This is a genomic window from Sporosarcina sp. P12(2017) (assembly GCF_002743035.1).
GTDB classification, from domain to species: Bacteria; Bacillota; Bacilli; order Bacillales_A; family Planococcaceae; genus Sporosarcina; species Sporosarcina ureae.
The window spans coordinates 1-57671 of sequence record NZ_PDYL01000005.1 but is presented as its reverse complement, the minus strand read 5'-3'; the positions used below and the strand labels follow the sequence as shown (position 1 = coordinate 57671).

The following is a 57671-nucleotide window of genomic DNA, read 5'->3' as shown; positions in this document are numbered from 1 at the left end:
TTGACTTTATTTAGTCCACCCCCTAAACTATTAATTATTAGTTTAGGGGGTGGACTACTTTGAAAAAACAACTTCAAGAAGCGGTAGAACTATTTGAAGAAGTCATGATCTACGGCACGGAACATGTCGTGAAAAACTTGGACGTTGCTATCTGGAATGACTACTCACCAGAACAAATACAAGTACTAAAAATCCTGGCAGCCTACGGGAAACTATCTAGCGGACAACTGGCAGAAATTCAAGGCGTACATAAAAGCGCTATTTCGACACGTCTCAAGAAACTAGTCGAAAAAGATCTTGTACAGTCTGAAAAAGACTTGAACGATCAGCGAATTAACCGGATTTCACTGACCTCAAAAGGTCACGAAGTACTATCCGTTTCAAATGCGGCAATAAATGAAAGCATCGAAAGTCTGTTTACAGATCAAATCAATGAACAGGAGCTCGAACAATTCATCAAGACATTTCGTAAACTTAAATCGATTTTAGTAACGAAGGAGAGATAACGCGTGAAAACGATAGTGAAATTCAAATGGCCTATTACGATTGGTATCGTGATACTGACTGCTGTTTTATTTATACTAGCACCTGATTTGGCAAAGCAGGCGGAAAAAGCAGGTTCCTTCCAACTGCTCGACTCAGCAGATTCCCAAAAGGCTGCACAAATGCTAGAAGATGCGGGTGAAGCAGATGAAACCATTTCGCTAGTTTATGATCTCGATCAACCGGCAGATCAAGCAAAGAAACAAGAAATCTCCGCGACTGCCAAAGAGATTACGAGTGCCAGCAAGATTGTGACGGATGTTCTGGATCCGTTTGAAAGTGAAGAAATGGAAGATCAGCTCGTTTCAGAAGATCAGAAAACTGTATTGCTTCCGATCACGGTAGACGGTACAGAGGATGAAATCATTCAGTTGGCTGAAAAAATAAAAAAAGATATCGTATCTAAAGAAGACAAAGTATATATGACGGGCGAGGCAATCATTAATAATGACGTAAATGAAAGTGCGCAAGAAGGGTTGAAAAAGACAGAAATTATTACTGTTGTATTGATTTTCGCCTTATTGCTCATTGTTTTCCGCTCGATTGTGACACCATTCGTTCCGTTAGTGGCGGTAGGGATCACCTATTTATTAAGTCAGTCATTCGTAGCATTCTTCATTGACTGGTTTGGGTTCCCGGTTTCGAATTATACTCAAATATTTTTAGTAGCGATCTTATTCGGTCTTGGAACAGATTACTGTATTCTGTTATTAAGTCGGTATAAAGAAGAGTTACTAGCTGGACATGAAGTGGAAGAGGCCATTATCAATACGTATAAAACAGCAGGACGCACACTTTTCATCAGTGCACTTGCAGTATTTATCGGTTTCGCAGCAATCGGATTTGCGGACTTCCCTATATTTAAATCGGCAGTCGCTGTCGCAGTTGGGATTGCGGTATTGATGCTCGTTCTATTCACTGTCGTACCGCTGTTGATGTCTATTTTGAAAGACAAATTATTCTGGCCTGCAAAAGGCGCGGCTTCCCATAAGGACAGTAAATTATGGATTGCATTCAGTAAAGTATCCGTAATGCGTCCACTACTTTCCATGTTAATCGTAGCCATCATCACGATTCCGCTATTATTGACGTACGACAATGATTTATCATTCAATACGGTAGATGAAATTGATGGAAGTAAAGAGTCTGTAAAGGGATTACATCTTATTTCTGATGCTTTCGGTGAAGGGGATTCACTACCGGTACAAGTATTATTAAAGAAGGATTCTTCAATCGTAAAAGAAGGGGATATCACCTATTTAGAAGCGATTTCCCGAGACTTGGAGAAAGTAGAGGGAGTCAAAAGTGTTCGTACCGTTACACGACCGACTGGTGAGTTGTTAGAAGACTTGTATGTGGATCATCAAATCGGTTTGATGGCAGACGGCTTGAAGCAAGCGAATGATGGGATACAGGAAATACGTCTAGGGTTAGCGACAGTGCAGTATAATTTACGTGACGCAGCTAATCAATTGCCCTCTGGTGGAGCTGGTGGCAGTGGCGGCCTGATCCAAGCTGCAAACGGTATTGAGCAGATCAATGGTCAGCTAGCGCAGATTTCCGGTGGCCTAAAACAAGGTCTTCCTGCCGCACAAGCAGCTGGTGGTTTGGATGCGTTAGGAAATGAATTGGATACAATCAGTAAGGGAATTGCAGGAGCTGGGTCGCAGATCAACCAAAGTGGTTCGCAAATAGGCCAATTAAAAGGTGGTTTGAAACAGCTAGGTAGTGGTGTTAAAGCCTCCAAGGACGGTTTAGCTGAAGTAACGACAGGACTTCAGGAAATTGCGGATATGCTCGATGATATGGCGGATACGAAAAGTGTGCGCGACACGGGTTTATTCATTCCAAAAGGGACGCTCGATAACGAAGAGTTTACACCAGTCATTGATCGCTATACATTCGATGATGAAAAGGGAATTTTGATGGAAGTGATCTTGAAAGAAAACCCTTATTCACGTGAAGCCATTTCGACGGTACATGATATTAAAGATACGGTGAAGCGCTCGGTCATCGGTACGCCGTTTGAAGATGCGGACTTAGCGTTTAGTGGGATTTCGAGCATGAACTCGGATTTAAGTGATATTTCATCCGCTGACTTTACACGTACAGTCACGATTATGATAATAGGGTTATTCATCGTTCTCTTCGTCTTATTCCGTTCGGCAATCATGCCATTGTATATGATCGGTTCATTATTGCTGACATATTATACGGCGATCTCTATTACGGAATTGATCTTCGTCAATGGTCTTGGCTATGACGGAATCAGTTGGGCCGTTCCGTTCTTCGGATTTATTATGCTGATTGCGCTTGGCGTAGATTACTCCATCTTCTTACTCGATCGTTTCCGCGAAGAGAGTATCGGGGGTATGAAAGTCAAGGAAGCCTTAATGTATTCTATGGCGAAGATGGGTACGGTTATTATTACGGCAGCTGTCATATTGGCAGGGACATTCGGTGCGATGATGCCTTCAGGCGTCTTGAGTCTCATGCAAATCGCAACGATTGTTATTTCGGGATTACTGCTCTATGGTTTAATTATTTTGCCACTGTTAATTCCGGCCATTACGGTATCATTCGGACGCGGTGTTTGGTGGCCGTTTAGAGGATAAGAAAAAGGTGCTCAGCTACAAACTGGGCACCTTTTTTATCTATGTTTATAAGACCAAGCTTATAGGGTAAAGAAAGGAAAAACGAATAGATAGGAGATTGCTAAAGATGAAGTTACATACGGGGTCATTATATTGGGAGTCGACTTTTACAAAAGAAAGTTTTGCGAAAGTAAATCGTCGAGATGTATATGATGTCGCCATAGTAGGTGGCGGGATGTCGGGTGCATTGACTTCCTACGTATTAGCGAATGAAGGCTATTCAATCGCGTTGATTGAACAAGAAGAAGTAGGAGGGGGTAGTACCTCAGCGAATACTGGTCTATTGCAGTTCTCCAATGATATTATGCTGCATGAATTGATGGAACAAATTGGCGAAGAGAAAGCCGTGGAATTTTATCAGTCATGTAAAAGAGCGATGGAGAATTTGAAAGATGTTGCGGAACATGCACCGTTCGATGTCCAATTCCATACACGCGAAAGTTTATACTATGCTAGTACAGAAGAAGATGTCGCCAGATTACGCAAAGAGTTTGAAGTGCTACGAGAATATGGTTTTCCAGTAGAGTTTTGGGAAACTGATGATATTGAAGCACACTTCCCATTTTCACAACCTGCTGCAATCGTGACAGCAGGAGATGCAGAAGTGAACCCTTTACGTTTGTGTATGGGGGCGATTCATTATGCATATGAAAAGGGCATGGATATATTTGAACATACGGAAGTGCTTGGGATTCGAGATACAGAAGAACGCGTTCTCATAAAAACGACGAATGGAGACTTTCAGGCAAAGTCAGTCGTTGTCACTACGGGTTATGAACCAACTCTTGATACGAAAATTCCCCAAAAAGACTTGAAAGTTACATATGCAATCGCTACACAGCCAATAGACGATTTGTCATTCTGGCATGAACGTATGATGATTTGGGAAACGAAACGACCTTATTTGTATATGCGATTGACGGATGAAAATCGCATCGTGGCGGGTGGTTTGGATCAGGATATGGATACATTACCGAGCTCACAAGAAGAAATCGATAAGAAATTTAAACAATTAAAGCAAGAGTTGCAAGAGCTGTTTCCTAATCAGAAGCTCGACTTTGAATATGAGTGGACGGCATTATTCGGTGAGTCAACAGATGAATTACCAGTCATCGGACGTCATCCATTCGAGCCGAATATTTACTATCTAATTGGACTTGGCGGTAACGGAACAGTCTACAGTATGTTGGGTGCGTATTTATTGCGTGATGAATTGGCAGGGAAGTCGAATCCTAATGAACCGATAGTGGAAATAGAACGTTAAAAAAGCAACTAGAGAATGTCTCTCTAGTTGCTTTTAGCGTGTATTTACATGAATAATATGATCTTTATAGATTAGATATCTTAGAATGTAATAACACCCATAGCTATTGTAATTAGAAATAACACGATACTGAAGCCCCACATGATGAGGAATGAGTAGCGGATATGCTTGCCCATCTCCAAACCTGCAAGTCCTAAGGCCAGCCATAGCGCAGGGGAGAAGGGGCTGACGAATGTACCGATAATGTTCCCAACAATTAATGCATACGCGATGGAAATCGATGGAACACCGAAACTAGAGACGACTTGTTCTACAATCGGCAGTAATGCGAAGTAATAGGCATCCGTACTTAGCAATAGATCGAATGGAACACCAAAGAGGCCGATGATGATATGCAAATACGGTACGATGATTGCCGGTAGCACTTTCACTAAATCTGTTGCTATAGAATCTAGCATATTAGCACCGTTAAGAATACCCAGGAATGAACCTGCGGCTAGAATGATTGCCGCCATAAGTAGAGCATTCGGTGCATGCGCTTTAATACGGTCCATCTGTTCATTCACAGTGCGATAATTTAATGGAAGAGCGATACTGAATCCAACCATGAAGATAAAGCCTGCCGGTACTTTTCCCCAAACGAGCAATCCGATGACGCTTAAGGCAATAATCACGTTGATCCAGAGCATTTTTGGACGAAGAAGGAAAACGTCTTCAGATCCTACTTTATGCTCTCCCTCTTCACTTATTTCATCTAGCTCGTCCTCAAAAGATCCGCTAGCAAACTTCCTGGCGATGATTCGCTTTTCGCGTAATCCGAGAATGAAAGCAAACGCGATTAATAGTAGTAGACCGACAATTTGGATTTTGATGAGTGGACGCCACAGTTCCGTAACATCGACACCAAGCACAGCTGCAGCCCGCCCAAGAGGTCCGCCCCATGGAACCATGTTGACGATACTTGCTGAGATTCCAACAAGCAGTAGTAATAAATAAGGACTCATTTTTAATCTTTTATAGAGCGGTAATAACGCAGGGATTGTAATTAGAAACGTGGAAGCACCTGAACCGTCCAACTGTGCAATAGCTGCGATGACCACTGTCGCCATGGCAACAGCAATTACATTTCCCCGTGAGATTTTAATCATCGTATTAATTAGCGGGTTGAATACCCCTGCATCCTGCATAATACCAAAGAACAGAATAGCGAAGATGAACATAATGACAACGCTGATAACAGATTCAATTCCACTGTTGAAGAATTCCCCGATCTCCTTGAAGTTGAAGCCGGCAAAGAATGCACCGAAAATAGGAACAATGACCAGACCGACAATAGGTGTAATCCGGCCACTGATCAGTAATGCCACGATAATAAAGATAGTCAGTAATCCAATAATACTTAACATAGTGATTTCCCTCCAATGGATAAAATGGTGACAGAGTGATGTAAGCGGATACAAACGTATGTATCTGAATAGATTCTCTTAAGCTGTCCATAATGTACCATGTCGAAAAGTCGCTAAAAAGCTTGTGATCATAAGGCGAATATAGTTTTTATTATGCATTTTGTTCATTCTGTTCACGTGATAGCACTTAGAGTTTGATATACGTGCGTTCCGGTCTGCCGACATCCCCATAGTGCAATTTGGCTTTTACTTTTTCAACCAATACAAGGTATTCCAAATATCGACGCGCGGTAGACCGACTGACACCAGCTGCCTCACCAGCATCAGCAGCAGTTATTCCTTCTTTCGAACATTGTAGTAATACGTTTTCAATGCGTTCAAGTGTCAGGCGGTCTATACCTTTTGGCAATCCATCAGATGTAAGGGCAGGGGCTTGTTGTATCTCGATACCAAATAATATGCGGTCAAGATCATCTTGAGATAGTTCGCTTTTTGATGATAGTAATACTTTTCTAGAACGGTACCGTCTGAAAGTTTCCGTAAACCTCTTAGGTTCAACGGGTTTGATTAAATAATCCAACACACCTCCATGGAGTGCTTCTTCTACTGTATTTGACTCTTTAGCAGCGGTTAGCATTATAAGATCAACGCTGGGGAATTCCCTCCGCAGACACCAAAATAAATCGAGTCCCGGGCTGTCGGGTATGTAGACATCCAATAAAATCAGGTCAGGCAGCACTTCTGACTGCCGTAGAAAGGCAATGGTCTCTGAAGCCGTTCTTTGTTCCGATACAACTTCATAGCCAGCAATCTGTTCAATTAGTTGGCGGTTAATCTTTGCCACTCGAAAATCATCTTCAACTATTATTACGCGTATAGTACTAATCACCGGGAGAATCCCTCCTTCAATTATCTTTTGGCAACGAAACGACAAAGTATGTACCGCCTAATTCACTTGGTTCAATGGACAGCTGGCCATTCGCTGCTTCAATAGCGTTCTTTGTTAGAGCTAGGCCGAAACCTCTCTCGGTTCCAACTTTTGTCGAGAAACCACGGGTTAAAACTTTATCAAGTGAAGCATCATTGATACCCGGACCTGCGTCATCGATTTCAAACAGCAGATCTTGTCCGATATCAGTAAATGAAATCGATATTTCTCGGGAAATGGCGCGTTCGTCATGTACAGCATCAAATGCGTTATCAAGTAGATTTCCGATAGCCGTCAACAAAGCTTGGCGGTTCACGGCGGACACTGGAGAATGGAATTGGCTGTCTGGTTGGATTGATACATTGATTTGCAATTCGCTCGCTTGACTAAGTTTACCTACAAGCAGACCACTAATATATGGATCATTTATATTATCAAGTAGTGTGTTTGTCCAGTGTTGCTGAATGCTAGTTTCTTGTCGGATAAAATCAAGCACTTCATCTTTTTTGTTTAGCTGCGTCAGTCCCATGATCGTATACAATTTATTAGCGAATTCATGTGTCTGTGATCGCAAGGCATTAGCATATTGTTGGATGTGCGTCAGTTTTTTCGTTAAATTCTCGATCTCTGTTTTATTCCTGAAAGTGGCGACTGCACCGAGCAATTCCTGTTCGTAGAAGATCGGCACACTGTTTACATACACGATGTGGTTGCTAAAAACTCTTTCCTGATCAAAGACGGATTCACCATGCTCCAGCACATAAGGCAGATCGGAATTTGGAAAGCTTTCTTGTATAGGTTTACCTATCCAGTCGTCAGCGCGCTGTTCGTCGCCTGTCAAAAGCTTTAACGCAGCGGAGTTGACCATCGTAATTCGGCCATCCTTATTTATAGCAATAATGCCTTCATGAATTGAATACAAAATAGTTTCTTTTTGAAAGAGTAAATGCGAAATCTCTTCCGGCTCTAATCCAAATAACACGTTCTTTATATAGTTCGCAATCAGCACGGCTCCAATGATCGCGGCTGTGCAAACGCCTAGAAGAACAAGCCAGATTTCCTGGCTATACCCCCAAATGATTGATTCAATGGAATCTACTAAGAATCCTACCGAGACAACGCCCACAATTTCGCCATTTAAATAGACTGGAGTTTTTGCACGGAGTGAGTTACCTAAAGATCCGGTTGATCTGGAAGTATAGGATTCTCCGTATTGTAAGGCACGTTCATTATCTTCACCGATCATTTTTTCGCCAATCCGTTCGGGAGTCGGGTGGGCATAACGGATTTCCTGTTGGTTACCAACAACGATAAACTCTGCGTCTGTCTGAGCTTGAATTTTCTGCACGATCGGCTGGATGATAGCGGAAGGATTATTCGACTCAAAAGCCTGAGAAATCTCGGGTATCACTGCCACACTCTTTGCAACACTGAGCGCCCTTTCACCAATTTGAGTTTCTAACGTATCCGTGACAAAGAAACTCATGAATCCACCGATTATCAGAATGATCGTGATAGATAGCGCACCTATCAAGCTAATCATTTTCAGGTGAAGATTGAAAAAGGGTTTGTTTTTTGTTCGATAAATGGATAAATCTTCTTTTCGGATGCGGATCATGTCGAACCCCCGGTAAACATGTTAGTAGATATAGAATACCATGCTATGTGAAATATTAAATGGTATTGTTCATTAAAAAAGTAGAAGGGAGTAATAATAGTTGGAGGTACATACAGTTAGCCGTTCTACGCGCAGAAAAGGAGAGTCATCTTAATTAGTAGACGACGCTAAAAGAATTTCTTGAGCATAGAATTGGCTAGTAGTATGGAGGGAAACTCGGTGGGAAGTGAATCGGCTTCACTATACCATGCAGGATCTTACAATTTTGCAACAGAATGTGAAGGTCACACATGCGATTGCAATATAGTCAATTGAAAATCTGTCTGTTTAGCTTGTATTTACATGAATCATTCGTAAATGACCAGGTAACACAGTAATTTTCTGTGCTGTTTCTTCATAGATTTCTCCGTCCATATCTACTTTATTGCTAATGGGTTGCATGATTTCAAGAGACGTGACTTGAATATATTCGAGTTGCATTAATTGATCATTTTTTACAGTAGGATCTTGTAAAGCAAATAATTCGCGAAAAGCAGCTAAGTTGGAATCGCGCACAATTAAAACATCTAATTTGCCATCAATAGGGGATAAGGAAGCGATAGGAAGCTCGGTTGTACCAATGAATCTTCCATTCAGAACGAAAAGTAAAATAGCCTCTCCTTCTAATTCCGTATCTGCAGATTGGAGTTTATATCGAAATGGTTTGGTCTGATTCAATGTACGTAATGTACTAAGCATATAACTAATAGAACCAAAACGTTTCTTTTCATCTGATTTTATATTTTCCGATGTGTCGGTGACTAATCCGGTTCCCCAAAAATTCATGAAGTAATGCTCACCGACCTTTCCGATATCGGTTTTTATGATGGATCCGTTGAGTATAGAGGTAGCTGCATCTTGCAATGGTTGGGGAACCCCTAACGATCGACTAAAGTCGTTTGATGTGCCACCAGGCAAGATTGCGATGATAGGACGTGTAGCAAGAGGAGCGATACTATTTATACATGTGTGTACCGTACCGTCACCACCGAGTATGATGAGCAGATCGACTTGGTCGCTATATGTAACGCAAGCTTGCTGGAGTTGTTTCTCGGAAGAAGTGTTCAACACAATGAGTTCATCTACAGCTTGTGCAAACACATGAAGCGTCTGGGAAAGTTTTAGCTGTGTATCTTCTTCTCCAGCTGCCTGATTATAAACAAAGAGAGCACGGTTGAAATGAAGCATAATCTCCACTCCTTTTTTCCTTTATTATTCCCGATTTCACGATGTAGAAACCATGTGTTGAACTCAAGCAACTGGTTAATTATATGAATCTCGGGGAATGGTAACTAGTAGAGGGGTGAGTAGATATGGATATTTACACAGTTGGACATTCCACGCATACAAAGGAAGAGTTTTTAAAGTTATTGGATGATGCAGGAATCGAGAAATTAGTCGATGTACGAGCATTTCCGGGGAGTCGCAAATTTCCGCATTTCCATGAGGATCGAATGAAAGAATGGCTACCGGCACACGATATCGACTATGCGCATTGTAGTAAGTTGGGTGGCCGTAGAAGGAAATCCAAAACGATTGATCATGAAATAAACGATGGATGGAACAATCAATCGTTCCATAACTATGCCGACTATACGTTGACAGAGGAATTTCAAGAAGGAGTCGACAACCTAATGAAAGAAGCTGCAGAACAACGAATTGCCATCTGCTGTTCCGAAAGGCATCCGGCAAGATGCCATCGCTTGTTGATTAGTAATTGGCTCGCTACACATGGTTGGAATGTGAAACACATTATAGATGGACCGAAAGAACAAACGTTGATAGAAAATCATGTAGTGGGGAAGTGGGGGGCAGAACCTATAGTGACAAAAGATGATGAAGTGACATATCCCCCTGAAGAAGATAAATAACAGGAAAGCCCTATGAAGCAAAGGGCTTTCCTGTTATTCGTACAATGTTTTATCATGCGATCCATCTGCATGATAAACAGATAATATACCTTCGTGTTCCGTAACGTACTTTTTCGCCTTATCAAGTAGAGCTGATTTGGTGTCTTCTTTAAACATGACATGATCGCTACCGGACTTTCGGAAGATCCATTCATCTTCACGAGGTTTTACTTCGTAATGTGACCGACCTTCACTTTTACCTTCTACATATTCATGGGCTTGCGCCGTAGCTATGGATATGGCGCGATCTTCTTCATAATTCTCACGCAACAAAGCATTGGCAATTTCAATCGCCTTATCACGTACTTTAGGATTCAGATTCTTTAATGAAGCAGGATAATCCTGTTTGCTCCATGGCATCTGACATCACCTCCTGTTTGACAAGTTCCCCAAAATTCATGCGATCAAACGTATTCTTAACCGCAACAAAAAGCTCCGCGGTCAACCCATGGCCGCGGAGCTCTTCATTATGTACTCGCTCTTCGACGAAGCGGTACAGATTATTCGACTTTACTTCTTCGCTATCACAAACCCAGCTGCACCAAACTTCAACCCAAATCCGTTTATGCAATTGCTGTTACTAGTAGTATAACCTATACAAAACGCAATAAACGTAAATCATCAAACTGTGAAGAATGTCATGTTTCTGTAGTGTTTGGCATCAAACTGAGATATATTACAACAACCTTACACTAACCTTTCATTACTATATATTATGCTGAATGTTCTGTTTATATGCAAGAGAAATCAGAATATTCAATTACATTAATTTCGAGATGAACATTGTAGCAATTCCGAAATAAATCAGTAACGATAGAATGTCATTGACCGTCGTAATTAAAGGACCAGAAGCTACAGCTGGATCTACTTTAAATTTATTGAGGATCAAAGGAATAGTCGTTCCTGCAATCGTTCCGATAATCAGTGTAGCAACTAAAGAGGAACCTACCACTAATCCTAGTGTGAAACTTCCTTGCCATACATAGGCGATTACAGAGATCACGGCACCACACACGACACCTAATATAATTCCAACAATTAATTCGCGAAGAACTAGTTGCAGTGACATTTTCATATTCAAGTCCTCAGATACCAGACCACGCACCACGACAGCCAAAGATTGGGTGCCTGTATTACCGGTCATACCGGCAATCATCGGCATGAAAAAGGCGAGAGCGACAACAGCTTCCAACGTTTCTTCAAACTTGGAAATGATACTACCGGAAACGAGGCCGATAAATAACAATAGAATGAGCCAAGGGAGTCTACGGTAGGCCGCTACTAGAGGTTTTGTTTTGAAGTCAATAGATTTACCAGAAGCGAAAAGCATTTCGATATCCTTGTTTGCTTCTCTAACGACTAAATCGAGTACTTCGTCAGTCCGTATGATTCCCACTAATATATTCTCTTTATTGACAACAGGTAGGGATACGAAATCAAATCTTCCAATCATTTTGGCTACCTCGCCTTGTTCAGTCGTATCATATACTTTGGCGAGACCGGTCTCCATAACTTCCGTTACTATACAATCGTCCTTAGCGAGCAATAAATCACGGTAAGAAAGCACACCTACTAATTGTTTTTCATCATTAATGATATATACGTAATTTAAGTAATGAGCAAATGATTCATAATGCTTGAGCTTTTCAATCGTTTTTTCAACAGTATATGACTGATGAACCCAAACATAACGTGTCGTCATAATCCGTCCAGCTGAATCTTTTGGATACTTTCGGCGCTGTAAAATATTCTTTTTTTGTTCTTGGCGCAATTCAGCTATGAGTTTTTCCACCTGTTTATCTGACAGCTCGGACAAAAGGTGAGATAAGTCATCACTTTTCATTTCTTCCAGCAGTTCTGTGGAACGAATTGGCCCTACTAAATCCAGTACGCGTAACTGTTCATTTTTCGGTAAAAAGCCTAGCATCTTCACCAGATGGTCTTTATCCAGTACTTCTAAAAATGTTGTATGTCGTTTTCGGGGTAATCGCTCATACTGAGCAGCTACTTCTCTAGGTTTTAGTTCTCTAATTACTTTTCTTACGGATTCCAGATTACCATCTTTAATCAATTGTATAATCGCGCGTGAAACATCATCTTGGTCACGAGTCACCGGCATGTAACGCACCTCTCTTATGTGTAAATAGTTATGCTCAATCATTCTTTCCCTTCTGTGGAAGAAAAGAAACCAAGTGAAGCAATATATAGTAACTTTAGTCAATAAAAAAAGCCTCCGAAGAGACTTAATTCAATTTATTTGTGAGTGTCTTTGTCAGCAGGTTTTGGATCAGTTAATGGATCGTAGCTATGATTTTTAGCTAGTGGATTTGGATCAATCAACGGACTTGATTCGAAACCTTTACCAGTAGGTTGATTAATTGAGCCTGTCGTATAGGAAGCATGTGTATGTGTTACTGGATTATATAGGTCTGAGTCGATTAATACTAAAATTCTACCGTGTTCGAAATGATCATGGTAGCGATGGACTTCCTCTTTGGGGATTCCCATTCCGATCAACGCACCCGCAAGGCCACCGACACCCGCACCGGCTGCAGCTCCTGTAATGCCGGCTACTATTGGGCCAGCTGCTATAATAGGACCTATCCCTGGAATAGTCAAAGCACCGATGCCTGTAAGAATCCCTCCAAAACCACCGATTAAACCAGCAGTTGTAGCTCCTGTCGCGGCACCTTCAGTAGCAAGTGTGCCTGTTTGTTCGACTACGTGATCTGCTTCTTCACGATCTTTACTAATGATTGAAATTTCATCTGCGGTAAATCCGAGATGCTTTAAATTTTCAATAGCGGCAATGGCTTCTCTATCTGTGTCATAGGTTCCAACTACATGTCTTTTCTTCATAAAATAGCCCCTCCTTCAAATTTGCTAGAGTATAATTTTACATTACTTATAAAACTACCCCTTACTATCCAAATAAAACCCGGCAATGTTTAGTCATATCGAAATGTAATGTTTGATACAGGATTTAATACCTAAGTTTTCATATAATTCGAAATGAAAACAAGCTATTTGTAACATAAATGTACGTGTTGTCATTGCATTGTTTCATGTTTGTAATCTAATTGTAATATAGACTTGGTAAGATAAGGCTATCAAATTGTTAGGGGTGGCATATTGAAGAAGTTATTATTTGCATTGACAGTAGCCATGTTAATCACAGTATTCACAAGCGGGATGAACGAAACATCGGCCGCATCATCAGTTCACACAGTTAAAAAAGGTGACACACTATATAAAATCTCTCTACAAAACAATGTATCTGTCTCTAATATTCAAAAATGGAATAACTTAAAATCCACAGTGATTTATCCAAATCAAAAATTGCGTTTAGTGAAGTCTTCTAAAGTGGCTGCTAGCGCTCCGAAGAAACAAAGCACACCATCTCGTTCAAATGGAGATAATGTATCGAAAGAACTTATGGTAAGTGCAACAGCGTATACAGCACATTGCAATGGTTGCTCAGGTATTACAAGAACAGGATTGAACTTACGTAAAAATCCCAACTTGAAAGTAATTGCTGTAGATCCACGTGTTATCGAATTAGGAACAAAAGTTCACGTTGAAGGGTACGGATATGCCATCGCTGGAGATACTGGCGGAGCAATCAAAGGTAATAAAATCGACGTATTCATTCCAAGTAAATCACGTGCCTACCAATGGGGACGTAAAAACGTAAAAGTAAAAGTCCTTAATTAATATATTGAAAGCTCACACCGCATAGTGGCGGTGTGAGCTTTTTTTATTGCATACATAGGTATGATTAACTGTGCTCTAGTATGGATAACAAAAAAACATGAACCCTATTTTACAGGTATCCATGTTTGGGTTATATGAAAGAAATGACTTGGTTCTTGCCGTTCTCTTTTGCTTTGTAAAGAGCGAGATCCGCTAAATGAAATAATTCATTGAAGTTTTGTATATTACGCCTCGTATTGTCACTGAGTCCTATACTGATCGTTATTGGAATAGGTAAAACATCTGAAGTAGATGACAAGGACTCAATTTTTCCAGCGAGTAAAGTAGCTTTTCTTTTTGCGTCTGCCATAGAAATGCCTTGCATCACTAAAACAAATTCATCTCCACCGAAACGAGCTAACACATCTTCTTTCCTTATTTCATGGATAGAAGTGTGCGCAACAAATTTAATGGCTTCATCTCCGACTAGATGACCATATGTGTCATTAATTGCTTTTAAATTATCGATATCAAAAACAATACAAACAACGGATTTTTTAGGCATTGTGGCTTCATCCAACCATAAATTAGTCATTTCTTCTAAATACTTTCGATTGTATATACCTGTCAAATAATCCGTGTTTTCGCTCGTTGTGCTGGAAGAACTTTGTAACCGTATTTGCAATTCGAGTGCTGCCTTTACTAGTCGGCTGTCTTCGATTTCATGCAATAAATCAATATATTCCTTCTGAATGATTGCTAATTCATCAAAACTACAAAGGTTTTCTGCCAACACAATTCGTTTTTGCTGGATGTCTTTCAGTATAGAGTAATCTCTCAATTTCTCCTCACGTTGTTTTGCTTTCGTGTAAAAGTGGAAAGCCTTTTCGGGCTCACCTATTAAATCATAGAATCTACCTTTTAAGATTTCTAGAAATGCCATTTCACGCGGGTGATCGTTCATAGTAGGTAACTGGCGCAAAAAATCAAGGCTAGTCTGAGCAAGATGGGAATTTTGTAGGTTAATAGCGGATTCAATTACGTGTAGATGTGCTCGAATCAATAAAATTTCTCTGTCTACATCTTTCATCTTTGCAAAAGAAACGGCTAATTGTGCAAATTCTAAAGCTTTATCATATTGCTCTTTTTTATTGTGAATAAGGCTTAGTTTATTGTACGCCATGCTGATATAAGAATAATCTTCACTCTCAATCGCAATGGAGAGCATGTCTTCCAATAACTTTTGTCCTCTGTCATAGTCTAATGCGAAAGAGCTGACGAAGTATTGCAAATAATACGAACGCATATAATCGGACTTCTTGCCATACAAAATACATTGTGTATGATGCTCTTCTATATGAAAGAGAACTTTTTCAAAATCACCTGTGTAATAATGGGAGATCGCACAAATGTAATGCGCGGTTAAAACAGCTTCATTATTTGAAAATAAAAGACCTTTATTTAATAAATCCTCTGCCCATTTAATGACTAAGTCATAGCGACCTTCGTTTCTTGCTTCACTAATTTTGCTATAAATAGCCGTTATCTCATTTTCCTTTGCCATTGCTGTTCTCCTCCGATATAGGAAGTTTTAGTATTTTTTATAGTTCTAATGTATGCGTTATATTGTGTTAAATGTAATGCTATCATATCACGTCATAAATAAATGAACACATTTAAAAATACTCATTTTACGAATATTCCATTGAATACATTGTAGACTATAGTTGTATATACCCTGTAAACAAAAAGTATAAACGTCCTACTTCAAAATATGAAGTAGGACGTAGAATTATACCTTATATATAACTTATTTTGATTGTATTTGTTTGTATAATGAAATGAATTGTTCAGGTTCTTCCTCGATTTCAAATGTAAAAACACCTTCATTTGTATGAAGATAAAATAATCCTGTGTGACCAGAGAAAGGGCGATAGGATACATCAAAAACATGCTTCAGAGGGAAACTGCGCTCCGACGTTGTAATGCGATCTTGGAATAAGCACATTGTGTGGTAAGACTTTTGGTGCGTTTGTTCTATGCGATCCACGACTCGGTGGATGGAAATATAGCTAAGTGAAAGGATTAGCTGATCACTCGAGTTATTCATTAGACGACCTCCCATTTCGTCATTATCATAACACAGAGTACTATGCTCGTAAAAACGTTAGGAATACTATAGACCTAAACGATACTATGGAACTAATTTTTACGTAAGTGACTGGCTAAACGAACTAACGCTAGCAGTAAAAGAAAAGTTACAGCACCTGCTGTATCTAAATACACATCTTGCATCGTCGCGGTGCGGCCTCCTGTAAAGTACTGATGTAATTCATCAGCACATGCTAAAACGAAGGTGAATAGAGCGGCCAACAATAAACGGCCCTTTCCTTTAGGCAAGAGCCAATAAATGACTAAAGCTAAAAATCCAAATGTAAAGAAATGTGCAGCTTTTCGAATCAAGAATTCCACAAAGTGATAATATCCCCGTTCTTCAATAGAGATAGTTCTATCCCAATAGGAGAATTCCCACGTGGATAAAGCAGTTTTGCCAGGTTCGCTGGGTAGCCATTGGTGTAATGTGGAAACAAGCGATTGCTGTTCGTATGTCTGACTGGATGAGATCGACAGTCCGACTAAAATGCTGAGTAGTAAGAGAAGAGCCAGTAATTTTTTCATAATGGGATTGTATCATGAAAAGTAACATAGGATGTAGGCGAGCTATATTTTAATTTGTTATTGCGCAGTTACAAGGTTGTAACCTGAATGTAATATGCAAGGTGTACACTCTCGTAGTGCTGGTAGTTCCACAATATGTGCAATGCATCCTTCATTTTCCATTACCAACGGAGGAAATGTATGTTATTATTTTAGTTGAGCGCCTAGTAATCATTCTTACCTTTCCTATACTTTATTCATTTAATAGTCTTAAGGATTATTTAATGTGAAAGAGGGTATAAGAGTAAAAGAGTGGTTTTTATGCTGCTCTGCAACCAACCAGCAATTACGTAAACAAACTAGAGGAGGAAATTATTTAATGACATCACAATCAAAGAAGAAGTACAGTAAGTATCTAACAGGTGTAGCATCAGCGGCATTAGTAGCATCAGCAGTGGCACCAGTTGTCAGTGCAGCAGACTTCAATGACGTTGTAGACAATAACTCACACAAGGAAGCAATTGATGCACTAGCAGCAACAGGTGTAATCAGTGGTTATCCGGATGGTTCATTCAAGCCTAATAAGACTTTAACTCGTTCCGACGTAGTGAAGTTAATGGGAAAATGGCTTGTATCAAAAGGTTATTCAATTCCGACAGACTATAAAACAAATCCACGCTTCACAGATTTAACATCCAATTCGAATGACGAATTGTTGCAATCAGCGGCAATCGTAAAGGATAACGATGTATTTAGAGGATATGAAGATGGATCATTAGGCGCGGCTGGATCTATTACCCGTGAAAATATGGCGGTTGTATTGGTTCGTGCGTTCGATTCAGTGAATAAAACGAGCTTATTAACATATGTGCAAGAACAAGAATTTGATAAAGACGTAGTAGATTTGAATAAGGCGAAAGCTGAAGCACGTACTGCAATCGATGTATTAGACTACTTCGACATTACAAACCCAGCTGCACCAAACTTCAGACCAAAAGAAACTACAACACGCGCACAATTCGCTTCATTCCTTTACAAAACGATTCAAGTTGAAGTACCTGGAGAAGAACCGGAAGCTCCAGAAGTATCTGAAATCACTTCTGTTACAGCAACTGGCGAAAAGCAACTTGAGCTAACAGGTAAGAGTTTACACGTGTTGAAAGCAGAGCAGTTGAAAATTGAAGGAAATGAACTGGCTTCATTCAAAGCAAACGAAGACGGTACAAAAGCGACAATCGAATTAAAAAACGAACTAACGTCGGGTAAAGAAATGACTCTTCACTTGACGACAAAAGCAGAAGCTGAAGGCGAAGAAGATGTAGTGACTTCTTACAAGTTCACGTACGAGTTGACAGTAGAGAAAGTTACAGCTACTACTACTCAAGTGAATGCTGGTACAGCTGGCCAGAAGTTGGCGTTCAACGTTGACGGCAAACCTGCTGATATGAAGAAATTGACGGATGCTGGTTACAAGGTGGCGTTCCAGTCTACTAATACTGATGTGTTCTCTGATCAGACAACTGGTACGTTGAAGGATCTTGCTACTACCGACAAATTCTCATATAAAGTTGTCGTGACAGATAAAGATGGAAAAACTGTTGAATCAGAATTAGTAGATGTTAAAGTAGTAGACTTCGCTAATACAGTTTCTGAGATTAGTAAAGTTTCAGTTAAGCAAGGTGGAGTAACGGTAGAGAGTGGAAAGATTTCACTTGAAGACGGAGCAGTAGATGTAAAAGTCGAAGAAACTATTACTCTTAGCGGAGCAACAAAAACTGATTCGACTGCAACATTCACTTCTTCTAATCCAAGCGTAGCAACAGTCACTTCTGCTGGAAAAGTAACGCCAATCAGTACTGGAGAAGTTACGATTGTAGCAAAAGTTGGCGATGTTACGAAGGACATAAAGCTTACAGTAGGTGCTGGTAAGCGTGTTGCAAGCAGTGCTACATTATCGTCAACAGACACAAAATTAATAAAAGGTACAACTCAAGGCACTAATGTAGTAGTTAAAGACCAGTATGGTGACTTATATGCTGGCGATGTAACTGTCGAGTCAAAAGACGCTGAGATTGCTACTGTTGAATCAGCTACTTTAAAAGTTACAGAAGGTAAGGCTACTGTGAATGTAAAAGGGGTCAAAGCTGGGACAACAACTGTCCAAGTTAAATCTGGAGATACAGTTCTAGGTAATATAGCAGTTGCTGTATCGGATGATGAAACAGTAGCTACTAAAAAGCTAGAAACAGTATCTGCTTCAGACGATTTGACAATTGATGCTATTAATGGTTCACTAGACGGCTCTGTAACATTAGCTTGGAAACAGTACAATAGCCAAGGATTTTATGTAGGCGACGACAAAATTGGAGCTGGATACGAAGTAACTTCGTCTAATCCAAGTGTTGCAACAGTTACAAAAGATGCTGAAACAGGGGAACTGACTGTTGAAGCTAAAGAAGCAGGAACTACGAATATCTTGATTAAACAAGGCGATATTACAAGAGCAACTGCTACAATTACTGTAGTAAACACAACACCATCCATTTCTTCAGTGGAAATCAAAAACTTAGAAACTATTATCAAGGCTGGAAACTTAAATGAAGCAGTAGTATTGCCCGAGGGTATTAAATTAACATCTACTGAATTCACTCCAAAGATTGCTGATAACGGCGATATTTATATTGGAGAAGGAGAAAATGGAACTGTTCTTGGTACGGTTGCAACAAGTTATTCTGGAAATACAGCAGATATCACTGATTTAAAAATAAGTGGTGGTACTCTTACTGGTGAAGTTCAGTCAGGTGCAAAAGGTACAATCGTAGTAAGCGTGACAAAAGCTGGACAATCTAGCGCGATTGCAACTAAGCAAATCGAAGTAAACGTTCCTGCGAGCAACTAATATAATATCAGTTACACAATAGCAAACTAATAATACTCTGCCCTGTTCCTTGACAACATTCAAGGAACAGGGCTTTTTTACGTTTAGTCAGCCGCTTATCAGGGGTACAGGTAAAGTACAGACAAATAGAAAGGAGTGGGGCTATGAATTGGTTAGAAGGCATCAATTTAACAACTTCATTGGTAGTGCTCATTATATTAGCCATTCCGATCAGTATGGGGATATTTCTATACTTTTTTGATCGAAGTCAGAAACAGCACGCAATTTTACGTAACTATCCAATCTTAGGTAGAGTTCGGTATATATTTGAAAAGGCGGGTCCAGAGGTTAGACAGTATTTATTTAATGATGATAATAGCGGCAAGCCATTCAGCCGCGAAGAATACTTACATATGGTGATGCCCGGGAAGTACTTAAACAGTATCATTGGTTTTGGGTCTAAACGAGACTACCAGGAACCTGGTCACTATATTCGTAATGCCATGTTCACGAAACAAAATGAGGAAATGCGTGTAGATAATGATAATCTATTGAAAACTATGCGCTATGAAGTAGAAACTGACAATTTATTCTCGCGCAAAGAACATCGTGAAGAAGTGACAACATTGCCTTGGTTGTTACCCGAGGAAGATGCGATTGTATTAGGACCAAATTGTGAGCATCCATTTGTCGTGCGTAGCTTATTGGGGCAGTCCGGTATGAGTTATGGTGCACTCGGAGACCATGCAATTACTGCACTATCTAAAGGTATTGGAATGGCGCAAGGTGCCTGGGTGAACACAGGTGAGGGTGGCGTATCAGACCATCACTTGGTAGGGGGCGCAGACATTATTGCGCAGATTGGATCGGGGTTATTCGGGTTCCGAACAGAAGATGGACAGTTCGATATTGAAAAAGTAAAAGAGAAAGCAAATATACCACAGGTTAAGGCGTTTGAGATCAAGTTGGCCCAAGGAGCAAAAATGCGTGGTGGACACGTAGAAGGCGAGAAAGTTACAGAAGAGATTGCGGCTATACGAAATGTGAAACCTTATACTTCTATTAACAGTCCGAACCGATTTAAACAGTTTCATGATTATCCGACACTGTTTTCATTCATTGAAGACATCCGCCATGCCGGTGGAATACCTGTAGGCATCAAAATAGTCATAGGTGGAAAGCAAGATGCTGAAGAATTGGCATCGTATATGGCTGAGACAGGAATGGGTCCTGATTTTATCTCACTCGATGGAGCAGAAGGGGGATCGGGGGCTACCTATCAAGACTTAGCGGATAGTGTGGGCTTACCACTTCGTTCGTCTCTTATTCTATTAGACGATGCGTTGCGTAAGTTTGAAGTGCGTGATCAAGTAAAGATTATTGCATCAGGGAAAATTATCACACCTGATAAAGCAGCAATTGCATTGGCTTTAGGTGCTGATTTGATACAAGTGGCACGTGGTTTCATGATTTCAGTAGGCTGCATTATGGCAGAGCGGTGCCATACGAATACATGCCCAGCTGGTGTCGCCACGACAGATCAAAGCTTACAGCGAGCACTTGTTGTAGAAGAAAAGAAATTCCGTGTAACCAATTATATTTTGACAATGAGAGAAGGATTATTCCGTGTGGCTGCGGCTGCGGGCTTAGATTCTCCAACAAAGTTTGAAAGGCATCATGTAATCTATAAAGATGAGCAGGGGAAAACTCATTCCATTGAATAAAAAAACGACCTGATGAATGTTCATCGGGTCGTTTTACTCATTATATTCTTCTGAAACTGTTGAATTTAGATTTCCAGTACGGATTGTTCAGGCTGACGACTTCGGACTTCTTGCCACCAGCATGAACAAATTTATTGTTTCCAATATAGATTCCTACATGCGAAATTCCTTTGCGGTATGTGTTATGGAAGAATACTAGATCTCCAGGTTTTGGTGATTTAATTTTTGATGATTGTTTGAATTGCCCGGTTGTTGTTCTAGCTACAGACTTACCATTCTTCTTGTATGAATACTGGATGAATCCACTGCAATCGAATCCCTTAGTTGTAGTGCCGCCAAAACGGTATGGGATTCCGCGCAAGTTCATTGCAGTTTTCACAACACCAGATCCTCCTTTAGTATGGGAAGCTGCTGCTACTGCTTTGCCTGTAGATCTCTTTAATAGAGAACTTGAAACATATCCTTTTTTACCATTAATCTTTACTTTATACCACAATTGTTTACCTGCATATTTTTGATGTGTCAGTTGAACGCGTGTACCTTTTTTTAATGTAAAGACTCTTCTATGTTGTGTTCCAGCATTTGCTCGAACGTTTGCATTATGTACTGTTATGTATGTACCACTTTTAGCTGTAGCTTTACTTGCTGCATCGGCTGTCCCGCCAGTGAACCCAACGAACATGGCTGATGCCATCAAAATTGAACATAAAAACTTTTTCATGAATGACTCTCCTCCGAAATAATAGATATCACTTTCTAGCTGCAAGTAATATCTTACACGACAGCTTAAGAGTGAAACATTACGTTCACATTAAGAAGAGGTTACAAGAAACGTGTTTTGTAAACAAATTGTAACAAAGTAAAGAGCCTTCCGTAGAAATGAAAGGCCCAAAACAAATATGATTATCTTTTAGGGAAAGTAGAAGGGTCTCCATCCTCAATTTGTTCGGATACTACGGCATCCTCTTCTTCAGAAGTAAGATCATTTGTCTGAATTGTATCGCCCCGATTGGTTGCTTGTAGAACTTCTGGTTGTGGAGGATTTTGCAAAGGCTCATATCCGCCATAAGACAGTTCAGATACTGCATCCTCAATAAATGGATCTGTCGTTCTATTGTGATCAACGACAGGTTTAGACGCACTAGGCGATAATCCTTCTGTAGAGATAGGCTCATCTTTCGAATACACGCTGTAAGCCAACCCTTCATCTACATATAGCATCATACCACCGTGTTGAACTTCTTCGTAATAGCGGTCTACTTGAATCGTGTCCATTCCGATGCCATACATCATTTGTTTGATCTGATTTTCGCCAGTTAAGAAGCCTATAAAGCGATCTGTCCACGTATCATATGCGGAGTACACATCTACGCCTGTTCGACTGCGTAGCATGGATACATCATTTTCATTTTTAGCGATTACATAAATATTATCATCGATATAACCTGTTTCTTTTAATTCCTCTATCTTACTTAGAAGATCAGCATCCTTGTAATATACGCCAATAAATGTCTTGCTTATGAGTTCATCCATTGTATCGCCTCCCTTTTTATAGTTGATTTATATAACATACCCATTTCACGTCCTACAAAAACCTTGCGAATGTTGGTAAAAGAATGGATTGTAGATACTGTTGTATTGTAAATTAAAAGAAGGAAGAGAAGCGTCAAGAAAGTCATATTCAAGTTTAGTCTTTTCGCCACATAACTGTTTGATAGTATGTTGCCTATTATCGAATTCTTTGTCAAGGTTTTACAAATATGATAGGATACACAATATAATGAACAAAAAGAAAGGATCGGTTTATCATGAAAAAAAGACAGATATTAGCTCCGCTTAGTCTATCACTTCTATTATTAGGAGCATGTAACGCGGATACTGACAACGAAAAAGAAGTGGACAAGGAACAAACCGAACCTACTGAAAATGTTGTTAAAGAACCTGTAGATAAATCTGATACAACGGCTTCTAATGATGAGTTAAAAGAAGAGTTTGAGAAAGAAGAAGGAGTATCGGAAGTAAGTTTAATCATTACTGAAGATGCAGGTGGTTTCGTCTTGCTGGACTTTGAAGTTACCGAAGACATGAAAAAAGAAGATGCTGAAAAAATTAGTAAAAAATACTACGAACGTCTTGAAAAAGAGTATCCAGAACATAGCATTGATATTCAAGCACGTAAAAGTGGAGAAACATTCGTACAAGAAACAAAAGAAGTCAAATAATGAACGTAAAAATACCGTCCTGTCAAAGGACGGTATTTTTATCGTTACAACTCATAGATTATTATTCAGCTATTCCTACTACTCGAACAAATAGATTGAACGTATTGAATACAATTAAGAATAACGAATTTTCTAGATGGCGTATATGAGTATTGTTTTACTATTTACAGTATATAGCGCGTCAGCAACAGAAAATAACGCGTTTCCTGAAATAAAGACGAATCATCTTATAGTTTTGATGTGTACTTTGCATCAAATGATGGTAGATTTAAAGAGTATTAAGTAAATCCGGAAGTAATTATTGTCATTACCTGTAAGAAAAGAATAGTACGATATACTAATTAGAATCTATAGAGAGTGGGGAATTCATTGGGGAAAAAGACAGCGATTATACATTCGGCTATAGAAGTGTTTCAAGAGCAAGGGATTGAGAAGACGAAGATCTCCGATATCGTCAAGCGTGCAGGGATTGCGCAAGGAACATTTTATTTATACTTTCCGTCAAAATTATCCCTTATGCCTGCAATTGCGGAAGTGATGGTCATGAAAACGATTGAAATCGTCAAACTAACGGTTGATGATGAAGCAACGTATCCAAAACAGTTCGAACAAATGGTAGATGCAATATTTAAAGTGAACAAAGAGTATTACGAAATATTAGCCGTCATCTATTCAGGAATAGCTTCAACGGAACATATTCGCGAGTGGGAATCCGTATACGCACCATTTTATGAATGGATTAGCGAAAAGCTTGAAGCTGCCAAAATAGCAGGCGCGGTTCGCCAATCGATCAAACCTGAACGGACAGCAAAGATCATTATTGGTCTTATTGAATCAGCGGCTGAGCAAGTATTCCTTTACGCTCAACATGATGAAAGTGAAGCGGATAGACAGAAAGAAGAGGTCCTCGATTTTATATCTCATGCACTGCAATTTCAAACAGTGAAAGGTTAACATAGCAATATGTTAGCTTTTATGATAAAATGAATGATAGTCAGTCATATAAATGAACTAAGAAATAAAATTGGAGTGAATGGTATGAATAAAGCATGGTTATATGTCGCATTAACTAGTTTTTTTGAATTAGTGTGGATTTTTGGTTTTAACACAGCGACTCACTGGTGGCACTGGATATTTATCGTAGGGTTTATATTTGTGGATTTTCATTTCCTCACAAAAGCCTGCGAGGGGCTACCGACAGGAACGGTCTATGCAATATTTGCTGGAATCGGAACAGTGGGTACATCGTTAATGGATGTCATGTTCTTCGGAGAGCATATTAGTATAGGGAAGATCTTTTTCATCTTCCTCCTAGTGGTTGGTGTAGCAGGATTAAAGATAGCGGATGGGCAGGATGAAAAGAAAGCGGATGGGCAGGATGAAAAGAAAGCGCTGGAGGGAGTGAAAGACGATGGGTTGGATTCTAGTATTATTGGCAGCTCTAAGTGAGTTTGCAGGTGTAATCGGGTTGAAAAAGTTTAGTGAGAACAAGACATTGGGTAACGGCTTGCTATACTACGGAGGGTTCGGTATCGCGTTCTTCTTTCTGTATAACTCCTTTAAGTTCCTGCAAGTTAGTACAGCTTATGCCGTGTGGATTGGTATAGGTACAGCGGGTGCCGTACTCATCAATATGGTGTTCTTCGGTGAATCGAAGAGTACAGGTAGAGTAGTGAGTCTTATTCTGATCGTTATCGGCGTAGTTGGACTCAAAGCGTTATCATAAAATATATCTCCTTAAATAGAAGGAGATGTACTTATAGAATGGAAAACGGACATGCCTATGGAAAAAGGCATGTCCGTTTTATTGTATCCGAAAGATCAGCTACTGAGTTTTATCGATTCCAAGGCACGTTTACGTATCTCGCGTTCCAACAGTTGGATGAATTCCAGATTTAGATGGTATTTTTGAGCTTGTTGATAGGAATAGATCAACAATTGATCCGATAAATGTAGCACAGTAGAACCGCCTCCTTTAGGATGAATAGATTGTAATCAGTCTGCATGCTTCTCTCTAGATGTTATCTCTTACTTTACCAAAGGAATCTAAAAAGAACAAGCGTTCGAATTATCCACAATGTTGGTGGGTAAGTTGTGGGTAATATGTGAATGGTATACAGAAACTGCCAATATATGCGGTGGATAATGTGTATAGAGTTATGAACAAAATATAAATGTCGAATACTGTCGAGCGAAACTTGTCATAAACTTACTAGCATTCTACATACTTAACGAAAAAATATGGTTTCTTGAATAGGAGAGGTAGAACATTAGTTGAAGTCTACACTTATTGATTCGTAAGTAGATGAGAGAGTTACAATGAAACAAAGCGAAAAATCTGATTGATGCATACAAAGCAAAAGAGGCTAGACAGAATGTTGAATAAATGTACAAACTCTACCTTCTATTTGCATAATAAGGATATTGTCTGGATTTTCTTTTATTTAATGAAAGAAACAAGCTCAAATACAAAATAAATTTCAAATATTTCGATATGCAATATATCGCTATATGTCGCGTGTGTAAGCGTATTCAGACGTTTTAAATTAGTCACAATTAACGAAAAACTTTAAAAATACGGTTGACCTTTATTCGTATTCAAGATATGATTACAGCAATCTAGTTCATAGCGGTGAACAATTCACTAGCTGTTCAGAATATTCAACTGAATGCAATTGATGTAATTAGCAATTGATTCGTTCAATTAGTTTAGGAGAGATTGCAAATGAGAAGTGACATGATTAAAAAAGGAATCGATCGTGCACCACATCGTAGCTTACTATATGCAGCTGGTGTTAAAACGAAAGATATGAACAAACCATTTATCGGAGTGTGTAACTCTTATATAGATATCATTCCGGGACATATGCACTTAAACAAATTCGCGGAAGTAGTGAAAGAAGCGATTTGGGAAGCGGGCGGCGTACCGTTTGAATTTAACACAATCGGTGTTGATGACGGTATTGCAATGGGGCATATCGGTATGCGTTATTCATTGCCAAGTCGTGAGTTAATAGCAGACTCAGCAGAAACAGTCATTAATGCGCACTGGTTTGATGGAGTCTTCTATATACCTAACTGTGACAAAATTACTCCCGGCATGTTGATGTCGGCTGTTCGAACAAACGTCCCTTCGGTATTCGTTTCCGGTGGACCGATGGAGGCAGGTGTTTCCGCAACAGGTGAAACACTATCATTGACTTCCGTGTTTGAAGGTGTAGGAGCATACAAGAGCGGCAATATGACAGCTGAAGCGTTGCTCGACATCGAGCAAAATGCTTGTCCGTCATGCGGATCTTGTTCGGGAATGTTTACAGCGAACTCTATGAATTCATTAATGGAAATGCTCGGTATGGCTCTTCCAGGAAATGCGACAATCCTTGCCACATCGGATGATCGTCATCAGTTAATCAGAGATGCAGTAAAACATTTGATGAATTGTATCGAAAAAGATATCAAGCCGAGAGACATTATCACGAAAGAAACAATCGACGATGCATTCGCACTTGATATGGCAATGGGTGGTTCGACTAATACAGTCCTTCATACATTAGCCATCGCTCACGAAGCAGAAATTGATTACGATATTGAAGATGTAAATGATGTAGCCAAACGTGTACCTTACCTATCGAAAATTATGCCAGCATCTGATTACTCGATGCATGACATTCATCTAGCCGGTGGTGTGAGCGCAATTATCAATGAATTGTGTAAAATTGATGGAGCGATCCACAAAGATCGGGTTACGATCACAGGTAAGACGATTGCAGAAGATGTCGCAGGTCATGAAATTACAAATACAGATGTCATACGAACGAAAGATGATCCATATAGTCCAGTAGGTGGCTTGTCCATTCTATTTGGTAATATCGCACCTGAAGGTTCTGTCATTAAAGTGGGGGCAGTTGATCCTTCTATCAAGGATTTCAGAGGTGAAGCGATTGTCTTTAACTCACAGGAAGAAGCTCAAGAAAATATTGATAATGACACTGTAAAAGCAGGCCACGTTGTCGTCATTCGATATGAAGGACCTAAAGGTGGACCGGGAATGCCAGAAATGCTGGCACCGACCTCCGCAATTATGGGGAAAGGGCTTGGTAAGGAAGTTGCTTTAATTACCGATGGTCGTTTCTCTGGGGCATCACGAGGTATATCCATTGGACATATCTCACCAGAAGCAGCATCCGGTGGACCGATCGCACTTGTAGAGAATGGAGATATTATCGAAATTGATTTAACAAATCGTACGATCGAATTGATAGTATCTGATGAAGTTCTTGCAGAACGTCGTCATGCACTGGAACCATTTGAACCTAAAATTAAAAAAGGGTATCTTGCTAGATATTCTCAACTAGTCACTTCAGCAAGTACTGGCGGAGTCATGAAAATTTAATATACAAAACGTTGATGAGGTTAAAGTAGATAGAGAGTGTATTCACAGAGAGCCGGCGGTGCTGCGAGCCGGTAATACAGCTATTTGCGACATCCCCTCGGAGTGGATTGCTAAAAGGTATACCGATTAGGCAGTCCCGGGCTCGATATTCGGGCTCGTTAGCAATGAGAAAGTACAGCTTCGGCTTGCTTTCTCATAAGGTGACAAACGTCACGAACTAGGGTGGTACCATGAAAGCTTTTTCATCCCTATGTAAAGAGAGTAGTATTCTTTGCGTGGGATGAAAAGGTTTTTTTTTAGGGGAAAACGTCATTGGTCAATATATATATAGTTGAAAATGTAAGGAGGAGTTCAGTATGAGTGCTGAAGTACAGGAAAAACAGACTGCATCTATGCCAAAGGAACAAGCCATAAATAAACTTGCAGATGGTTCTGCAATCTTGATTCAATCGCTTAAAGAACAGAATGTAGAAATCATCTTTGGATATCCCGGAGGAGCAGTTCTCCCAATCTATGATGCGCTATATAACGACCCAATACCACACGTATTAGCACGTCACGAGCAAGGGGCAATCCACGCAGCAGAAGGATATGCGAGAGTGTCCGGAAAGACAGGGGTAGTCATTGCTACATCAGGTCCTGGCGCAACGAACTTAGTAACGGGAATTACAGATGCCATGATGGACTCGCTTCCATTAGTAGTTATTACAGGCCAAGTAGCGACTACAGTGATTGGATCGGATGCTTTCCAGGAAGCGGATATTATAGGGATTACTCAACCTATTACAAAACATAACTATCAAGTGCAAAGTGTAGCGGACATCCCACGTATTATGCGTGAAGCTTTCCATATTGCTTCTACCGGAAGACCAGGACCAGTCGTTGTCGACGTACCAAAAAATATCGCAACAGATCTCTTTATTCCTGTCGAAAAAGAAAGTAAAGAAGTGAATTTGCCTGGTTATCAGCCAACTACTACACCTAATTATCTGCAAATTCAAAAAGCTTCAAAAGCGATCTCTGAAGCGAAAAAGCCTATGATCCTTGCCGGTGCAGGTGTACTTCATGCAGGTGGAACGACCGAGCTGAAAGAGCTTGTCGAAACGCATCGTATTCCAATCGTCAATACATTACTAGGCTTGGGTACAATCCATGGGGAACATGAACTATTCTACGGAATGGCTGGAATGCACGGTACGGCAACTGCCAACTATGCACTAAGCGAATGTGATTTACTTCTCAATGTCGGTGCCCGTTTTGATGACCGTCTAACTGGTAACTTAGATGCGTTCTTGCCGAATGCACGTGTTATCCATATTGATATCGATCCAGCAGAGATTGGTAAAAACGTGGTTACTGAAATTCCGATTGTATCTGATGCGAAAGAAGCGTTAACAGCATTGCTGAAAGCGGATTTCAAATCACCGGATACAACAGAATGGGTGGGCTATTTGAATGGTTTAGCAGACCAATATCCACTTTGGTATCAAAAGGACGAGGAAGCTTTATTACCTCAACAAGCTCTCGAAATCATTCATCGGATTACAAATGGTGATGCAATTGTTACGACAGATGTTGGACAGCACCAAATGTGGACGGCTCAATATTATCGTTTCAACAATCCGGACAACTGGGTAACATCAGGCGGATTAGGAACAATGGGCTTTGGCTTCCCAGCAGCAATCGGTGCACAGCTTGCAAGACCAAAAGCGCGTGTAATTGCAGTTGTTGGAGACGCAGGTTTCCAAATGACAGCACAAGAGCTATCACTTCTTCAAGAAATGCGTATTCCCGTGAAAGTCATCATTTTAAATAACGGTGCACTAGGTATGGTACGTCAGTGGCAAGAGACATTCTATGAGGAACGCTATTCACAGTCGCTAGTTCCTGTACAGCCAGACTTTATTAAATTGGCGGAAGCATACGACCTAAAAGGATATCGTATCCACAATTTAGAAGAAGCTGAAAAAGTATTTACAGAAGCGCTATTATCTGACGAGCCGGTCTTGATCGATTGCCGAGTGAAACAACGTGAAAACGTCTATCCGATGGTTGCTCCAGGTAAAGGATTACAAGACATGATTGGAGTGAGTCCTCAGTGAAACGAATTATTACAGTAACAGTAATTAATCAGAGCGGGGTATTAAACCGTGTAACGGGACTGCTGATGAAGCGTCAATTCAATATAGAAAGTATTACCGTTGGTGCTACGGAACAGCCGAATAGATCCAAGATGACATTCCAAGTTCACGTTGAAGATGAAAACAAAATTGAGCAACTTGTAAAACAGCTGCAAAAGCAGATTGATGTTATTACAGTGAAAGATATAACAGACAAAGCAATCGTGTTACGTGAGTTAGCGCTAGTAAAGGTCATCTCACCACCACAGATTCGCTCTGAAATGAATAGTATTGTGGAACCTTTCCGTCCAACTATAGTTGATTCCGGAAAAAATGTAGTAACTTACCAAGTAACGGGTGACCCAGATAAAATCGAAGCGTTTATCGATTTGCTGAAACCATATGGCATCAAAGAATTAACACGAACTGGAGCAACCGGCTTTGCCCGTGATATGCAAAAAGTTCAAGCACCACAGTTGTCTATTTTAAAGCAGTAATACACACACACACTTAGGGGGAAATAAAAATGACAAAAATGTATTATAACCAGGATATCAATGAAGGACTATTAGAAGGTAAAACAATCGCAGTAATCGGATACGGTTCACAAGGCCACGCACACGCGCGTAACTTGAAAGATTCAGGCTTTAACGTAGTTGTAGGAGTTCGTGCTGGTAAATCATTTGATCAAGCAAAAGCAGACGGTCTTGAAACACTTTCGGTAAAAGAAGCTTCTGAAAAAGCAGATTTGATCATGATCTTACTTCCAGATGAAAACCAAAAAGCAATCTATGATGCAGAAATCGAACCTGCTCTTGCTAAAGGAAAATCTTTAGTATTCGCTCACGGTTTCAACGTACACTTCGGTGAAATCAAACCACCTGCTGACGTAGATGTATTCCTAGTAGCTCCAAAAGGACCAGGACACCTTGTACGTAGAACATTCGAAGCTGGCGGCGGTGTTCCTGCACTATTCGCAGTGTATCAAGACGTATCTGGCCAAGCAAAAGACGTAGCTCTTGCGTATGCAAAAGGTATCGGATCTGCTCGTGGCGGCGTTTTGGAAACAACTTTCGAAGAAGAGACAGTTACGGATCTATTCGGAGAGCAAGCAGTACTTTGCGGTGGATTGACTTCACTAGTTAAAGCTGGATTCGAAACACTAGTAGAAGCTGGATACCAGCCTGAACTAGCGTATTTCGAAACATTGCATGAAACAAAACTAATTGTTGACTTGATGTATGAAGGCGGAATGGCTGGAATGCGTTATTCAATCTCTGACACTGCAGAGTGGGGCGACTTCGTTTCCGGACCACGCGTAGTCGATGCAGATACAAAAGCACGTATGAAAGATATTCTTACTGACATCCAATCAGGTAAGTTCGCAAAAGAATGGATCGAAGAGAATGAAAACGGACGTCCTAATTTTAATGCAATCGAAGAAGCAGAAGCTAAGCATCAAATCGAAGAGGTAGGACAGAAGCTTCGTTCTATGATGCCATTCATCAACGAAGGAGCTAAATCAAAAGAGGAAGAAGTGGTAGCGAGTGAGAAAAATTGATCTTTTCGATACAACTCTTCGCGATGGTGAGCAATCTGCAGGTATTAATCTAAATACAGTAGAGAAATTAGAAATTGCTCGTCAGCTAGAAAAACTTGGGGTAGCAGTTATTGAAGCAGGATTTCCTGCTTCCTCCCCAGGTGATTTTGATGCCGTTCAACGCATTGCCAACACAGTAAAAAATTCTACTGTTACGGGTCTTGCTAGAGCAATGAAGAATGATATTGATATATCATGGGAAGCTTTACGTGGCGGAGAACAGCCACATATCCATGTATTTTTAGCAACATCACCGATTCATATGGAGTATAAGTTAAAGAAGTCTCCAGACGAAGTAGTCGATATTGCAGTAGATGCAGTTAAATACGCTAAACAGTATTTCCCACTCGTACAGTGGTCAGCAGAAGATGCTTTCCGTTCTGATAAGGAATACCTGGTACGTATTATTAATAAAGTAATCGAGGCAGGGGCTACAACGATTAATGTTCCAGATACTGTGGGCTATGCAACACCGGCAGAATACGGCGCTCTATTCAAGTATTTGAAAGAGAACGTAAGAGGAATAGAGAAAGTTAAGCTTTCAGCTCATTGTCATGATGATCTTGGAATGGCCGTTGCCAACTCCATTGCGGCAGTTGAGAATGGTGCAGATCAAGTAGAATGTACGATTAATGGGATTGGAGAGCGCGCAGGCAATGCAGCATTAGAAGAAATTGCTGTCGCGATGCACATCCGTAAAGACTTCTATAACATGGAAACTGGAATCAACTTGAAAGAAATCAAAAAAGCAAGTCAGCTTGTTAGTCGTTTGACAGGGGTAGTCATCCAGCCAAACAAAGCAGTTGTCGGAAAGAATGCATTCGCCCATGAATCGGGTATTCACCAGGATGGCATGCTGAAAAACCGTGAAACATACGAAATTATTACACCTGAATTAATTGGTGAAACGGATATTCCGCTAGCGTTAGGTAAACACTCCGGACGTGCTGCGTTCAAAGATCGGGCAATGACAATGGGGTTTGAACTGACTGATCAACAATTGAATGAAGCGTTTGATGACTTCAAAAAATTAGCAGATCGTAAAAAGGAAATTACGGAAGACGATTTGTTTGTTCTTTTCACAGGACAACAATTGGCCGATACGGATACACCAATTTACGAATTGCATAACGTTCAAGTACAATACGGAACGAATAATATTCCGACAGCTACGGTGACAGCAACAGTGCCTAGCGGAGAAACAGTTACTGTGGCAACAACTGGTGCAGGATCTGTTGAATCCATCTTTAACGCACTGGAATTGGCCATTAAAGGTGAAGTACTCATTCTGGATTATCGTGTAACATCGATCGGTAAGGGCCGCGATGCACTGGGAGAGGCAGTAGTCAACTTAAGACATAACGGACTCGAGCTTACAGGCCGAGACGTAGCGCAAGACGTACTAGAAGCGTCTGCAAAAGCTTATTTGAATGCTATCAACCGTCAACTAGTTCGCGAACAATTGCGGAAAGAAGAGTTAATGAAATAAGCAACATATATCAAAGTGATAGAGTATTCGATCGAGTGATACGAGATTGATCAAGGAGGAGAAGTTCTATGGAAAAGAAAGTAGCGGTATTACCCGGTGACGGCATAGGCCCCGAGGTAGTAGCAGAGGCAGTCAGAGTATTGGAAGTGATCGGCAGACGTTTTAACCATACATTCCATACAGAATATGGACTTATCGGTGGAGCGGCGATTGATGAAAAGAATGACCCACTTCCTAAAGAGACAATTGAGTTATGTGAGTCAAGCGACGCCATTCTTCTAGGAGCAGTGGGTGGCCCTAAATGGGATCAGAATCCATCTGAATTACGACCGGAAAAAGGGTTGCTTGCGATACGTAAACATTTTGATCTATTTGCAAACCTTCGTCCTGTTGCAGCTGTACCTTCTTTGATCCAAGCTTCTCCTTTAAAAGAAGAAATCGTCAAAGAAGTCGATATGATGATTGTTCGGGAATTAACTGGAGGTCTTTACTTCGGTAAACCGAGCCGTCACACAGATCAATCGGCTGTTGACACGCTTGTATATACACGTGAGGAAATCGAACGTATTGTCGACAAAGGTTTCGAGTTGGCTCGCCTACGTAAAGGCAAAGTAACTTCTGTGGACAAAGCGAATGTGCTCGAATCCAGTAAGCTGTGGAGAAAGATTGTAGAAGAGAAAAAAGCGCAGTATCCAGATGTAGAAGTAGAGCATCAGCTAGTGGACTCCGCAGCCATGAAGTTAATTACAAATCCTGCATATTTTGATGTAATCGTTACAGAGAACATGTTTGGAGATATTTTGAGTGATGAAGCTTCAGTCATTACAGGATCACTTGGATTACTACCATCAGCGAGTGTACGTTCAGACGGTTTAGGTCTATATGAGCCAGTACACGGTTCAGCGCCGGATGTAGCAGGGCAAGGAGTAGCAAATCCAGCGGCAACTATTCTTTCTGTCGCAATGATGTTGAAGTATTCATTTGGATTAGAAACTGAAGCAACAGCGATTGAAAAAGCAGTCAATACAGTATTTGAAGAAGGTCACTTTACAGCAGATTTAGCTGGTAAAGAGCAACGTTCATTAACGACTAAAGAATGGACAGATAAGATTGTAGATGAACTGGATCTTCAGTTCGTTTCCAATAGTATCATGTACTCGTATATTTAAAAAATACCGCTGTCTACGTCTCGACATGCACATGAGGGCATACCGAAACTGGTGCGCCCTTTCTGTGTAGTTAGACCGAAATAGACGAACTGAATCATATGCCGAACGTAAAGGCAAGGGCTGGGAAGGGGAAACAATTATGGCTAAAACAATTATTGAGAAAATATGGGATGAGCATATTGTATATGAGGAAGAGGGAAAGCCTGATCTACTATATATTGATCTTCATTTAATTCATGAAGTGACATCACCACAGGCATTTGAAGGGTTACGTCTAGCGAACCGTAAAGTGCGTCGTCCGGATCTTTGCTTCGCTACTATGGATCACAACGTCCCGACAAAAAACTTACCGGTAATCAATGACCCGATTGCCCAAAAACAAATTACTACACTTGCAAAAAACTGTGAAGAGTTCGGCGTTCAATTGGCGGATATGCAACATCCTGACCAAGGTATTGTGCATATTATCGGTCCTGAACTTGGATTGACACAGCCAGGAAAGACCATTGTGTGTGGTGACAGCCATACTTCAACACACGGTGCATTCGGAGCGATTGCGTTCGGTATCGGAACGAGTGAAGTAGAGCACGTATTATCTACACAAACACTATGGCAAGGTAAACCGAAAACGATGGAGATCCGCGTGACAGGTAAAATCGGCTTTGGGGTCACGGCTAAAGATATTATTCTTGCGATCATTTCGAAGTTTGGAATTGGCGTCGGTACTGGACATATCGTCGAGTATACAGGAGAAGCAATTCGCGGACTTACAATGGAAGAACGTATGACAATTTGTAATATGTCCATTGAAGCGGGAGCAAAAGCAGGTTTGATTGGTCCGGACGAAACTACAATCAATTATTTACGTGGCCGTCGTTACGCACCACAAGGTGAAGAATTTGAAGCGGCAGCAGAGCGTTGGCTCGCATTGAATACAGATGAAGGTGCAACATATGATCAAGTGCTTGAAATTCATGCAGATGAAATCGAACCATTCGTAACGTGGGGAACGAACCCATCTATGGGATCTGGAATTTCGTCTACTATTCCTACAACTGCAGACTATGTATCAGAGACAGATAAATCTGCACTTCGTTCCGCAATGGAATATATGGGACTAGAAGAAGGAATGGCGTTAACGGATATTGAAATTCAGCACGCATTTATCGGTTCATGCACCAATGCGCGTCTTAGCGACTTGGAAGCAGCAGCGAATGTCGTAAAAGGTAAGCACGTTCATCCTACTGTGACTGCAATTGTCGTACCTGGTTCACGTACAGTAAAAAAGCAGGCGGAAGAAATCGGTCTTGATAAAATCTTCACAGATGCAGGTTTTGAGTGGAGAGAGTCAGGATGTAGTATGTGCTTAGCTATGAATGATGATGTAGTTCCAGCGGGCGAACGCTGTGCTTCTACATCTAACCGGAACTTTGAAGGACGCCAAGGTGCAGGCTCACGCACACATCTAGTCAGCCCATCCATGGCTGCAGCGGCTGCCCTACACGGACATTTCGTAGATGTTCGTAAAATTGATGCAGCTGTGCAAATTTGAGGAGGGTATTCAGATGGAACCAATTAATAAAATAGAGAGTGTACTCACTCCATTAGATAAAAATAACGTAGATACAGATCAAATTATTTCTAAGGAATTCTTAAAACGCATTGAGCGTACTGGGTTCGGAAAATATTTATTTTATCATTGGCGTTTTAATGCAGATGGCACGAAAAACGAAGAATTCGTGTTAAATGATCCTCGATTTGACGGTTCAACTATTTTGGTTGCACATGAAAACTTCGGTTGTGGATCCTCTCGCGAACACGCACCTTGGGCAATTTTGGATTACGGATTCCGTGTAGTTATTGCTCCAAGCTTTGCAGATATTTTCTATAATAACTGCTTCAAGAATGGGATTTTACCGATTACACTATCTGTTGCAGAAATTGATGAATTTCTACGAAAAGGGAAAGAAGTTCCGTATACATTAACAGTTAGTCTTGAAGACCAAACTGTAGCAGGGGAAGACGGTTCGATGTACGGCTTTGATATCGATCCGTATTATAAAAAGATGTTGTTGAACGGGTGGGATGAAATTTCCCTGACATTCCAATATGAAGACAAGATTTCAGAGTACGAACAAAAGCATGCATAGTTCAAAACAGTTCATCGCTTACTAAGCATGAACTGTTTTTTACATATTAAAAGTAAAGTGTGTAATTTTGAAACTATTTCTGTTTTTCTGCGTCTGTACGGTGCGATTATGGAGAAACGGAAGATGGTCTGAGTAAATTTCATAGCTAGATTTCATGGAAACCTCATCCTTTACAATGATGGTCCAAATGAAAAGTTAGGTATGCTATAATTGTCGAAGGAAACTACATACTATAACCAAGAAATTCAAAGAATGGGGTTGATTTTAAAGATGTTCAGCGCATCAAAGAAAAATACATACGCAATTTTTAATTCATTGCTGATCGCGGCGTTAGTATGCTTTATCGCACTGCCAATACATGCGAAAGCAGAAACAGTAAATCAGCGTTTCTCCGATGTCAGCAATGAATATTGGGCAAAAGATGAAGTAACACAGCTTGTCGAAGAAGGAATCATTAACGGTTATCAAGATTTACAATACCGTCCAGGTGTCAGCATCAAACGTGGGCAAGCCGCAAACTTGCTGACTGCCGCATTGCAATTACCTGAAGCTCCCTATCAGCCGATATTCAAGGATGTTAGCGCAAAGTCTTCCCATTTACGCGGTGCCATGTCTACTTATCAAGAAGGCATATTTAGAGGGAAGCCCGATGGTAATTTCGGTGTTAGTGATGAATTAACACGTGAACAAATGGCAAGTGTGTTAGTCAATGCATTTAAATTGAAAGATACAGGTGAAAAAGTACATTTTACTGATGAGAAGAGTATTAGTGAATCTCACAGATACGGCGTAAAAGTACTTATGCAGCACGGTATTACAACAGGTAAAGAGGATGGATCATTTGCTCCAAAACTTTCTGTTAACCGTGGTTCATTTGCTGTATTCCTACATAGAGCAATGATTCAAGCAGGAATGCTCGAAAAAAAGCAACCGATTGTTTTCAATAAAACACAAACTATGGGGAAATTCGAACCCATTCGTTTTGAACAATTTATTACGGAAGTTCCTTTGACGCAAGAAGGACAGACATACTTGCGTTCAAACCATTTCATGTCTTTATCAGCTAAACGGGTAAAAACACATGGGCATGCAACGGATCATATTTATGTCTATGGAGTCAGTGAAAGAAAAAGCACAAAAGTTACTGTAACGAAACGAGAATTGCCAAACGGTGATTATTTTACATTCGTAGAGTTGAGAAACCCTGACCGTCTACCGATTCGTGTCGACTTGGTACGAATTGATGGAGGCATCCAAACGAATACAATAGAACGTTTTGACAAGTTCCCAATGAAAAAAGATGTGGATGATACATTCGGATTCGACATTGCTACTTCGCCAGTGGGTGTGCTTGAAACGATTTCACAACAAGGCACTGGACAGCAAATGATATCAAAAACATATCGTTCACGTGAGCTTGAGTTAAAGTATCGTAATGGTGCAGTCAGCCGTACACGAGAACTACAGGATGAAAAAGAAACTTACAGCAATATTCTAATGGGCGATAACCGCGTATCGGTTTATGAGTTGAATTCTAGAGGATACGATGTTGTGGATCAATGGTATCTTGCATCCAATAAAAAACTCTTCTCATCAAAAGAAAGATTGGATTCATGGCTTCGGGAATCCATTACCAACTATAAAAAGCGCAATAAATGGTATACAGCTGAAGGGCCATACAATAAGATGGCGACAACTATCGAACCTATGCCTGCTTCAGGGCGAGGATATGGTCGTAATTTACTTCTAGTAAAAGAAGATCGTGTCATGCTGTTATACAACCAAACGAAAGAACGCTATTATGAAGATATTTTGCATAACTCCTTTACGAACCTAGCCGTCTTTAGAGGGAGTAAGACATATTGGGAAACTGAAGTGACGAGTACGTATTTGACAAATTTATATAACTTCACCGCACCATTTGTCGATACACGTTTCAATGAACAGATTGCCTTATTCCTTTATAATGGTGGTAAAGCATTCAATCATAAAGACTACAATGAAGGCTTGCGTAACTATGCGAACTTGCTTGTACAGCAACATAGAAAAGGGAATGTAAACTTCTTGTCTCCAACTGCATACTATATCCCAGATTACTTCCCAGCAAAATCGCAGGTGAAGACTCATACGTCAATGAACCATTTACTTGGCGGCATGAACATTCTCTTACTCGCATTCCAAGAGTTCAATGATCCAGTCTATTTGGAAAATGCTAGTGCTATTGAAAAAGCGATACGCTTCGAAGAAAAGAACTGGACCCGTCCAAACGGTGACATTTGGTACAAACGTGCGCCAAATGGTCAGTTTTCAGGAACAGATTATGTTCATCTGACATTGGAAGACTTGATTTACTCTTATGAAAAGTGGTCACAAATCGATCAGTCGAAAGCTAAAGTATTCGAGCGGATGATTAAGTCGAAGGCTGGTTATTTGAACAGTACGAAAAAAGGATATACGACCAAGATCAAAGAAGGTCTGAAACGAATCAACATGTCCAACTTATTGCCGGCAGGTAAAGAGTATACGGACGCATTATAATGATGAAGACACCATCTCCGTTAGTCTGGGAGATGGTGTTTTGCTGTTTTATTGAGCAATTAAGGGGGAGGGCAATGTTGATTGATGTTCAAGGTGGATTCGAGGTCATCCTTCTGAAGATTAATAGAGCGGTTACTAACGGGCATAGAGCGCTTGCTGAGGTTCATAGAGCGATTAATTAGTTAGATAGAGCGCTTTCGAGGGATTATAGAGCACTTCTGAAGGTTTATGAGCGGATATCGCGGAACTATGAGCGTTTCCTCTTAAGGAAATGACACTAAGTTGATTGTAAGTAGATGACTGCGACTGCCGACCAATCAACATTGCTTCCTCTTCTTAATTCACTCATCGCACTAAAAACCACCGTCTCCTAAACTGCCGGAGATGGTGGTTTCATTGTTTATTTAATTAACGAGTGTAACGAGATCGGAACGAATCCAGCCGTATGGTTCATTGATTTGTGTCGTTCCTGGATTGATATCCATACGCACCTTGTACCAAACAAAGCCATCTGCGCCTGTCGTACGATCTGTAACAATCAACGGATAACCGAATGCTGCCAGATTGCCTGGATGCTTAGGCTTGTACGAGAATAAAATATTATTCCTATTCACCGTTTCAGGGCTTGTCCGGATATTGACTGCTGTATTGCCTGTATATGAAATCACAGCTAATTGCGCTTGGTTTGCATCTTTATTCCCGAGGAACTGATCGATACGCCACATATGGCCCGCAATCTTGCTTCCCCAGAAAGGATCAGATGCATACTTCATATTGAAGCCGACTGCTTTATTACCTGGAGCTGCACCATTGGCATACGCGCCGAGTGGATTCGCATAGTTTAAGTTGATGTAGCGAGTGATGAATGCATCGACACTTCTTGTAGGGCTACCATAGACTTCACCTTTATCCGGTGAAGAGTCGAATACGCGGATACCGAAAATGTTGTTTTTCTGCTGCGCATTGCCGCTCATTCCGTAATCACTCTCATGTATAGCTGTTGCTAAGATGAACATCGCATTGACGTTATGCTGTTTCTCCATTTGTTTCACATACGTACCTAGTCCGATTAATTTCGACTTGGATGTAGCATTTTTATAGCGTGCAATACCTGTTTTCTGTCTTGCTTGTAATGCGTTAGAAATAAAGCGATCTAGTTCCTGCCCAGTGTAAGTAGAAGGCTGGCGCACCGATTGGAATTGGAAGTATGGATAATAGGTAATCATTGCGGAACCGTTCAATTCTTTAAAGTGAACTCCATCGTTACTCGTATAGGTCTGTCCTTTTTTCATTACAGGAGAAGCTGGGCCTACTGTATACTCTGCGTAACTACCTTTATACTGTTTCGTTTTTGCATCGTATGTACGATAGTATGGTTGGTGAATTAGTAAGCCATCACTTGTTACTTTGTACTGGCTTGCACCTTTAGATAACAGTGAAGGGACTAGATCAATTTCTGCGTGTTTCGCATAATAGGTATAGCCGCCTATATCTACTACAACGCGTTCTGGGCTACTGCCTATATAGTCCAGTTCATAACCTTTCTGCACATATGTCACTTCGTTTTTCAATGCAGGATCACTATATAGTGACGTATACTGCTTTGGGTTTTCTGAAGCAAACGCCTGACCTGACTTCATCTTGATAATTTTATTATGAACGGAAATCGTTTGAATGATGGAAGAAGCATTGTATGCTGCTAATGCGTCTTCAAACGTGATGTATGATTCATCCGTTACATTCAGCTGACTGTTGGAAATCGAGCTGACTTTATGCACTTTAGGATTGTCTGTACCGCCAACATTCGTAGGGGGACGGGTATTACCTTTTCCGTCAGCAACTGCGAACATACGGAATAAAAATGCAGAAGCATGAGCAATCGTTGCGTTACTTGTCGGTTTAAAATAGCCTTGATCTCCACGTATGATATTCAATGAAGAAGCCGCTGATACAGCCGGTATGAAGTTTGTCGAGATTTTCTTGCTATCCTTAAATTGAACGGTCTTTGAATTGACAGGGATGTCAAGGAAACGGAATGCTTTAAATATCATGCCTGCCATTTGCTGTCGGGTAATCTGCTGATTCGCTTTGAATGTACCATCAGGATAGCCTGCTAAAATTCCAGCACCTGCAGCGTTTTGAATTTCAATTGTACGGGAATGATTTGCTTTTAAATCTTTAAAGGTATATCTTGTCGAAGCAGGTAATGCGAGTGAACGTGCCAAATACGAAGCAAACTCACCTCGTGTAACTGCGCGATTCGGATAGACATTCCCCTTTGTGTCCTTTTGGATAACCCCTTTATCTACCCAAAATGTCAGTTCTTGTTGCATTTGATGACTAGTGAAATCATTTGCACTCGCCACCGGCGTGAAGATAGGAGAAGCAATTAAAAGCAATAGTGTCAGTACTGTAATCAAACGTTTCAAATCAAAACCTCCTATATAAATCTCCTACTATTGTAGCAGAAAGGACTAGTATTGGTAAGCAACTTTTGATATATTAATAGACTATTATTATAATAAATTCCTATATAATGAATGGTACATATAGATCGATAGGGTGAAAATGCATACTAATTATGTATCATACTTATCAAAGAGGAAATACCAAATATAGCAATAAACGACAATCTACAATTATTCAAGAAGATGCAACGAAAGCTTTCACTATTCCGTCCTAGATAGTGATATAATGCAACAAGGAACTAGCAAGCGTAGAAAGGGTTTTATAGACTAATGAATATATGGAAAGAGCGATTAGAAAAACAAACCATAAGTACAATACTGATTGCAGTAGCTGTGATGCTCATCGCATTATTACTACCGTCAAAAATAGCTTTGCTTGGAACGACCTTATTTTTTGTCCTATTTGCTATTATTAAACCACAGCAAAGTATTCTATTTCTGGTGATTTACGTCAACATACGACCATTTTTGCTGGAAGTAAACAGTGGGATGAAGTTAATAGGAGATTTAATTATCTTTGTCGTATTTACGTGGACGTTGTTCCATTATCGACATAATCTTCGTTCTCTATTTACATTTAAATGGTTTGAGTGGTCCTACTTTGCCTTTATTTTATTTGGCTCGATCGTAGGGTACTTAAATGACGTCACACCAACGTCTATCATTTTCCAAGTTCGAACATTTTTGATTATGTATTTGCTTTACTACATCATTTCAAGAATGACGTTGACGAACAAATGGCTACAACAACTTGCGTGGGCGACGGTCTGGTTGAACGTTGTCATGTCACTTCATGGCTTGGTGGAAAAACTGTCACTGCGTCAGTGGCTACTACCTGAAGAATGGAAGTATAAAGTTTTATCGGCAACTAATGCCGTGCGTATTTACGGACTTACTGGTAATCCGAACTCTTTGGCTTTATCCTTATTTTTCGGGATTATCGGGATCATTTATTTGCAACATGTGTACCAGCAAAATAAATACAAATGGACATTCCGTGTATTGCTCGTATTGTTCTTCGGAATACTAGTTCTTACGTATTCAAGAGGAACGTGGATTTCAGCAGTGGTGTTCGGTGTTGTCTTCATCCTCATGACGAAAAAATGGTATCTTCTGAAACGACTGGTGATTGCAGGTGTCGCTTCGATTATCCTAATATATTATCCAGTAAACTTGGCTGTACAATATATACAAACGTTGGGCGTAGAAGTAGAACAGAAGCCTGACGGGGCCGGAAGTATCGGGGGACGCTTCGGCGAAACGTTTGATGAGAAGAACTTAGCCCTCATGACTGAAAGCGGACGATTCTTCTATATTAGTAAGGGTTTTGAAATCTTCGGTGACCATCCTATCACGGGCACCGGATTCGGTTCATTCGGCGGTTCAGCCACATTATCGTACGGGTCACCGATTTATGATCACTATGGTATAAGTTCGGATATCTATGGTGGGAAATATTTCTATTCAGACAATCAATATATTCAAGTTATTGCAGAAACCGGTGTAATTGGAGTACTGATTTTTGCACTCTTCCTGTTAAGTATGCTGCGGCTCTTCTGGCAATCACGTCATACGAACTTCGGTGTGTTTATGATTGCACTATGGTTTTCAACAGGCGTTTCCGGAATGTACTATAATATCTGGGAACTGAAGATGTATACATTGTTCTACTTTATCTTGCTTGGCGTATTTGTTGCGTTTAGCAAGCAGCAAGACACATCGAAGCCTACGAATGGTTAACCATTCGTAGGTTTTTTTTATTTGGCTTGTCCGCGCGTAGTTTTGTGTAAGTGATCTTAGTAACGGCTTAACCGCTCATAGTTCTTGTGCACCCGCTCAATGTCGTCTGGTATCCGCTCATAGCTATCCCGGAAGCGCTCAATGCGACCTGCCATCCGCTCATAGCTACCCTGCAAGCGCTCATTGCCACCTACCATCCGCCCATAACCACCCCGCAAGCGCTCAATGCGACCTGCCATCCGCTCATAGCTACTTCGCAAGCGCTCAATGAGACCTGCCATCCGCACATAACCACCCCGCAAGCGCTCAATGCGACCTGCCATCCGCTCATAGCTACCTCGTAAGCGCTCAATGGGACCCGCCATCCGCTCATATTTACCTCGCAAGTGCTCAATGCATCCCGCCAACCGCTCATAGCTACCCCGCAAGCGCTCATTGCCACCTACCATCCGCCCATAACCACCCCACAAGCGCTCATTACTCTAGCCAAGACCCATCCCCCCGACCTAAAACAAGTAAAAAAACGCCATAAACCCAATCCATCACTTCAAGAAAACCAAAAATCGCTCTCAAATTCCATAAATTTTCTTTTCTTTACTTATTTCGTTCAAACGGTACATGAAAATCTAGGCCTTATTTGATAGACTATATATTGATAATGAGTAGAAAAGGTGGAGTTGTGTTATCGTACAAAATACTTTGCTGTCTCGCACAAAGCGGAAGTTAGTTGTTACCGCTATGTCAGCAGCCATGCTAATTTCATTGCCGTTCTCAGCGGCAGCAAGCACGAAAGTTGTTTCTAGTTACCCCGTGTCTTCAGGAGTTACCTATTCTCACTATACATATTCAGCAAGCAGTCACATCAATCACATAGGCGTTGATCTGAGTGATCCGTTCACGAAACTGAAAATGGGTCTTCCGGCGCCCATTTCGAAGACAGCGCCTACATTGACTTTGGCAAACCGAGATTCAAAAGAAGGCCATCGCGTGGTAGGTGCAGTAAACACTTCGTTCTTCGATATGAAGACAGGTATGCCGATGTATTTGTTGTCCGAAGGGAATGAAATCGTAAATGGCGGTGTCATCTCGAGTGCGAACTCCTACTATGTCAGCCATCCGATTGCGTTTGGTGTGACTAGTAACGGTCTTTCCGAAATTGATTATTTTAATCTAGGAATTGAAGTCGGTGTCAATGGTAACAGTTTTCAAATGACAGGACTTAACCGTGAACGTCAGGCGGATGAAACGATCATCTTCACTCCGCAGCATGTGAAAAACACGACCGGTTCCAATGAATACGGCATTGAATTAGTCGTTGAAACGAATGCACCGATCACATCGACACATTACGGACAGCAACTTCAAGGTAAAGTGGTCAACGTGCGTGGTTATGGAGATAAACAGGCAGTGACGATACCGAAAAATGGTTTTGTTGTATCCATCCATGGAAAGAAGGGGTTGGACCGTTTCAAATCAGTAGCTGTTGGAGATCCACTTTCATTGAATCTATCAATTGATGATAAATGGAAAGACTCCGAATTCATGATGGCGAGCGGCCCGATGCTTGTTAAAGATGGACAACGCCATATCACAATGGATACGAATAACTGGCGTGCCACAGCAAAGACGGCAAGAACCGCTATCGCGATCAGTAAAGATAAAAAACAAGTGCATATGGTGACGGTTGATTCAAGAGCTGGATACAGTAACGGCATGACATTGACGCAATTTGCAAATTATCTTGTATCACAAGGATACGATCGCGCGTTGAACTTTGACGGTGGCGGGTCTACTACGATGGGAATTCGTAACTATGGGAGTAACCAAGTAGTCTTGGCTAATCGTACATCCAATTCTACACAACGAAATATCTCAGCTATTCTTGAAGCGGTAAGTACTGCGCCAACAGGACAACCAGCATACGTAAGTGTTTCCCGTTCTCAAATGGGAGAAATGTTGGTCGGTGCAACTGCTGATCTGAAAATTAATCATGTATTGGATGCGCATTATAATCCCATTGTGCCAAGCTCTTCCCAATTGAAAACCACATCTGCAAAAGGAACGGTAGAAGGAACAGGTCTGACATATAAAGCGGTTCAGGCAGGGGAAGATCGCATCAGCGTCAACTACGGATTAGCGGAACAATCTTTCCCGGTCACGGTCATTGATCAGCCTGCAAGACTCGACGTGAAATATTCTGCAACAAGCGTTAAACCAGGGGAGAAGATTACATTTACAGCTACTCCGGCAGATGCTTCCGGGAAACCAATCATCTATCAACCGCACCAATTAGTATGGAGCGTTACAAATGATATTGGTTCCATCACTTCTTCTGGAACGTTTACGGCAACAAAAGCAGGAAAAGGACAAGTGCAGGCGACCCTTGGCAAGAAAGTGATTTCTGTACCGATTGAAGTGAAATCCACCGAAGTCCCAACTCAACCAGTAGAACCAGGACCGGTGCCACCTATTGTAGATAATCCGAGTAAAGAATTGTTTAAAGATGTACCGTTATCTTATGCTTACGCGACAGAAATCTATTTCTTACGTGATCGCGGTATCATTAATGGAGACACGGACGGAACATTCAATCCGGGTAATACTTTATCAAGAGAGCACGCGGCATTAATATTAAGCCGAGCTTTTAATTTACCACCTGCAGAGGAAGCGCGTAGAGAGTTCTATGATGTACCAAAAACACATCGCTATTATAATGAAATCAGTGCGATCGCCAATGCCAATATCGTAGGCGGCCATTCTGATGGGACATTTAATCCGACAGGACAATTGACGCGATCGCAGATGGCAATGATTTTAGTCAAAGCTTATAGTTTAGAAGGAGAGTCTGCGAAGAAATTCATAGACGTCTCACCGCAACATGGTGCGTACAAGCAGATTCATATTCTGGCAAATCACGGAATTACAACTGGCAATGAAAAAAACGAATTCATGCCAGGCAAGCCGGTTAACCGTGCCCAATTTAGTGCATTCCTATATAGAAGTATAGCGAAGTAAGTAGAGAAGCCTTCCAATCCCTGGCATGTCCTTGGATTGGAAGGCTTTCCTGTCTTTTGAATACACTATAAAAGGTCACTCTGCTATACTTATAGCAAATGAACTGTAGAGGATGGTAAAAATTGAAAATAGGAATAGTAGGGAACTATGGAAACGACAATAACGGCGATGAAGCCATTTTATTGAGTCTTATTTCGCAAGTTACATCAACCTTCAATGTCCCAAGTGACGTCATTACGGTATTCAGCAATAACCCGAAGCAAACTGCGAAACGCTATCAAGTGAAGAGTGCACCTTTGTATTATAAAAAGGGAAACGCGGTGAAAACGTTCGGTGCCACCTATCTTCAAAACAAAAAGATCGTGAAAACATTTGACTTGCTCATTATAGGCGGTGGCGGAATTCTAATGGATCTTTATAAACGCGAAGCACCCTTATACGGATCGTACGCCATGATGGCTAAGAATTCTGGCGTTCCGTATGTGATTTACGGCTGTGGAGCAGGCCCCCTCAGTAGTGAGTTAGGCAAATGGTTTATTCGGTACATGGGTAAACATGCTGAGAGTATTTCCGTGAGAGATCCTGAATCGGCTGATTTATTGAAGTCAGTAGGCGTACAAAAACCTGTAGAAGTGATAGGGGATCCAGCCTTTTCCTTAAAACGTGAGCGCAAAGCGACAGCTGATCGTCCGTTAAAAATCGGTATTACAGCTGTACCTTATTATCATGCGGGGTATTGGCCGGAGAGTAAGGAAGATATCTATCAACAGTATATAGAAGGAATGGCGAGAAATTTAGATGAACTAGCGGCTAAGCATCCTGTCGAAATCACATTCTTCGCTACCAAGTTCCCTCAAGACGCAGATGTTACGAAAGATATTCAATCCTTAATGAAGGAAGCCAAAAAAACTACAGTGATCGATCGTAATCTATTACCAGTAGACTTACTACAAATTTCCGCAGAACAAGATATAGTAATTGGCACAAGACTACACTCGCTGATCCTAGCGACATGTACTGCAACACCTGTCATTGCCGTCTGCTATCACCACAAAGTGACGGACTTCATGAAGCTAGCAAACCTATCGGAAGTAGCTATTCCAATTGGTGAAATGCATAAAGCGGACGACCACTTCTCTAAAGCTTTCGACTCACTGGCGGCAGACTGGAAAGAGACGTGTAAAAAAACTGAAAACCTGTCCACTTTATTATATGAAGAAGCAATGAAAGGGACCAAACAATTCACCAACGCCATTAAAAAGAACAAATAAAAAAGCATCTGAAACAAATCATACGCCCCGGCTGAAGACCGATCCTGAATTAGGAACGGTCTTCAGTTTTTTATATCAAAATCCTAAAAGAGCTCGCACTTCATTCAAATACGTCTGACTAACTGGTAACTCCGTACCGTCTATTAGCTTAATCACAAGATTCGAAGAGAAGTCACGTGAAATTTTTTCAATACAATTCATATTAATGATGTACGAACGATGAATTCGTAAGAAGTACCTCGGTAAACGAAGGTGTAAATCTTTCAGCGTGAAACTAATATTGTAATTATCGTCCGCTGTGTAAAACCACGTTTTCTTATGTAAACTTTCTACATAACTGACTTGATCTAATGGAATAGGAAACCATTCATCATCTTTCTTCCCTGTTAGGAACTGTAACTGATCTTTCTTGAGTACATGGAAGTTAGGTGGGAGGATAATGATTAACGCGCCGTTTTCGCCTTGCACGTTAATAGGATAGCCGATACCGAAGTAGGATGTACCATAAAGAGAGTTGTCCATAACGACTTCTACTTTGCGCTGGTCTTTAATCGTAACTTCAGCGATACTGCCGGTCTGGATATGTTGGCCTTCCCGCAAATGAATATCATGCATACCCGGAACGTAATAGATATAGTGATCGGAAACTGCAATAGCTATAGAAGCGTCTTTTGGAATCCAGTCTTCTAATACAGAAGCGTATTGATTCAGAATTTTCTTTGGGATATCTGTATTTTCCATAATCTTCATAAAATCCCCTTTTTATATAGTTATATTCCAATGTATGCCCTTTCATCCATTCTATCATTCTTTCATCCTCTAAAAAAGCCTTTTTGTCGAAATGGACTGACAATTCTGAAGTGCTGTTATATAGTAATACATAACGAAGATAGCTGTTATGAAACAGATTGTAACAGTTAGCCGTTGAAAAATTGGGAAGGTGTGAAGATAATGTCAACAAGACAAGAACAAATTGCACAATTGGAGAAAAGCTGGGCTGAGGATAGTCGTTGGAAAGGAATCAAACGTAACTACACTGCTGAGGACGTAGTTAAACTTAGAGGTTCACTTCTAATTCAAAATACACTAGCTGAAAAGGGTGCTGCTCGTCTTTGGGAATCTCTTCATGAAGAAGATTTCATTAATGCACTAGGTGCACTAACGGGTAACCAAGCAGTACAGCAAGTTAAAGCTGGTCTACAAGCTATTTATCTAAGCGGATGGCAAGTTGCTGCTGATGCAAACCTTGCAGGACAAATGTATCCTGACCAAAGTTTATATCCGGCAAACTCTGTACCTGCAGTTGTTAAGCGCATCAACCAAGCACTTCAACGTGCTGACCAGATCGACCATGCAGAAGGCCGTGAAGACGGATTTAATTGGTTCGCTCCAATCGTAGCTGACATGGAAGCTGGTTTCGGTGGTCCATTGAACGTATTTGAGTTAATGAAAGGCATGATTGAAGCTGGAGCTGCTGGTGTTCATTTGGAAGACCAATTAGCATCGGAAAAGAAATGTGGACACTTGGGTGGTAAAGTACTTCTTCCAACTCAAAACGCAGTTCGTAACCTTACAGCTGCACGTCTAGCTGCTGACGTACTAGGTGTTGATACTGTAATCATCGCTCGTACTGACGCTGACGCTGCTGATATGGTAACTAGCGACATCGATCCAATCGATGCTCCATTCATCACAGGAGAGCGCACTAACGAAGGGTTCTTCAAAACTACACCAGGTATCAAACAAGCAATCGCACGTGGACTTGCTTATGCTGAATACGCTGACCTAGTATGGTGTGAAACTTCTCATCCATCACTTGAAGAAGCTCAAGAATTCGCTGACGCAATTCACGCGAAATTCCCTGAAAAAATGCTTGCTTATAACTGTTCACCGTCATTCAACTGGAAAGCGAATCTTGATCAAGAAACAATCGCGAAGTACCAGGTTGAACTTGGTAAGATGGGCTACAAGTTCCAGTTCGTAACACTTGCTGGTTTCCACTCATTAAACCACAGCATGTTCGAATTGGCACACGGTTACAAAACTCGTGGAATGGCTGCTTACTCAGAGCTTCAACAAGCTGAGTTTGAAAATGAGGCAAAAGGATACACTGCTACTCGTCACCAACGTGAAGTTGGAACAGGTTACTTTGACGAAGTGACACAGGTAATCTCTGAAGGCCAATCTTCAACAACTGCTATGTCTGGTTCAACTGAAACAGCACAGTTCTAATAGTATAACTGCTTTACCGAATGTCACTTTTGGGAGAAAGTGTCGTTCGCTTCAACAAAGGGGTTTTCATATGATAACGGATCACAACATCTTTTAATAGATGAAGTGTAGTGTGCAGGAAATTGGATAAAAAACATCCAATTTCCTGCTTTTGTTTTATTTGAAAAATTTAGATAGTTTATATAGTATAAGAGATATGTACTTCATTAAGAGGAGGAATTAAATGATGAGAAATAAAGAAATGTTGTTAATCCCTGGACCCACACCAGTCGTGGATTCAATCTATGATGCAATGGCGAGTGAGACATGGTCACATACGGATCCACGTTTTGTCAAAATCTATAAACATACTATCGATCAGACGAGGGAAATCTTTAATACAGACGGTGAAGTATTTGTAGTAGCTGGTTCAGGAACGATTGGAATGGAAATGGCGATTGTTAATACGATTGCAGAAGGCGAAAAACTTCTCGTTGTCAGCCAAGGATACTTCGGAGATCGCTTCATCAAATTGGGACAAGCATTTGGTATTCAAGTAGATGTATTGCAATCCGAATGGGGACAGCAAGTATCACCTGAAGAAATTGATAAGAAATTGTCTGAAGGTCATTATAAAGCAGTTACTGTGACGCACGCAGATACTTCAACGGGCGTAAGAGTTGATTTGGAAGCCGTTGTGCCTGTAATTAAGAAGCACGGTGCTCTTGTTATCGTAGACGGTGTTTGTGCAACTACTGCGATGGACGAGGACATGAGTAAAGAATATGGTGGAGCAGGCAATACAGTCGATATCGTCTTGACCGGATCACAGAAAGCCATTGGTGTTCCACCAGGCATTGCGCTCGTAGCGTTCAATCAGAAAGCTTTGGATGCACGTGCCGCTATGGAACGTGTGCAAGCTTACTATTGTGATATTTATAATTGGATTCCGGTCATGCATGATCCTTCAAAATACTTCGCAACGCCAGCAGTAAACTTAGTGTATGCGCTAGAAGAAGGACTACGTATCGTATTGGAAGAGGGACTGGACACTCGTATTCGACGCCATAAAGCATTTGGTCGTGCTGTCAGACAGAGTCTAGCAGTCTATGGAATGAAGGCGATCGCTCCAGAAGAAGTGGCGGCACCGACACTGAGCTGTATTTTGTATCCTGAAGGTGTTGACGATGGAAAGTTCCGTGCGGCGATGGCAGAGAAGGGGACGGTTCTATCCGGCTCGCTCGCTCATTTAGCAGGAAAGGCGTTCCGCATCGGACATATGGGGAATACTACGGCGGATATGTTGGAAAAGGCCGTTATGCAAATTGGTGAAACGTTGAATGAGATGGGTCATCAAGTAGATATTTCTAAAGCGCAAAATGTTTTTGCGAAAGAGGTTAATCAGCTGACTGTATAATATAATGATCCGTTATGAGGAGCTTGCTTCTTGTAACGGGTTTTTGTTTGTTTTTTATTTTTTCTTAGTAAGTAAGCGGGAGAGCGAGGAAGTGTGTAGGGCGGTTCGGGTAGTTGTTTTTACTAGATTTAGTAATTAAGTTCTATTCGGATTACGTTTTGTTAAGCGTGCGTAAGAATCGGCAATGGGTTGTGGTTCTTGCACGTGCTTTTTCTGTTTCGTGTTTGATCAGGAGGTTGTGGTTTAGCTGGCAATGTAAGTGGTGAGTTCGTTGTCCCCACTACGGCGCTGGTGGATGGCTCTCGCGATGAGCCACAGACAGGAAGTGCGCCTGTCTCTGTCTCATCGCTACGCCTACCACAGCAGGCGCCTTCGTTGCGTCGAGTGTAGGGCAGTTCGTAGACTTCTTTCGCAAGCAATACATACTAGATATCATGATGTAGCTGATATTTTTTATTATTAGAACCACAACCAAAATAAACACCCCTCAGTAGCGCAGGCACAACTGCGGGGTAGGCCGTGGCCAGGAGACAACTGGCAGCACTACCGCCAGCTGGCTCCTGGCTGGAGGCAATCCCCCACGTGACTGTGCGGGTCTAGAAAAACGAACACTCGGAAATTTCAGTCCCCAACAACCAGTCGAGCAACGCCCCAACAAAAAAGTGACAAAGACCCGCAGCCGCATAGTCTTTTCGCCCACCGCGTTTATAGGTAGGGTACTAGACGCAATTCATCATTTCACCATCCTACTTATAATCACAACCTAAAGAATGACCACTCAACCGCATTCATTCCATAAAAAAACCTCCTAGAACATATCTAGGAGGGGAGAAGACATTATTGCTTGCTATAATATTGATACAGACCTGTATAGATCGCATCAGCATAAATATTCAAATACTTCTCGCTTGTCAACTTCGCATAATCTTGTGAATTTGTAATGAAGCCTAACTCAACAAGAACAGCAGCAACGTTATTATTCTTAATTACATAGAAGCCCTTATTCTTCACGCCACGATCAGACATATTCGCTTTTTGAACAATGTTACGCTGAATGAATGAAGCTAAATCGCGGCTTTCTGTTGCGTTTACGTTAGAAGAAGAATCATAGAAAACTTCCGTTCCTTTTGCAGCAAAACCTGCTGCGTTTACGTGAATCGATACGAATGCCTCAGCGAAATTCTTCTTAGCGAAATCTGTACGTGCTTGAAGTGTATAATACGTATCGTTGGAACGTGTCATGAGAACTTTAGCGCCAGCATTCTTTAGTTTCGCTTCCACTTTCTTTGAAACGTTCAATGTGATGTTTTTTTCAGATTTACCATTCTTACCTGCACCTGGGTCATGTCCACCGTGTCCAGCATCGACCACGATGATACGATCTTTTAATGGATTACCTGTTTGATTCAAGAATTTCAAATACGTCTTGTGCACATAACCTGTCGTGCTGCCCGTGCGGATCTTAGCCCAGTATCCAGAAGTGGATAGGACTTCTACTTTCTGACCTGATTGAAGCTTACCTACAGTAGAGGCACTGGAATTACCTGCTGAACGTACATTTAAATTATTTACAGTAACTTTACCCATTGTTTTCGCAACAGGCGTTGGTTTTGGTGTAGTGACAGGTGGTTTTGGTTCCGGTGTAGGCGGTTTAACGTCATTTAAATTAGGTGTCGTGAAATATTCATGGATATATCCTTCTACACCATTAATATTTACTTTCAACCAAATGCCTTGATTTCCTATTACTTCTACCACTGTACCGTTAGGCAACACATGAATAATAGCAGAGGACTCAGAAGGTGCGCTACGTACGTTCAATGGATCTGTATCATCACCCGTTGCAACGCGTACATACTTTACACTGGATTGCTGATCTGGCGTTTTAACAGTCAATGCAAACTGCTTGTCCATCGCACGTGCAACGAATAAGGCGAATTGTTTACGTGTTAATAAATTATTCGGCAAGAATTTCTTGTTGTCACCTTGTGTAATACCCGCATAATACAAGCCATTGATCCGGTCAGCGTATTTATGGTTTTTCACATCATCCATACCCAAAGGTTTTTGGCTCGTTACTTTTTCGGATAAGTTAAACGCTACTGACATCGCATAAGCCATTTCATCCCGTTTAATTTCTTCGTTCGGTTTGAAGTTGTTTGCGTCAGTGTTAGGGAAGTATCCTTTTTGAAGTGCGATGTTAGCAAACTTGTATTGTTCGCTAGTTGGCTTCAAACCATTAATTTCCATATTTTTCAACTGTGTGTTTTGTGTGCCAGTTGCAATAACGAGCATCTTGGCAACATGTGAACGTCGTAAGTTATCTTGAGGATTGAATTTAGGAGTTTGATTGATAATTCCTTTTTCAGCTATGTAATGAACTTCTTTAAAATATTCACTTTTGGCGGGGACGTCGGAAAACTTGAAGCTTGCAAATGACTGGAGAGGTGCGAGAGCTAAGATGGTTAGTAGCAACAGTCCGACTGTTGCCCATTTAAATTGTTTCATGAGATCCTCCTTAAAATATAATGTATTACTAGACTCATAGGTTCATTTTACCAGTTATGAAAACTAATTACTAGATATTTTCGACATGGTTCGTAATATAGCAATATTATGGTTATGATTCTTCATTACTACTTAAGGAAGGGTGGTACTGAAGGGGGAGAAAGAGCTGAATGCAGAGAAAACCGAATGCTCTAGTTTGAACATTCGGTAGGGTCATCAATTATGGATACGATCGATGAATTTATTTAGTTGGCCAACGGATACTTTGTCAGACAAACCATATGTACCGTCTAGGTAGCCAGTTGTAATTTCATGATAGAATAAGATGTTAATATATTCTGTTGCCCAGTGACCATTCGGAACGTCAGAGAAATTCGCGATGGCAGAACCTCTTAGTTCAAATGCACTTACTAAAACTTTTGCCATTTGAGCGCGAGTTAATTCTTTATTTGGATTAAAATTACCTGCATCGCCAGAGAAGATATTCGCTTCAGCGACTGCGGATATTGCTTCGTAGTGAGGATTTGATTCATCTACGTCTTTAAATGTTGTGTTAACTGTTGTCATATCAAGGTCTAACTTTTCAGCTAGTACCTGCGCTATTTCACCGCGTGTTGCATAAACAATTTCTTTAACAGGAGCAGACGCAGCAACCTTTTTCTCTTCTTTTGCTACGTTATCAGTGAAGTTCGCTACGCGACGAGCACCAATATAACGGCTTTTCCAGTAGTATGGATCATCAAGGGAAGATACCATAACGCCTTTGCTTACTGAAGCGTGAATAAAGTTATTAGAACCTGAATAGATTCCCACATGTGATACGCCGCGACCTGAAGTATTGAAGAAAACTAGATCTCCGACTTCCAGATTGCTTTTTGAAACAGGAGTTCCGGTAGCCATTTGCTGACCAGTTGTTCTTGGAATGGAAAGACCTTCTTCTTTGAAAGTGTATTGTGTGAAACCTGAACAATCAAAAGCTGTAGGGGTTGTCCCACCTAAACGATAAGGTGTTCCCATGTATTTTTTCGCAGTACTGATTAATGACGTTGGTGAGTTTGCGGAAGCAAATTCTGGTACGAATGAAAAGAATACTAGACTTGCCATGACCAGAGTTAATAGACGTTTCATGCTGTTCTCAAATTCCCCTTTCGCACAATCACTTGTTGTGCTTTGTAATCTAGGAATATATTAGCACGGATAAACTTAGAAATTATTACATTTATATTACAAGAGAATTACACGCTGACACATGAGTGAAATGTTAGTATAAATAACTAATGACATTCAGATTGCTCTGAATAGATAAAATAGTCAGTGAATCGTTATTGCGACTTTATATCCCCGTAGTATGTGGTATAATCATTCAACATATAAAAAAGCATAGTAGTTTATGACAGTACGTAATAAAGGATGAGTTATAAGTGCCTAAAGTAGTAGTGTTTAGTAATATGTATCCTTCCACTGAGCATCCGACCTATGGAGTCTTTGTGAAAAATCAAGTGGAACAATTAAAAAATGAGGGTGTAGACGTTAAAGTCATCGCCATTCATGATCCGGATAAAGGTAAAATCGGAAAAATAACAAAATATTTATCATGGGGAATACAATCCCTTCTATATGTCTTACAACATAAAAAGAAAATCAGCATCACACATGCGCATTATGCATTTCCGACTGGGCTGGTGTCGTTGCTCGTAAAGAAATTATGGAAGATACCGTACGTTGTGACAGTGCATGGTGGAGATCTAGATAAAATGGCTAAGAAAAGTCCGCGGATCACACAACTCACTAAACGTATTTTACAAGAATCTTCAGTAGTGATTACAGTCGGGGAGAAGTTGCGAAATGATGTCATCCATGACTATGGTATAGCCCCTGGCAAAGTAGAGGTTATGAGTATGGGGGTCGATACGGTTATTTTCAAACCAATGGGCCAGGAAGATGTCCGACTTTTATTGGACGTGCCTTTAAATGAACGTGTAATACTCTTTGTAGGAAATGTTATTGAAGCAAAAGGCGTCATGGAATTGACTAATGCATTTGAACAGTTACAAGAGACGCATGACGATCTTCTTTTATATATAGTAGGTTCACAAAAGGACCAGCGTTTTGCGGCAGAAGTGAAGGGGAAAGTCGCTAACAATACGGGCATACGCTTTAAAGAACCCGTCAGCCAGACTGAACTGGCGAAATGGATGTCGGCAGCGGATATTCTCGTTCTTCCTTCTTATCATGAAGGTTTCGGCTTAGTAGCACTCGAAGCGCTCGCATCAGGAGCCAAAGTCGTAGCGACCAATGTTGGAGGTCTTCCTTATTTATTGAAAGACGATGTCGGGACCCTAGTTGAGCCACGAAATGCGCAAGCTTTAGCTGATGGACTCGAGGAAGCGCTTGAGAATGAAGTGACAAGAGAGCAGCATGAAGTGACGCAACAAGTGATTCAGCAACATTCTTCAATAGTAATCGTCAAAAGGTTGAACGATATCTATGAGCAGAATGGAAAGGGATCTTCCAAATGAGTAAATTATTCAAGATCATTGGTACTGTTGCCATCATTAATATTGTAGCAAGATTGTTTGGCTTCGGGCGCGAAGTCGTAATCGGCATACAATACGGTACCTCAACAGTAGCGGATGCCATCGCAACAGCGTATACGATACCGAACTTTATTTATCTAGTGCTCGGCGGCGCGTTGACGACTGCCTTTATATCGATCTACCATTCTTCAAATATGGATAGACCATTATTTGTGCGCAAGGCATTCACGACAGTTGTCATAACTGCCACGCTCGTTACATTAGTAATTATCGCATTGACGAATCCGATTCTACATCTATTCTTTAAAGAATTAAGTGATGAAGACTACACATTAGTAAGAAACCTCTTCCTTTGGATGATGCCTTCTTCTATTGTTTTGGTCATGTCGACATGGATGAGCGGGTTATTGAACATTAATGATCGCTTTCAGTTATCGAGCCTTGCGATCTTGCTGTATAACGCAGCATTTGTTGGAGTGGGCTTTGCACTAACGAAATGGCTTGGACCTGAATCATACGGTGTCGGTGCGATGGTCAGTGCGATCCTAATGGGACTCTTCCTATATTGGGGAATCAAACGTGCAGATCTCTCCTCACTAAAACCTTCATTCGGCATGCCGACGGATATTAAAAGAATGTGGTGGCTGGCCCTTCCGATTTTATTCGGTGGTGCATCCTTGCAGTTCTACTTCGTTATTCACCGAATTGCAGCCGGGGGATTAGGGGAAGGTGCGATTTCATCTATTAACTACGCATCAAAACTAACAGGCTTTCCACAAGCCATTCTCATGACAGCTGTAACGACGGTGATCTATCCAATGCTCGCGAAGAAAGAAGGCGAAGGGGATACGAATACGGTCAAGGCGCTCTACAAGAAAGGTATGCTCTACATGGTCGCGTTACTATTGCCCGCGACGGTGTTTTGCTACTTCCTAGCTGAGCCGCTAATCCGCTTGGTATTCGGTTATGGGAACTTCGATGAGAAGTCCATTATGCTAACGGTACCGGTGTTCAAAGTATTCGCTTTGTCGATGTTCTTCTTGGCGGCAAATACATATGTCACTCGTTTTTATTATGCGAAAGGTAATTCGATTACGCCAATCATTTTTAGTTTGATCAGCGTGTTTGGAATTAATATCGGCATTATTTATGCGTTTGTTGATCAGATTGGTGCGCAGGCCATTGCGTACGGTACGGTAATCAGTGCCGCAGTGAACTTCCTATTACTTGCGGGATATGCCCGATTTAAATGGAAGTTATAATGATAGGAAAAAGCTTCCGCTCAGTTAATTGAGTGGAAGCTTTTTTGTGGTTTTAAGTGACGGCGTGGGGGATTTGTTACTTAAAACCAATTAGGGACTAAGTGATTTTTGGATTACGTGTCTGTTAAGCTTGCGAAATTAGCGGCGTTAGGTTGTGTTTCTCGCAAGTGCTTTTTCTGTTCCTGTTTAATCAGGAGGTTGTGGTTTAGCTGGCAATGTAAGTGGCAAGTTCATTGCCCCCACTAC

44 protein-coding genes and 1 pseudogene are annotated in these 57671 nt (G+C 40.9%); 28 read left to right on the top strand and 17 right to left on the bottom strand.

The window, feature by feature from the left end:
• Positions 1 to 59 precede the first annotated feature (59 nt).
• The 3 genes from CSV80_RS05325 to CSV80_RS05315 all read left to right on the top strand — a co-directional run bounded on the left by CSV80_RS05325 (position 60) and on the right by CSV80_RS05315 (position 4461).
• Positions 60 to 506, top strand: coding sequence for a MarR family winged helix-turn-helix transcriptional regulator (locus tag CSV80_RS05325; RefSeq protein ID WP_099669775.1), 447 nt, complete (start codon positions 60 to 62; stop codon positions 504 to 506).
• A 3-nt stretch (positions 507 to 509) separates the two neighbouring features.
• The gene (locus CSV80_RS05320; protein ID WP_099669776.1) at positions 510 to 3158 is read left to right on the top strand and encodes an MMPL family transporter; all 2649 of its coding nucleotides are present in this window, start codon (positions 510 to 512) and stop codon (positions 3156 to 3158) included.
• 106 nt (positions 3159 to 3264) lie between these two features.
• Positions 3265 to 4461, top strand: a complete 1197-nt coding sequence (locus CSV80_RS05315; protein ID WP_099669777.1) for an NAD(P)/FAD-dependent oxidoreductase — start codon at positions 3265 to 3267, stop codon at positions 4459 to 4461.
• A gap of 80 nt (positions 4462 to 4541) precedes the next feature.
• Here the strand turns inward: CSV80_RS05315 and CSV80_RS05310 are convergent, their stop codons facing one another.
• From CSV80_RS05310 to CSV80_RS05295, 4 genes are all read right to left on the bottom strand, one after another.
• Entirely contained in the window at positions 4542 to 5867 is a 1326-nt protein-coding gene (locus CSV80_RS05310; protein ID WP_099669778.1) for a CitMHS family transporter, read from the bottom strand.
• Positions 5868 to 6054: 187 nt separating this feature from the next.
• Positions 6055 to 6756: a response regulator gene (locus tag CSV80_RS05305; protein ID WP_099669779.1), complete on the bottom strand. Its 702-nt coding sequence runs from the start codon at positions 6754 to 6756 to the stop codon at positions 6055 to 6057.
• Between the two features lie 16 nt (positions 6757 to 6772).
• Positions 6773 to 8413, bottom strand: coding sequence for an ATP-binding protein (locus CSV80_RS05300; protein WP_099669780.1), 1641 nt, complete (start codon positions 8411 to 8413; stop codon positions 6773 to 6775).
• A 327-nt stretch (positions 8414 to 8740) separates the two neighbouring features.
• On the bottom strand, positions 8741 to 9640 hold the full coding sequence (locus CSV80_RS05295) for a diacylglycerol/lipid kinase family protein (RefSeq protein ID WP_099669781.1): 900 nt from the start codon (positions 9638 to 9640) through the stop codon (positions 8741 to 8743).
• 125 nt (positions 9641 to 9765) lie between these two features.
• On the opposite strand from CSV80_RS05295, the gene CSV80_RS05290 reads away from it, so the two are divergent.
• Positions 9766 to 10323 carry a DUF488 domain-containing protein gene (locus tag CSV80_RS05290; RefSeq protein WP_099669782.1) on the top strand — a complete coding sequence of 186 codons (558 nt, stop codon included), beginning with the start codon at positions 9766 to 9768 and terminating at the stop codon, positions 10321 to 10323.
• Positions 10324 to 10356: 33 nt separating this feature from the next.
• Here the strand turns inward: CSV80_RS05290 and CSV80_RS05285 are convergent, their stop codons facing one another.
• A complete protein-coding gene (locus tag CSV80_RS05285; RefSeq protein WP_099669783.1) occupies positions 10357 to 10722 on the bottom strand; it encodes a DUF2188 domain-containing protein in 366 nt (121 codons plus the stop codon).
• Positions 10723 to 10831: 109 nt separating this feature from the next.
• Here CSV80_RS05285 and CSV80_RS17985 point away from each other — a divergent pair, with 109 nt between their 5' ends.
• Positions 10832 to 10954, top strand: a complete 123-nt coding sequence (locus CSV80_RS17985) for a hypothetical protein (protein ID WP_255407637.1) — start codon at positions 10832 to 10834, stop codon at positions 10952 to 10954.
• Between the two features lie 168 nt (positions 10955 to 11122).
• Here the strand turns inward: CSV80_RS17985 and mgtE are convergent, their stop codons facing one another.
• Entirely contained in the window at positions 11123 to 12481 is a 1359-nt protein-coding gene (mgtE, locus tag CSV80_RS05280; RefSeq protein WP_099669784.1) for a magnesium transporter, read from the bottom strand.
• Positions 12482 to 12615: 134 nt separating this feature from the next.
• The gene (locus CSV80_RS05275) at positions 12616 to 13221 is read right to left on the bottom strand and encodes a general stress protein (protein WP_099669785.1); all 606 of its coding nucleotides are present in this window, start codon (positions 13219 to 13221) and stop codon (positions 12616 to 12618) included.
• A gap of 273 nt (positions 13222 to 13494) precedes the next feature.
• Here CSV80_RS05275 and CSV80_RS05270 point away from each other — a divergent pair, with 273 nt between their 5' ends.
• The gene (locus CSV80_RS05270; protein WP_029052617.1) at positions 13495 to 14076 is read left to right on the top strand and encodes a 3D domain-containing protein; all 582 of its coding nucleotides are present in this window, start codon (positions 13495 to 13497) and stop codon (positions 14074 to 14076) included.
• Between the two features lie 130 nt (positions 14077 to 14206).
• Here CSV80_RS05270 and CSV80_RS05265 read toward each other — a convergent pair whose 3' ends face one another.
• The 3 genes from CSV80_RS05265 to CSV80_RS05255 all read right to left on the bottom strand — a co-directional run bounded on the left by CSV80_RS05265 (position 14207) and on the right by CSV80_RS05255 (position 16734).
• The gene (locus tag CSV80_RS05265; RefSeq protein WP_099669786.1) at positions 14207 to 15619 is read right to left on the bottom strand and encodes a GGDEF domain-containing protein; all 1413 of its coding nucleotides are present in this window, start codon (positions 15617 to 15619) and stop codon (positions 14207 to 14209) included.
• Between the two features lie 246 nt (positions 15620 to 15865).
• Positions 15866 to 16165, bottom strand: coding sequence for a hypothetical protein (locus tag CSV80_RS05260; RefSeq protein ID WP_029052616.1), 300 nt, complete (start codon positions 16163 to 16165; stop codon positions 15866 to 15868).
• 92 nt (positions 16166 to 16257) lie between these two features.
• The gene (locus CSV80_RS05255) at positions 16258 to 16734 is read right to left on the bottom strand and encodes a VanZ family protein (protein WP_099669787.1); all 477 of its coding nucleotides are present in this window, start codon (positions 16732 to 16734) and stop codon (positions 16258 to 16260) included.
• Positions 16735 to 17092: 358 nt separating this feature from the next.
• Between CSV80_RS05255 and CSV80_RS05250 the strand changes: the two genes are divergently transcribed.
• Positions 17093 to 19612 carry an S-layer homology domain-containing protein gene (locus tag CSV80_RS05250; protein ID WP_099669788.1) on the top strand — a complete coding sequence of 840 codons (2520 nt, stop codon included), beginning with the start codon at positions 17093 to 17095 and terminating at the stop codon, positions 19610 to 19612.
• Positions 19613 to 19755: 143 nt separating this feature from the next.
• Positions 19756 to 21315 (top strand): FMN-binding glutamate synthase family protein, encoded by a 1560-nt coding sequence (locus tag CSV80_RS05245; RefSeq protein ID WP_099669789.1) that lies wholly within the window; start codon positions 19756 to 19758, stop codon positions 21313 to 21315.
• A gap of 40 nt (positions 21316 to 21355) precedes the next feature.
• Here the strand turns inward: CSV80_RS05245 and CSV80_RS05240 are convergent, their stop codons facing one another.
• On the bottom strand, positions 21356 to 22036 hold the full coding sequence (locus CSV80_RS05240; protein WP_099669790.1) for a C40 family peptidase: 681 nt from the start codon (positions 22034 to 22036) through the stop codon (positions 21356 to 21358).
• Positions 22037 to 22218: 182 nt separating this feature from the next.
• On the bottom strand, positions 22219 to 22848 hold the full coding sequence (locus CSV80_RS05235) for a YflT domain-containing protein (RefSeq protein ID WP_099669791.1): 630 nt from the start codon (positions 22846 to 22848) through the stop codon (positions 22219 to 22221).
• Positions 22849 to 23123: 275 nt separating this feature from the next.
• Here CSV80_RS05235 and CSV80_RS05230 point away from each other — a divergent pair, with 275 nt between their 5' ends.
• From CSV80_RS05230 to CSV80_RS05215, 4 genes and pseudogenes are all read left to right on the top strand, one after another.
• The gene (locus tag CSV80_RS05230) at positions 23124 to 23537 is read left to right on the top strand and encodes a cation transporter dimerization domain-containing protein (protein ID WP_029052611.1); all 414 of its coding nucleotides are present in this window, start codon (positions 23124 to 23126) and stop codon (positions 23535 to 23537) included.
• 369 nt (positions 23538 to 23906) lie between these two features.
• Positions 23907 to 24491, top strand: a complete 585-nt coding sequence (locus CSV80_RS05225) for a TetR/AcrR family transcriptional regulator (protein WP_099669792.1) — start codon at positions 23907 to 23909, stop codon at positions 24489 to 24491.
• Between the two features lie 84 nt (positions 24492 to 24575).
• Positions 24576 to 24896 (top strand): annotated as a pseudogene (locus CSV80_RS05220) (DMT family transporter); the annotation flags it as partial.
• A gap of 52 nt (positions 24897 to 24948) precedes the next feature.
• Entirely contained in the window at positions 24949 to 25263 is a 315-nt protein-coding gene (locus tag CSV80_RS05215) for a DMT family transporter (RefSeq protein ID WP_029052608.1), read from the top strand.
• 95 nt (positions 25264 to 25358) lie between these two features.
• Here the strand turns inward: CSV80_RS05215 and sda are convergent, their stop codons facing one another.
• The gene (sda, locus tag CSV80_RS05210; protein ID WP_099669794.1) at positions 25359 to 25496 is read right to left on the bottom strand and encodes a sporulation histidine kinase inhibitor Sda; all 138 of its coding nucleotides are present in this window, start codon (positions 25494 to 25496) and stop codon (positions 25359 to 25361) included.
• 766 nt (positions 25497 to 26262) lie between these two features.
• On the opposite strand from sda, the gene ilvD reads away from it, so the two are divergent.
• From ilvD to CSV80_RS05165, 9 genes are all read left to right on the top strand, one after another.
• Positions 26263 to 27930, top strand: a complete 1668-nt coding sequence (gene ilvD, locus CSV80_RS05205) for a dihydroxy-acid dehydratase (protein ID WP_099669795.1) — start codon at positions 26263 to 26265, stop codon at positions 27928 to 27930.
• Between the two features lie 356 nt (positions 27931 to 28286).
• Complete coding sequence (gene ilvB, locus CSV80_RS05200; protein ID WP_099669796.1) at positions 28287 to 30032, top strand: biosynthetic-type acetolactate synthase large subunit; 1746 nt, start codon at positions 28287 to 28289, stop codon at positions 30030 to 30032.
• Positions 30029 to 30547, top strand: coding sequence for an acetolactate synthase small subunit (ilvN, locus tag CSV80_RS05195; protein WP_083035136.1), 519 nt, complete (start codon positions 30029 to 30031; stop codon positions 30545 to 30547). Before ilvB ends, ilvN begins: the two co-directional genes overlap by 4 nt.
• Before the next feature lie 29 nt (positions 30548 to 30576).
• Positions 30577 to 31611, top strand: coding sequence for a ketol-acid reductoisomerase (ilvC, locus tag CSV80_RS05190; RefSeq protein WP_099669797.1), 1035 nt, complete (start codon positions 30577 to 30579; stop codon positions 31609 to 31611).
• Positions 31598 to 33139, top strand: coding sequence for a 2-isopropylmalate synthase (locus CSV80_RS05185; protein ID WP_099671852.1), 1542 nt, complete (start codon positions 31598 to 31600; stop codon positions 33137 to 33139). Before ilvC ends, CSV80_RS05185 begins: the two co-directional genes overlap by 14 nt.
• 68 nt (positions 33140 to 33207) lie before the next feature.
• A complete protein-coding gene (leuB, locus tag CSV80_RS05180; protein ID WP_099669799.1) occupies positions 33208 to 34308 on the top strand; it encodes a 3-isopropylmalate dehydrogenase in 1101 nt (366 codons plus the stop codon).
• Between the two features lie 139 nt (positions 34309 to 34447).
• On the top strand, positions 34448 to 35860 hold the full coding sequence (gene leuC, locus CSV80_RS05175) for a 3-isopropylmalate dehydratase large subunit (protein WP_099669800.1): 1413 nt from the start codon (positions 34448 to 34450) through the stop codon (positions 35858 to 35860).
• A 13-nt stretch (positions 35861 to 35873) separates the two neighbouring features.
• Positions 35874 to 36458 (top strand): 3-isopropylmalate dehydratase small subunit, encoded by a 585-nt coding sequence (gene leuD, locus CSV80_RS05170; RefSeq protein WP_099669801.1) that lies wholly within the window; start codon positions 35874 to 35876, stop codon positions 36456 to 36458.
• Positions 36459 to 36710: 252 nt separating this feature from the next.
• On the top strand, positions 36711 to 38996 hold the full coding sequence (locus CSV80_RS05165; RefSeq protein WP_233208467.1) for an S-layer homology domain-containing protein: 2286 nt from the start codon (positions 36711 to 36713) through the stop codon (positions 38994 to 38996).
• Between the two features lie 404 nt (positions 38997 to 39400).
• Here the strand turns inward: CSV80_RS05165 and CSV80_RS05160 are convergent, their stop codons facing one another.
• On the bottom strand, positions 39401 to 41425 hold the full coding sequence (locus CSV80_RS05160; RefSeq protein WP_099669802.1) for an S-layer homology domain-containing protein: 2025 nt from the start codon (positions 41423 to 41425) through the stop codon (positions 39401 to 39403).
• A gap of 309 nt (positions 41426 to 41734) precedes the next feature.
• Here CSV80_RS05160 and CSV80_RS05155 point away from each other — a divergent pair, with 309 nt between their 5' ends.
• The 3 genes from CSV80_RS05155 to CSV80_RS05140 all read left to right on the top strand — a co-directional run bounded on the left by CSV80_RS05155 (position 41735) and on the right by CSV80_RS05140 (position 47490).
• Positions 41735 to 43204: an O-antigen ligase family protein gene (locus CSV80_RS05155; RefSeq protein WP_099669803.1), complete on the top strand. Its 1470-nt coding sequence runs from the start codon at positions 41735 to 41737 to the stop codon at positions 43202 to 43204.
• 738 nt (positions 43205 to 43942) lie between these two features.
• A complete protein-coding gene (locus CSV80_RS05145; protein WP_099669805.1) occupies positions 43943 to 46219 on the top strand; it encodes an S-layer homology domain-containing protein in 2277 nt (758 codons plus the stop codon).
• 122 nt (positions 46220 to 46341) lie between these two features.
• Entirely contained in the window at positions 46342 to 47490 is a 1149-nt protein-coding gene (locus CSV80_RS05140; protein ID WP_099669806.1) for a polysaccharide pyruvyl transferase family protein, read from the top strand.
• Positions 47491 to 47565: 75 nt separating this feature from the next.
• On the opposite strand, the gene CSV80_RS05135 is transcribed toward CSV80_RS05140, so the two are convergent.
• Positions 47566 to 48240 (bottom strand): LytTR family DNA-binding domain-containing protein, encoded by a 675-nt coding sequence (locus tag CSV80_RS05135; RefSeq protein WP_233201518.1) that lies wholly within the window; start codon positions 48238 to 48240, stop codon positions 47566 to 47568.
• Between the two features lie 201 nt (positions 48241 to 48441).
• Between CSV80_RS05135 and aceA the strand changes: the two genes are divergently transcribed.
• Entirely contained in the window at positions 48442 to 49722 is a 1281-nt protein-coding gene (aceA, locus tag CSV80_RS05130) for an isocitrate lyase (protein WP_029052592.1), read from the top strand.
• Positions 49723 to 49948: 226 nt separating this feature from the next.
• A complete protein-coding gene (locus CSV80_RS05125; RefSeq protein WP_099669845.1) occupies positions 49949 to 51118 on the top strand; it encodes a pyridoxal-phosphate-dependent aminotransferase family protein in 1170 nt (389 codons plus the stop codon).
• An 837-nt stretch (positions 51119 to 51955) separates the two neighbouring features.
• Here the strand turns inward: CSV80_RS05125 and CSV80_RS05120 are convergent.
• Positions 51956 to 53626: an N-acetylmuramoyl-L-alanine amidase gene (locus tag CSV80_RS05120; RefSeq protein WP_099669807.1), complete on the bottom strand. Its 1671-nt coding sequence runs from the start codon at positions 53624 to 53626 to the stop codon at positions 51956 to 51958.
• A gap of 216 nt (positions 53627 to 53842) precedes the next feature.
• Positions 53843 to 54754, bottom strand: a complete 912-nt coding sequence (locus tag CSV80_RS05115; protein WP_099669808.1) for a C40 family peptidase — start codon at positions 54752 to 54754, stop codon at positions 53843 to 53845.
• 293 nt (positions 54755 to 55047) lie between these two features.
• Between CSV80_RS05115 and CSV80_RS05110 the strand changes: the two genes are divergently transcribed.
• Positions 55048 to 56145 carry a glycosyltransferase gene (locus tag CSV80_RS05110; RefSeq protein WP_099669809.1) on the top strand — a complete coding sequence of 366 codons (1098 nt, stop codon included), beginning with the start codon at positions 55048 to 55050 and terminating at the stop codon, positions 56143 to 56145.
• The gene (gene murJ, locus CSV80_RS05105) at positions 56142 to 57425 is read left to right on the top strand and encodes a murein biosynthesis integral membrane protein MurJ (RefSeq protein ID WP_099669810.1); all 1284 of its coding nucleotides are present in this window, start codon (positions 56142 to 56144) and stop codon (positions 57423 to 57425) included. Before CSV80_RS05110 ends, murJ begins: the two co-directional genes overlap by 4 nt.
• Positions 57426 to 57671 lie beyond the last annotated feature (246 nt).

What these genes read in the sequence shown, in the direction of transcription:
- CSV80_RS05295 (WP_099669781.1), bottom strand. Translation starts at nt 9,640, where the DNA reads ATGCTTCATTTCAACCGTGCTCTCTTTGTTTATAATCAGGCAGCTGGA.
- CSV80_RS05300 (WP_099669780.1), bottom strand. Translation starts at nt 8,413, where the DNA reads ATGATCCGCATCCGAAAAGAAGATTTATCCATTTATCGAACAAAAAAC.
- CSV80_RS05240 (WP_099669790.1), bottom strand. Translation starts at nt 22,036, where the DNA reads ATGAAAAAGTTTTTATGTTCAATTTTGATGGCATCAGCCATGTTCGTT.
- CSV80_RS05315 (WP_099669777.1), top strand. Translation starts at nt 3,265, where the DNA reads ATGAAGTTACATACGGGGTCATTATATTGGGAGTCGACTTTTACAAAA.
- aceA (WP_029052592.1), top strand. Translation starts at nt 48,442, where the DNA reads ATGTCAACAAGACAAGAACAAATTGCACAATTGGAGAAAAGCTGGGCT.
- mgtE (WP_099669784.1), bottom strand. Translation starts at nt 12,481, where the DNA reads ATGCCGGTGACTCGTGACCAAGATGATGTTTCACGCGCGATTATACAA.
- CSV80_RS05145 (WP_099669805.1), top strand. Translation starts at nt 43,943, where the DNA reads ATGTCAGCAGCCATGCTAATTTCATTGCCGTTCTCAGCGGCAGCAAGC.
- CSV80_RS05245 (WP_099669789.1), top strand. Translation starts at nt 19,756, where the DNA reads ATGAATTGGTTAGAAGGCATCAATTTAACAACTTCATTGGTAGTGCTC.
- CSV80_RS05125 (WP_099669845.1), top strand. Translation starts at nt 49,949, where the DNA reads ATGAGAAATAAAGAAATGTTGTTAATCCCTGGACCCACACCAGTCGTG.
- leuC (WP_099669800.1), top strand. Translation starts at nt 34,448, where the DNA reads ATGGCTAAAACAATTATTGAGAAAATATGGGATGAGCATATTGTATAT.
- CSV80_RS05235 (WP_099669791.1), bottom strand. Translation starts at nt 22,848, where the DNA reads ATGGATGAACTCATAAGCAAGACATTTATTGGCGTATATTACAAGGAT.
- CSV80_RS05165 (WP_233208467.1), top strand. Translation starts at nt 36,711, where the DNA reads ATGGGGTTGATTTTAAAGATGTTCAGCGCATCAAAGAAAAATACATAC.
- CSV80_RS05135 (WP_233201518.1), bottom strand. Translation starts at nt 48,240, where the DNA reads ATGAAGATTATGGAAAATACAGATATCCCAAAGAAAATTCTGAATCAA.
- CSV80_RS05255 (WP_099669787.1), bottom strand. Translation starts at nt 16,734, where the DNA reads ATGAAAAAATTACTGGCTCTTCTCTTACTACTCAGCATTTTAGTCGGA.
- CSV80_RS05115 (WP_099669808.1), bottom strand. Translation starts at nt 54,754, where the DNA reads ATGAAACGTCTATTAACTCTGGTCATGGCAAGTCTAGTATTCTTTTCA.
- leuB (WP_099669799.1), top strand. Translation starts at nt 33,208, where the DNA reads ATGGAAAAGAAAGTAGCGGTATTACCCGGTGACGGCATAGGCCCCGAG.
- ilvC (WP_099669797.1), top strand. Translation starts at nt 30,577, where the DNA reads ATGACAAAAATGTATTATAACCAGGATATCAATGAAGGACTATTAGAA.
- ilvB (WP_099669796.1), top strand. Translation starts at nt 28,287, where the DNA reads ATGAGTGCTGAAGTACAGGAAAAACAGACTGCATCTATGCCAAAGGAA.
- CSV80_RS05265 (WP_099669786.1), bottom strand. Translation starts at nt 15,619, where the DNA reads ATGGCAAAGGAAAATGAGATAACGGCTATTTATAGCAAAATTAGTGAA.
- CSV80_RS05215 (WP_029052608.1), top strand. Translation starts at nt 24,949, where the DNA reads ATGGGTTGGATTCTAGTATTATTGGCAGCTCTAAGTGAGTTTGCAGGT.
- CSV80_RS05250 (WP_099669788.1), top strand. Translation starts at nt 17,093, where the DNA reads ATGACATCACAATCAAAGAAGAAGTACAGTAAGTATCTAACAGGTGTA.
- CSV80_RS05120 (WP_099669807.1), bottom strand. Translation starts at nt 53,626, where the DNA reads ATGAAACAATTTAAATGGGCAACAGTCGGACTGTTGCTACTAACCATC.
- CSV80_RS05310 (WP_099669778.1), bottom strand. Translation starts at nt 5,867, where the DNA reads ATGTTAAGTATTATTGGATTACTGACTATCTTTATTATCGTGGCATTA.
- CSV80_RS05275 (WP_099669785.1), bottom strand. Translation starts at nt 13,221, where the DNA reads ATGAAGAAAAGACATGTAGTTGGAACCTATGACACAGATAGAGAAGCC.
- murJ (WP_099669810.1), top strand. Translation starts at nt 56,142, where the DNA reads ATGAGTAAATTATTCAAGATCATTGGTACTGTTGCCATCATTAATATT.
- CSV80_RS05155 (WP_099669803.1), top strand. Translation starts at nt 41,735, where the DNA reads ATGAATATATGGAAAGAGCGATTAGAAAAACAAACCATAAGTACAATA.
- leuD (WP_099669801.1), top strand. Translation starts at nt 35,874, where the DNA reads ATGGAACCAATTAATAAAATAGAGAGTGTACTCACTCCATTAGATAAA.
- CSV80_RS05260 (WP_029052616.1), bottom strand. Translation starts at nt 16,165, where the DNA reads ATGAATAACTCGAGTGATCAGCTAATCCTTTCACTTAGCTATATTTCC.
- CSV80_RS17985 (WP_255407637.1), top strand. Translation starts at nt 10,832, where the DNA reads ATGTACTCGCTCTTCGACGAAGCGGTACAGATTATTCGACTTTACTTC.
- CSV80_RS05230 (WP_029052611.1), top strand. Translation starts at nt 23,124, where the DNA reads ATGAAAAAAAGACAGATATTAGCTCCGCTTAGTCTATCACTTCTATTA.
- CSV80_RS05285 (WP_099669783.1), bottom strand. Translation starts at nt 10,722, where the DNA reads ATGCCATGGAGCAAACAGGATTATCCTGCTTCATTAAAGAATCTGAAT.
- ilvD (WP_099669795.1), top strand. Translation starts at nt 26,263, where the DNA reads ATGAGAAGTGACATGATTAAAAAAGGAATCGATCGTGCACCACATCGT.
- CSV80_RS05290 (WP_099669782.1), top strand. Translation starts at nt 9,766, where the DNA reads ATGGATATTTACACAGTTGGACATTCCACGCATACAAAGGAAGAGTTT.